Here is a 57671-nt window from a genome sequence, read left to right on the forward strand (position 1 = left end):
AAAACGAATATAAAAAAAGCGCACCTATTAACGGCGCGCTTTTTCATTTTATACGTATACAGCTAGGTAAAATAACACTTTTCCGGAGTGGTTTATTACATACCTTGCTGTGCACGATCACCACGTTGCTCACGATGGTCTGGACCACGACGGCCTTCGTCGTCACCTTTTCTATCTTCTTTCATTTGTGCAAGTTTTGCGCGTTGCTCAGCAGTTAATACTTGAGCAATGGCGTGTTGTGTTTGTACACGCTCAATAAAGCGCTGCTTCGTTTTAGCAGCTTGCTGATCGGCCAAACGGTTTACTGCAGCACTATTCAATGTGCTTGCATTGGTCAGTGCTTGTATTTGCTGATCCATTTGCGCACGTTCCGCTTGATGTTCTGCACGGTCAGCAGTGCGATCGCCACGTTTGTTTTGCATGATGGCTTTGATTTGCGCTTGCTGTGTCGCGGTTAAGTCCAGTTTTGACATTGGGCCTCTCATCGCGCCATCTTTGTGGTTCTTTTGCATTTGTGCAGTTGGCGTTGTATCAGTAGTCGCGTTAACACTAGTGCAAGCCGTTACTGTAAATATGCTAGACGCTGCTAATACTGAGCCTAATAGTAATTTTTTCATCATAATATCCTTGATTACATTGAGTTTGATTTAATAAGCACTAAATTTTTATCTCGCAAGTACCATCTGTTGAACGTTATCGCTCGTTATGGTCAGCCATCTTAGAAATGCAATACTTGCTGTTGATAGGAGTATATTACGACAGTTAAAGGTTACGAACATTTATGAAGTATTAAGAAAGGTAACGTTTCTGGTGAATTGACAAGTGCTTGCCTGATAATATGGTTAACTACCGTCTACCGGCAATAAAAATGCCACGGCGGCAATTTCGCTAACCATATCAAAATGACACTTGTACGCGGACTTATTGCGCCATGATTACTATAGATTGAGTAAATAGAGATAAATAAAAATTAAAGGAGAGAAGCATGCCAAACATCCTGATAGGCGATGACGACGAAGAGTTGACTCAGTTATTGCAAGAGTACTTGGACAATCACGGCATTCGCTGTGACTGCGTGCATGATGGTGCAGCAGTCATACAAAGACTCAAGGCAGTAGCACACGAAGATACGGTCTATGATTTACTCGTACTCGATATTATGATGCCAAAACTGGATGGATTAAGTGTGCTGCGTCAATTACCAAATATTATTGATATTCCTGTCATTATGTTAACGGCGAAAGGGGAGGAGATTGATCGTATTATTGGTCTAGAGCTTGGGGCCGATGACTATATCACCAAACCTTGTAACCCTCGAGAGCTGCTAGCGCGTATCAATGCAGTGATTAAACGTACCAATACGACCGCATCAGAGCATACTCCGTTGCCAGAGAGTCGTTTGCATCTCGATCAAAACCAACGCGCCTGTCAGATAGATGGGGTAACGCTACAAGTCACTGGTACAGAGTTTGATCTACTTGTTGCCTTACTCAAACAAAAAGGGGAAGTGGTGAGTAAAGCATGGCTGTCAGAAAATATCTTGCAGCGTGAGTTGCAGCCGTTTGACCGTAGCCTCGATGTACATGTATCTCGCTTACGCAAAAAACTTCAACCTTTCCACGATGAACCAATAAAAGCGGTGCGTGGAAAAGGTTATCAACTGGTGCTGTAATGACGGACATATCGATGAAAGATTCTGAGCAGACCCTCAAAAAAGCACCTAAGTTTAAGGTGCGCATTACCTTGTTTTGGCGTATGTTTCTGAGCTTATTACTAACGATTCTAATCACCTCTGTATTGTCCATCGTGGTAGAGCGCTGGCTGGCTGAAAAAGAGCTGACCTCTCGTATGGACGTACAAATCGATAGTCTATTGATAAAGCGTGAAGAGATGGTCGCGGCGCTACGGGCTGGTGATGTAGACTCTGTCAGGCAGATGTATCGTCAAGACCGCCAGCTGATGAATCAAATCAGAGTCTATGATGAGCAGGGCGCTATTATATTCCCGCGTTACCGTGACCAAGACGATCGTGCGCAAGGACAGTTGCAAAGTGGTCGGCGGCTAATGGATCGTGCGATACAACCGTTGCAGCAAATACCACCTAGGCCACCTAGAGTAGAGAATAACGCTTATGGTGCAGAAGGTCGCAATGCTGACAATAGACTTCGTGAACACGACAATGAAATACCGAAAATTGAGCCGTCTTTTTGGCAAAAGTTCCTAAGACCAAGAACAGCAAGTAGTGCAGCAGTAGCTGATATCGATACTCGTCCTGAACTGGCCGATATGTCTGTTGAATTACCTGATGGTCAGTCAATTATCATACAGTTGCGTCCGCACTTGCGTTTTTCAGACGTAGTAGAGATACAGCACGGCAATTTTCCAATACGTTTGCTATTGATCGTTATCTTTAGTGTGTTGGTTTGCATATGGCTCAGTCGTACGCTAACCCAGCGAATTGGTCGTGTACAAAATACCGTACACCGTATGATTGATGGTAATTATCAAGCCAACCCAGAACTGTCCAAGATGGGCGATGATGAGTTGGGGCTACTTGCCAAAGACGTTGCCCATCTCTCGACCAGACTGGTTGACAGTGAGCTGGCACGTAAGCAAATGCTCAGTGATATCTCACATGAGCTGCGTTCGCCACTTGCTCGTCTGGATGTAGCGACTGAGCTGACTCGAGACTTTGCGCCCAATGCCAATCGTTATCTGGACCGTATCGATAAAGAATCTACACGAATGAATGAGCTAATTGAGCAAATCATTCATATTCAGTCTCTACAAATGCAGCAATATACCGTCGATAATTTGGAGAGTGAGGCAGTCGATATATCCGACACTATTAGTAATATCGGAGAGGATGTCTGCTTTGAATTTCAACATAAAGACGTGCATTGGCAATGGCAACCGCCTGTAGCCTCAGCGCTAGATGATTTGGCAGGATTTTGGACAGTCCAAGGTAATGCCGAACAGTTGTATAGTGCACTTGAAAATGTTATTCGCAATGCCTTTATGCACACAGCAGCGGGTTCGACAGTGATTGCGGAAGTCAAAGCAATCAAGATGGACAATAAGGTACCAGCCGTTCAAATTAATATAACAGATGAAGGCGGCGGTGTCGCAGACAAAGACTTAGAACGTATTTTCCATCCCTTTGTGCGGCTTGATACTGCTCGGCATCGTGATACTGGCGGCTATGGTCTTGGATTGGCCATTGTCCATGCTGTAGTCATGGCGCATAAAGGATATATCAATGCTCATAATCGCCAAGATGGTATCCAAGGGTTGGTGGTTCAAATAGTGCTACCTAGCAGACAAAAAGATAAATAATGCAGAAACAATTTATGTAACCAATGTGCGCTTATCATGTATTTTTAATGTGTATAAGCGCATATTTAGTAATAGATAAAAGCTGACTCTTCTTAAAATCGACGTAATTTATTATAAATAGACAAAAATTAAAAGTAATTATATTCGTTTATATAAATATAATAGACGAACGGTATAAAAACACGGATGAACGGTATTGTCTCTCTGTATATATTCGTTAATACTAATATATGCAGAGAGTGATAAAGATTATACAAAACAGAACGTCTTATTCCTTAAAGACTACTACAACTATTATTTGAACAAGGTCTCGTTATTATAAGCTTATAACCCGTTTTATTTTGTCACATCGTCTCTCTGACATAGATCTTATCTCTGATTTTTTAAATCTGACAAGTCTGTAAGGGAGTACGCATCATGAACCGCATCTATAAAGTCATCTGGAATGAAGCCTTAAGTTGTTTTACCGCCGTTGGTGAATACGCGAAGGGACGTGGCAAATCTTCCAAATCTAGCGTTAGCTCTAACGCTACCATTAACACAACGTCTAACCTGTCTGTTATCCATACGTTACGTCTGAGCACTATAGCGCTTGGGCTACTAGCTGCTGGCTTTGGCATGCAGGCAAATGCATTGGGTACTTACTTTGTTGGAGACGACCCAACACCTAGAATACATACCAACTCATTCTTTCATCAAACACTAACGGTGCAGGGTGGAGAGACGGTCATTGGCGATCCCAATACCAAAAATATCAGCGTGACTGCCAATAGGCGTGATAAAGCGCTAACGATAAAGCTTGATGAAAATGTCGACTTAGGGACTGATGGCAGTCTCAAAACGGGTGATACTTTAGTTGATAATTCAGGCATTAAGATTACAGCCATAAATCCAGCCAATAGTGTCATTTTGAGCAATAGTGGCCTAAACAATGGTAATAACAAAATCACCAATGTATCCAATGGTGTTGTGATGGCAGGGAGTAAAGATGCAATTAATGGCTCGCAGCTATACAGATTGGTCAACATAGTCAAAGACAATAAAACCAAATATTATAGTGTTGACTCTGAAGCTATTGGCAATGCCAACAACGATGGCGCAACAGGTTATAACGCTATGGCCATGGGTGGCAATGCAAAGGCGACTGGCAGTCAAACTATTGCTATTGGTAGCTCGGAATCTGGACAACAAACGTTGGCAAGTGGCGAGCAGTCTATTGCTATTGGCGCGAATGTTGTCTCAAAAGGACATTCATCTATTGCTATTGGTGGTGATGATTTAGATGCTGCTGCAAATGTTGATGGTGTTAACGACTTATTCAATGCATATACTGGTAGTGATCTTATAGAGGATCCAAATAATCCATATGGGCATACTGAAGCAGGGGGCGCTGCATCCTTAGCAGTTGGTGTTAAAGCACGGTCCGAAGGTAATCTTTCTACTGCTGTCGGTGTCCGTTCAAGCTCAGTAGGTGCAGCATCCTCTGCTTTTGGTGTGGGGGCGTCAGCAAGTCGAGACGGTTCTGTAGCTTTAGGTGTAGGATCAACTACGCTTAGTGAAGCTACGGAGGAAAAGAACCTTATTATCGGCAACAAGATCTATAATTACGCTGGTGTAACAAGTGATAAAGGAGCACAAGTATCTGTTGGTTCAGTAGAACATGAGCGTCAGATCAAGCACGTTGCTGCTGGAGCAGTCAATACAGACAGTACTGATGCTATCAATGGTAGTCAGCTACACGCTACTAATCAATCTATTGAAGATTTATCAGAAAGCAAGATTACCTTTGCGAGTGATAGAGGAGCTCCCGTGGATCGTAAGCTTGGTGAGACACTTAATATCAAAGGTGGTGCAGAAGCCACTGCTGCTTTAACTACAGGCAACATTGGGGTAGAGTCTGATGCTATTAATAATACCCTAACTGTAAAGTTAGCTGAAAACGTAGACCTTGGCACTAATGGAAGTGTCAAAATGGGAAGTAGTAGTAGCCTTCCTTATAGTTTAGGTCCTGTAACAACTGTTAATAGCCTAGGTGTCTTGACAGGTAATTGGTTAGGCAGTACAGCAGTTAATGGCTTAGGGGTATTTGTGAATGGCCCATTAGGTATTCCTAGTACTGTTCTAACCATGGACGGTTTAACAATTATCGGTGGTCCAAGCGTAACAAGGTCTGGTGGTATAAATGCTGGTAACAAAAGAATTGTGAATGTTGATGATGGTATACAGGCTAAAGACGCTGTCAATGTCAGTCAGCTAGAAGGTGTTAAAGAAATAGCTAACAAAGGTTGGGATATTAGTACACAAGGTATCGCTACCACTGCAAGTACCGTAGAGCCTGGCGACTCAGTTGACTTTAATAGTAAAAACAGCAACATCATTGTCTCTAAAACAGCAGACAGTAATGATATCTCATTTGAGCTCAATAATCAGTTAGATCTAGGAGGTGTTGGTAGTATACAGATAGGTAATACCCTTATGGACAACAGAGGTTTCACTTTTATTGATAGTAGAGTCATGCTAAGTAGTCGTGGTCTAGACAATGGAGGCAACACTATTCGCAACGTTGGGGAAGGTGTGCTAAATACGGATGCTGTCAATGTTGGTCAGTTAAAAGATGTCGCCATTGCCTTGGATCAAGGTTGGGGCATTACCGCTCAAGGTGATATCGCTACGATGGTAAAACAAGGAGATGCTGTCGACCTCAGTAGTAAAGACGGTAATATCAAGGTATCTAGGAAATCAGTGAGTGATGTCGCTGCTCTTAATGGTAGTCCATCACTACAAGCTGTAGCCATACCTACCAATGCTAATGATATTAGCTTTGATTTGAACCCAGATATTACTTTGAATAGCGTAACCACTGGTGGTACGGTTATGAATGACGATGGACTGACCATTGCAGGTGGCCCAAGCATCATGAAAAGTGGTATTGATGCCGCTGATACCAAAATTACCAACGTTCAAAATGGGGAGGTTTCGGCGACAAGTCAGGACGCCATAAATGGTGGTCAGCTTTATGCCCAAGGCACTGGTATCAGCAGTATTATCGGTGGTGACACTGTTTACAATGCCGAAGATGGTACTTTTACCAACAGTGACATTGGTGGAACGGGTGAAAGCAATATCGATGGTGCGATTGCTTCTATCAGACAAGGCACGATTGAAATTAGTGAAAATGTGCAAATTAACACAGAGAGCATTACCACTAATACAACCAATATCGCGACCAATACGACAAATATTGCTACGAATACCAGCAATATCACGACCAATACCACGAATATCAAAACCAATACGGACAAGCTAGATGCTGGACTCAATTTTGGCGCAGACAGTGGTGCCAATATTAACAAACCAATTGGCGATGGTAGCGTTCTCAGCTTCACTGGTGGCAATAACATCACCACCACAGCAGATGGCAGTAGTATTAAGTTTGACCTAAACGGTAATATCAGCGTTGATAGTGTCACAGTTGGTACAACGATTATCAATAGTGAGGGCATCAGTATGCAAGATGGGCCAAGTATGACGTCTCAAGGTCTATATGCTGGTAACCAACGTATGACTGGTGTCGCCGATGGGGTCGAAGCAACAGACGCCGTCAATTATAGTCAGCTTAGCGCGCTTGATAGTCGACTCAATAACAATATGAGCGATCTTGGCTACAAAATCGACGAAGTAGAAGACGATGCAAACGCAGGTATTTCAGCTGCAATGGCAATGTCAGCAATGCCTCAGGCTTATATCGCAGGTAAGTCATTGATCGGTGGCGGTGTCGGTACCTATAACGGAGAAAGTGCTGTAGCAATTGGTTTCTCTAAATTATCTAATGACGGTCGCTGGGTCATTAAGGTAAATGGTTCTGCAGATACTCAAGGAAACGTAGGCGGCGCAGTGGGTGCAGGTTTCCATTTTGACTAACAAAACCTCTCAATTGTAGCTATCGGTAGACTATAAAAAAGCAAGACATCTAATGTTTTGCTTTTTTACGGCTTAAAGATAAACAATTGATGCAGCAATAATGTCGATGAATCAAAATAAGCGCTTGTAAATTGTGTCTCACAAGCGCTTATTATTTATAATTAAGGGCTTCTATATTCTGAACATTGCACCATTCGGTTTCAGTCCAACATAGGCCATACCTGCTTGATTCATCCAGTGAGGTTGAATAATGCCATGCTGCAAAATCGCATAAATATCTCTATGCGCCCTTTCTATCTTATGCTTTTTATATAGGGAGGCTGTGCCTGCGACTGCGTAAATTTCAGATACCATGTCACGAGCTTCTCTTGCGGCCTCACAAGACGCTGCCCATACATCTGCAAGCTGTATATCAGTAAAGGTGTTCTTCTGTTGAGATTCTTCCCATAGTACCTCGACACTATGATGCAGTTGGGCGCGTTTTGATGCCAGTATTGTTTTGCTCTTAGCAATGGTAGCCTGTACCGTTGCACGGTCGCGTAAATCTGGACTCTTATCAGGCGTTACCCTTTCAAGACACATATCAACCAAGTCGTCCATGGCGGCTTTTAATACGCCTAGCGCCATCGCTGCACAGCCAGCAGCATTGATACAGCCGATAGGCAGACGACTGTAGGCAGTATCGACAGCCACAGGACTATCAAAGTCAACTGCATAAGCCTCTTTGACAAAAGCGCCTTTGATGACTATATCGTGGCTACCTGTGCCATTTAGACCGCCCACATCCCACGTATCAATGATTTTTACGTCTTTCTTGGGAATAAAAAATAGCTTTAAGTTTGCACCTGGGCCAAGGGTCGTAGGAGAGCCTTCGGAGATAACGAGACAACGGAGCACAAACCAGTCAGCCAATTGGCTTCCAGAGACGAGTGTCCATTGTCCTGATACCATGTAGCCATTATCTACTGTTTGGGCCACGCCTTCAGGACGTGCGGAATTGGCATAAATATGAGAGGGGTCGCTATATACTTCTTTCATACTGGACTCGTCCAAAAATCGACCGAATGTACAGGCCAAATGGTTGTTCCAAACGATCCAAGCAACGGAGGCCTCAGCACTGGCCAACGTCTCATAAGTTTTTAGCGTTTCTACTGGATTGCCTGCCCATCCTCCTAACGATTTAGGCAGCCCCATTCTAAATAATGCAAATTCTGAAAGTTTATTGACTACCACGGGTGCAATTTTTCTAGCGCTTTCTGTTTCATCTCTGAACATGATTGCTGATGCATAAATCTTGTTTGCTGCATCCGATGGTAGGGTGGTTATCTTTGCTGAGGATATATCATTCATATTGTTCAACCTTATTGTGATGAATAAGACAGTACTTTTTTCTATAGCTGATAAAGTACAAATTTGAGAGATGACAAATGCTTATATAAAGAATAACCAACAGCTGCCCACCATACAACCGTTAATATGAATATATTAAAAATTATATTGTAAAAATTGAATAAATAGTAATCAATGAGGCAAAGTTAAGCGATAAAGCTAGAAATCAAGCTGTAGAAATAGGTAGGGGTAAAGAATAGCGAAGAATAAAGGTCGACCAAATATTAAGTGTTAATTCTAAGTCACTTAATATTTTGCCGAGAAGATAAATATTCTATAAAGATAAGTATCCTATAAAAACTGTCTCAAATTAGGCGTCACGCTTCGGCGCATCAGGTTGCATCATAGGATCCGCATCTGCAAATGCTTTTAGTGTACGGCAATGAGTATCAATAGCGACGATACTGGGATAAGCGCTTAAATCTACTTTGAAGCGGCGAGCAGAAGAGACTTGCGGAATCAAATAACAATCTGCGAGAGTAGGACTGTCCCCATAACAGAACTGTCCGCGATTGTTATCCGCCGCCAAACGTGTTTCTAAAGCGGCAAAACCTTCATTGATCCAGCGATTGCACCATGCAATCACATCTTTCTCGTCTACTGACAGCTCATTGCGTAGGTACTGTAAAATGCGGCGATTATTGATTGGGTGGATGTCGCAACCAATCATAGCGCTCAGCGCGCGTACCTGCATACGCCCAGCAGCATCGTTAGGTAATAGTGCGTGCTCAGGGTAGACCTCTTCTAACCACTCCAAGATAGCTGGACTTTGATATAATAATAAATCGTCAGCTTGTAGGACAGGCACCAATCCTTGCGGGTTAATCGCTTTAAAGGCAGACTCTAACTGTTCATCCTGTGCCAGATTGATCGTGATATCATCGTAATCTAAGCCTTTTAGGTTCATAGCGATACGAGTACGGTAAGACGTGCTACTACGAAAGTAGCCATAAAGTGTCATCATGATTCATGTCCTTATACTGATGTGTTTTTATAAAGATAAATATTATGAAGTAGGGGCTGTATCTCAGTGATATTTGATCGGGTAAACCCTTATTGAACAAACCATTATCAAGCAGACCGTCATTAGAAAATAACCAAGCACACCAGAATCGAGCAAATCATGCCAGCAGACAAAACCCTTGTAGACAGTTCTATCACCAGTAAAAACCAAAGTGGCGTCCAGTCGCTTGAGATTGGGCTGTCGATACTCGATGTGCTGATCGACCGTAATGAGCCTATGATGCTAAAAGATATCGCTGAAGCCATGCAAATGCACCCAGCAAAATCCCATCGTTACTTGGTCAGTCTCATCCGCAAAAACTATGCGCGTAAGCTTGATGATGGGCGCTATGGGCTTGGCGATAGAGTCAATGCATTGGCATCACTAGGACATACGGAACTCAACCAAAACAATCTTTTGGCGCGTCTCACGCAAGTGGCTAATGAAATCAAAGACACCTTAAATTGCGGTGTGCAAATTGCCAAATGGTTTAGTGAAGGCCCTATTATTATTCAGTCCGTTGAGCCAGACAGTCCGATTAGTATCATTACTCGCATTGGCTCACGTATGCCTCTGACGACATCGGCTACAGGGCAGTTATTTGCCAGTTATCAACCTGATGCCGTCATTCAGTCATTGGTCACAGCTGAATGGCATACGAGTAATACCGCCGCAGATATGGCCGAGAAGTGGCAGCACTTTACTCAGCTACAGGCCAAAATTCGTACTCAAGGCTATGCGACAGTGACGGGCGATATGCTTATGGGGATTAATGCCATTACAATTCCTGTTATATTGCCACAGCTTGCCAATAGTGCTGCTAAACCATCCACGAGTAGTGACAAAACTGATAGTGAAGATTTACCGCTAGAATATGCTATCACTATCATTGGAACAACAGAGCAATTGCCTATGAGTGAGCAACATAATGTGGTTAAGCAAATACTGGCGATAGCACAGCGTTATCAAATTGCCTAGCCAGTATGTGGTGCTATAAGCTAGGGCGTGCCTTCAATTCACGCCATAGTCATCTGATATGTATCCTTTAGACCATACAGGCGCTACTGGCCGCTTTTGCTTTTTCGTATACGTTGTCAGCGTCTAGGCCAGTTGCATTTACTTCATCTAGGTAATGCTGAGAGCCTTCCATTAATGGGCCTCTCCAATCTGGGTCATTGAGTGGATCAGGAATATCAATCATAATATCGCCTTTTGCTTTGGCGGCGGCCATCGCTTTGGCATTGCTGATGTCAAATACTTTAGAGATATGTGCTGCCAGCTCTGCGCCAGAATTGTCATCAATCACTTTTTTGAGGTCATCAGGCAAGCTGTTATATTTCTCTTTGTTCATGCTAATCACAAAGGTGGAGTTATAAAAAGGAATATCGGTGTGCGTATTGATCAGCTCATCAAGGCGAAACGCTTGAATGGGTTGCCAAGTAAAGCTGAGCCCATCAATGACACCGCGCTGCAGAGAGGTATAAGTATCACTGGCAGGCATGCCGACAGGTGCAGCACCAGTGGCTTCGATAATGTGGCTAGCAACCGCAGAAGGTTGGCGAATACGCAGACCTTTCATATCAGCTGGCGTGCGAATCGGTTTATCAACCGTATGAAGTGCACCTTGTCCAGTGCCTATCAGCGCTAGCAAGTGAGTGTCTTCGTACTCGTCTTTAATGACACCCTCGTCATATAGTTTATGAAGTATACAGCTCTGCTGCTGTGCAGTATTTGTGATGCCTGGCAACTCTACGATTTGAGTCAAAGGAAAACGTCCTGCTGTATATCCTTGCGCTTGCATACCAATATCTACGCTACCTTTAGCTGTAGCGTCATAGGTAGCACCTGGTTTGCTGAGCGTCGCAGAAGGGTATATCTCAACCTTTAAGCGACCTTTTGAATCTGCTTCAATTTTCTTTGCCCATGGCTCTAACGCTTCGGTGTTTATATTGTCAGTGGCAGTCATGAAATGCGAGAACCGCAATGTTGTCACTTCACCTGCATCTGTAGACGCGCCTCCTGCTTGGTCGTTATTGGAGCAACCAGTCATCGCAATCGAGGCGGCTAAGAATATTCCTAGAGGGGTTCTTATTTTCATCATAGAGTCCTTTCATGATGGTTAGATAGGGTTCGCTATTCATTAATACCTAGGGTATGTCGTCAATTAGCACTTTTATAATTAAAGCGATGATTAACTGATCATTTAAAAAGGCAGTAAACAGAATGACAGGAGAGTTACTCGCCGACAGGAGCAACTTCGCGTGCTTCAGCCAGCTCATCACTATGCAGAAACTGTGTATGTGCAGGAGCACGCTTGGTACGAGACCACTCATCTAGCATGTCTTGCTTGATGGCATCTGTAATCATCGATACTTTGTCTTCTGAGGTTGGATCATCATAGGTCAGCTCGAGACGATGACCGTTGGGATCAAAAAAGTAAATCGAGTGGAATATACCGTGATTGGTCACGCCAATGACATCGATGCCTGCATTTTCTAAATGCTCTTTGGCAACGATTAGCGTCTCACGGTCCTTAACCTTTAGCGCCAAATGCTGCACCCAGCTTGGGGTATTAGGATCAAAGCCCATTTCAGGTTGGTTGGGTACTTCGAAAAATGCTAAGACATTGCCATTACCAGCGTCCAAAAAGACGTGCATATAGGGGTCAAAGGCTTTGGTCGAAGGCACATGGTCTTCTGCGAATGCTAAAATGAAATCCATGTTTAGATTTTTTTTATACCATTCGACGGTTTCTTTGGCATCTTTGCAGCGGTAAGCCACATGATGAATTTTCTCAATTTGAAAACTCATATCAAACTCCTTTTGATAAGACGTGTTACTCATTTGGCTGTATTCGCATAACGATGAGTAGGTGAATGCGTTTGTCTTCCTATCCGCCTGCATGAGAATTTTCACGCCTATTTTGCTATTTATCTATCTATGTTATTTCTTAAATGCTATTTATCAGTCGCTACTTGTCAAAATCAAAGCTCAGTGCTGATAGTACTTTGCCGCGTACTTCACCAAAGCCAACACGGATGCCGTCTTTTTCGCTATAGCCTTTCATGATGACGGTGTCACCATCTTCGATGAAGCTGCGCGTCTCACCATCTTTTAGTGTGACTGGTTTGGTAGCATTCCAAGCAATCTCTAGCATCGAGCCATAAGAGTCAGGTGTTGGCCCTGAAATCGTGCCTGAGCCCATCATGTCGCCGACTTCTACTTTACAGCCAGTGATGGTGTGGTGGGTAAGCTGCTGTGCCATTGACCAATACATGTATTTGAAGTTGGTCTCACAAATGACTGTCGCTGTTTCCGCATTTTTAGGTAGTAATTCAACCGATAGATTGATATCAAAGCTGTTGTCGCTCGATTTTTCATTTAAATAAGCGAGTGGCTTGGGTTCTTGTATTGGACAAGCTGTTTTGAACGGAGCCAACGCATCCATGGTGACAATCCAAGGAGAAACCTCGGAGGCAAAGGTCTTAGCATTAAATGGACCTAAAGGCACGTATTCCCATTTTTGGATATCTCGTGCTGACCAGTCATTGAGCAACACCATGCCAAAAATATGATCAGCGGCATCATCTACGGCGATTGGCTGACCGATATGATTACCTTTACCAACGACAAATGCGGTCTCTAGCTCAAAATCCAAGCGCTTACAGGCAGAGAAGATAGGGCGGTCGTCAGGGCTAGGCTTTAGCTGACCGGATGGACGCACGATATCAGTTCCACTGACGATGACGGTGCTGGCGCGTCCGTTATAGCCGACAGGCATTTCGGTCCAATTAGGCAGTAGGGCGTTGTTTGGATCGCGGAACATGGTGCCGACGTTGGTCGCGTGCTCTTTCGATGAGTAAAAATCGGTAAAGCCCGGTACTTGCACTGGCAAATGCATGGTGACGTCTGCTTGCTTAAACAGGACTTTGTTCTGTAAGTCTGCATTGTCACGTAGGGTGTCATTGTCGCTAGACAGCAGTGTCTGAATCGTCGTACGTGCTTGCGTCCAATTGTCTCGACCAGAATCAATAAAAGCATTTAGAGTGGACTGGTCAAAATACGGACCACCGTTCAAACTTAATAATCCTTCAGCTTCGAGTACAGATAGATCCAATACATGCTCACCAATAGCAACGCCTGCACGGCGCTTGTTATCACCAGCAGCGTCTTTGGTCTCGCTAAAGATGCCATAAGGGAGATTGTGAATAGAAAAGTCAGAGTCAGTAGCGATATCGATAAAAGAGGTGAGGGTGCTGTCAATCGTTGACATGATTTGCTCCTTGCTAATATACATTATGAATTACGTTATAATTAATCACTTACGTATAATGTAATTTATTGATATATGGATTGCAAGTTTTTTGTGCAATGTCTTCCGCAAAAAGGCTACTTCAAAAAGTGGTTGTCGTTGTTTTAACTAGATGGTTTTGACGAAATAATTTTGATTAAATGCTAAGCACAAAAAAAAGGCCAAGCAATCGCTCAGCCTTTCTTATCTATGTTTATTTTTTATAAAGTTACATATTGAGGAACATGTTAAGTAACTTGGACTAATTAATCTTTTAAGACGTCTGCCATAGCATTGGCCACATAGTCGATGTTGCTAGTATTTAGGCCAGCCACACACATACGTGAATTAGAGACCATATAGATACCAAAATCGGTCTGTAGGCGCTCGACTTGATCAGGCGTCAAGCCAGTAAAGCTAAACATACCGTTTTGACGAGTGATGTAATCAAAGTTACGGTTAGGGATTTTGGCTTCTAACACTGACTTTAGCTTTAAGCGCATGGCTTTGATACGGTCGCGCATCGCATAAACTTCGCCAACCCATTGCTCATGTAGAGCTTCATCGTTCATGACGATATCGACCACACGTCCACCATGTGATGGCGGGCTTGAGTAGATACGGCGTACGGTCGCATTTAGCTGACCGAATACGCGCTCGGTTTCGTCTACGGTTGGGCAGACGACTGATAGGCCGCCGACGCGCTCGCCGTATAGCGATAAGTTTTTAGAGAATGAGTTGCTAACAAACAATGGGAGGCCCATCTCAACGGCTTTACGAATAGCGTAAGCGTCGCTGTCCATGTCTTCGCCAAACCCTTGATAAGCGATGTCCATGAATGGAATCAGCTCACGTGCTTTCACGACGTTGAGTACAGTATCCCATTGCGCTTGGGTCAAATCCATACCGGTTGGGTTATGACAGCATGGGTGTAGCAAGATGACGTCGTTTTTGTTCAATGTCTCAAAAAACGCAATCATTTCCTCAAATTTGATACTGCTGTTGGCTTTGTCGTAGTACGGGTATTTACCCACTTCTACATCAGAGCCTTCAAAGATAGCAATATGGTTGCCCCATGTTGGATCGCTCACATAGCACTTAGCTTGTGGGAACCAGTCATGGATAAACTCAGCACCAACTTTCAATGCGCCAGAACCACCGATTGTAGCGATAGTAGCGACCAAGCCGTCTTTTAAAATCTGGGCGTCTTTACCAAATAGTAATTCCTGACAGCCTTTACGGTGACCTGGCAGGCCTGCCATTGGCAGGTATGGACGCGGTGCGATAGGATCAGCAATACGCTCTTCGGCTGTTTTTACACAGTCGAGTACAGGCAATACGCCATTCTCATCATAATAAATACCAATACCTAAATTGACCTTGTTAGGATTGCTATCTGCTGAGTATTTTTCCATAAGACCTAAGATTGGATCACCAGCGTAATAGTCGATACGTTCAAACATGCCATTTCCTTATAAAAATATAAATCGAGCAGCCGAAAATCATAGAGCAAATCGCGGCTGAACTCAACACGAGAGTGGGTTATATGAGGCAATTAATAAAATAAATAGCCAAATAGATTGTTTATCCATCTATCAAGCGCATTTGACATGCTATACGTCATTCGCTAGACGATGATTCAGAGTGATGTAGGTCGTTATAATGAGTCGCAAAATAGGTTTGCAAGAACTGCTTAAAAGCAATGGTCGCCGGAGAGAGCGCACGTGAAGCACGTTGATAGATAAAGAATTGCCGCATTTTGACTGGTTGAGTGAGTGGTCGCATCAGCAGACCATTAGCACTGACCCAATCAATAACTTCAGGCATATAGGGCAGACACAGCGTGATACCAAAGCCTTGACGTGTCATCTCAAGCGCGGTAGACATAAAGTTCACTTTGTAGCGGGCTTGTTGAATGTGAGCGGAGATAGAGTCGTCGAGCTCTGCGGTTACTTGCTCAAGGAACGGACCTTGCAAGGTAATTAGTGGCGTTTCTAATAAATCTTGCCAAGTAATTTCGTCTCTTTGTGCCAGTGCATGATTGTCTGGCATAACCACGCAAAATGGTAGCTGATATAACAAGTCAGCCCTGATGTCATCTTCAGTTTCTATAAAGCCAAGCTCGGTGCCAACGCCTAAATCGACTTCGATATCTTGGATATGCTTAAGCAAATTCTCGGCTGAACAGTCCAATAGCGAGACGCCGATATTTGGATATTCTTTGGCAAATTGAGCGATGACAGCAGGTAGGGAAGATGCTGCAAACTGTGATACAGCCAAGCGTACCTGACCTTGGGCTAAGCTGGTCAAGCTACTCGCTTCATTTTCAAACAGCTGCATCTCATTCAAGATACGCCGCGCTTGTGGTAGTAGATGCCGTCCTACTGCTGACAGAGACAACTGGCGAGTGGTACGGTCGAATAGCACGATACCGAGGCCAGTCTCTAATTCTTTAATCAATCCACTAACAGCAGATTGAGTCAAATACATCTGTTCGCTGGCACGAGTAAAGCTGCCGTTGTCAGCGACTTTGATAAATGCGGTCAATTGGCGAATGCTGATATTCATAAGTAAACCTGATAAATAAATCATAAAAAACAATTAGTCTTATAAATAAAGCTAATCTAATATAAATACAACGTCAACAATAAAGATTGATTATTAATCGTTTTATAGACTTTTACTATTAATCGACTTTTTACCACCAATTGAAATTAAGGATAATTACAATGGCAGATTTATTTGACAACCCAATGGGACTAAATGGATTTGATTTTGTCGAGTTCGCCTCTCCGCAGCCTGATGCAGTCGACGCATTGTTTAAGCAGCTTGGTTTTGCCCATGTCGCCAATCACCGTTCAAAAGACGTTGCGCTATACCGCCAAGGCGATATCAACCTTATCCTAAACCGCGAACCAAAAAGCCCAGCCAGTTACTTCGTTGAAGAGCATGGCGCCGGTGCTTGTAGCATGGGCTTTCGGGTAAAAGATGCCAAAAAAGCATATGAGCGTGCCGTTGAAATGGGCGCACAGCCAGTAGACGTACCAACAGGTGTAATGGAGCTTAGATTGCCTGCTATCAAAGGCATCGGCGGCTCACTAATCTATTTGATTGACCGTTATAAAGATGGCGAATCTATCTATGATGTCGATTTTGAGTTCTTTGCAGATATCGACAGGAATCCTGTCGGCTATGGCTTTAAAGTTATCGACCATCTAACGCACAACGTCTATCGTGGACGCATGGCGTACTGGGCAAAATTCTATGAGCGTATCTTTAATTTCCGCGAGATTCGTTACTTTGATATCAAAGGTGAGTACACGGGACTAACCAGTAAAGCCATGACCGCACCCGATGGAAAAATCCGTATTCCACTGAATGAAGAAGCCAAGCAGGGCGGTGGCCAAATCGAAGAGTATCTAATGCACTTCAATGGCGAAGGTATTCAGCATATTGCGCTAGCCAGTGATGACTTGTTTGCCAGCATCGATAAGCTAAAAGCGGCTGGTATTCCGCTTATGACCGCACCAAATGCTGCTTACTATGAAATGCTGAGTGAGCGTTTGCCAAATCATGGTGAAAATGTCGCTGACTTACAAACGCGCGGTATCTTATTAGACGGCACCACAGAAGGCGGTGCACCGCGTCTGCTGCTACAGATTTTCTCTGAGACCATCTTGGGTAGCCCAGTGTTCTTTGAGTTTATTCAGCGTAAAGGCGATTATGCAGATGGCTTTGGTGAAGGTAACTTTAAAGCGTTGTTTGAGTCGATAGAGCGCGACCAAGTACGTCGCGGCACAGTCGGTCAGCCAGAGACTGAAACCCTATAAAGTCACCTAACGCTTAGTCCACGTTTAATCAACGGACAAGACAAAAGGAGTTTGTGTTGTCCTTAATAGGAGTATTACCTACAAGCACGACTGCAAAGGTAATGCTCTCATTGCGATAAAAGGAATACAGGCATGGAACGCCTATCACAGATAGATTCTCTTAATACTGCCATCGGTACCAATAGCGTTGCTACTAATAAGCAAAGTAACGATGCGGCCAGTCATCCTGACGCGACAAATAAAAAACAACCCTATATCTCGCATCAGCCAGATAGTAATGGTCATATTCACTATAGTGATGATGAGCATGCGATGTGGCAAGCGCTGCTGGCACGTCAAGCGGAACAAACGCCCAATCGTGCGTGTACTGCATATCTAGAGGGTTTGACTAAGTTAAATTTACCGACAACGCGTATCCCGCAGTTACATGATATCGATGAGGTATTACAAGCGACCACAGGTTGGCAAACCGCCCCTGTACCTGCATTAATTAGTTTTGGTAAATTTTTTAAATTACTGGCCAATAAGTCCTTTCCTGTGGCGACGTTTATTCGTCGATTTGATGATATGGACTATATTGAAGAGCCTGATATCTTTCATGAAATCGTTGGGCATTGCCCGCTACTGACCCATCCTGCGTTTGCGGCTTTTAATGAGACGTATGGTAAGCTTGGTCTTAGCGCAACAAAAGAGGAGCGCTGGTTTTTAGCAAGGCTGTATTGGTTTACTATTGAGTTTGGATTGGTCGGCAGTCGAATAGAAAATCGTAGAATCTATGGCGGCGGTATATTAAGCTCACCTTCTGAAACAGTCTACGCACTTAATCGGACGCCGCAAGAGCTTTCAATCGCTCAAAATAAGCCGCAATCTCAACCTCAGTCTCAACCTGAGCACCGAGCGTTTGATTTGCTCGATGTGTTGCGGACGCCTTATCGTATCGATCAGATACAGCCGATCTACTATGTCATCGATGAATTAGATACCTTATTTGATATCGTCAATAGTGACATTATGGGTACGGTCAAAAAAGCTATGTCGCTTGGACTATTTGAGCCGACCTATCCAGAAAAAACTCGTTAAAAACGTCAATTCAAAATTAAACATGAAAACCAACACTTCAGTACGGAATATTGAGATAGCAGCAAAGCTATATCAACATGGATGTACGAGTATTAAAAAATAGCCACTATAAAAGGATTTTATTATGACAGCACTATCACAAAATAGCTGCGAAGCTTGCCGCATTGGCGCACCGAAAGTTGAAGAAGCCGAAGCACGAGAACTATTACCGCAAATTCCTGATTGGTCATTGATTGAAGTAGATGGTATTCAGCAATTGCAGCGTCAGTATAAATTTAAAAACTTCGTCTCAGCAATGGCATTTGCCAATCAACTGGCAGAAATCGCTGAAGCAGAAGGACATCATCCGGGTATATTGGTAGAGTGGGGTAAGGCTACGGTCACTTGGTGGTCACATAGTATCAAGGGCTTGCATCGCAATGATTTTGTCATGGCAGCTAAGACCGATGACTTACTAGGCAAGTAATAAGTTGCTTCACTAGCAAGTCACTTTAATCGTACTTCTACCATTAAAATTAAAATCAAACCCAATTTAGTGCCAGTATTTACTGGCATTTTAAGGATGTGTCATGCCACCAAAACCCCTCACATTAATCAGTGCCAAGCTCGCCTTTATTATCTCAGCCATTGTCATCGGTATCATGGGCGTTACCATGATCGGCTTTGGCTGGGTGCCGCACCTGTCTCTTATTCTAGCTATTTGTGTGTTACTGGCTATCGGTATGTACAAAGGACTCAGCTTTGATGACATGCAAGCGCAAATGGCCTCAGGCGTCATGCGTGGTATTGGTGCGATCTATCTATTTTTCTTTATTGGTTTGATGGTCGCCGCCTTGATGATGTCTGGTGCTATCCCAACGCTGATGTATGTAGGCTTTCAGCTGATCTCACCTGAGTACTACTATATTTCTGCTTTTATCTTGACCTCTATTATCGGTATTGCTCTAGGTAGTAGTTTGACGACTGCCGCTACCTTGGGCGTAGCCTTTATCGGGATGAGTAATGCGTTTGATGCCAATGTTGCGATAGCGGCAGGGGCAGTAGTATCAGGCGCGTTCTTTGGCGATAAGATGTCGCCTTTGTCTGATACTTGTACGATTGCATCCTCTGTTGTCGGTATTGATCTGTTTGAGCATATTCGCAATATGATGTATACAACCGTACCTGCGTGGATACTGACGGTGATCTTGTTCTGGATGTTCTCAGGACAGACGACTAGTGCTGATTTGAGTCAAGTGACGATATTGCAAGGTCAGCTCATAGACAGTGGTCTGGTACATGGGTATTCGGTACTGCCGTTTGTGGTATTAGTCGGATTGGCACTGTTTCGGGTCAATGCGATTTATACGATTATCTGTACCATTGCCGCTGCACTGATCATTACTTATGTACATAGTTCACCAAGCTTTGGTCAGTTAGGCGGCTATCTGTTTGGAGGGTATGCACCTGCTGAGTCATTAGAGCTAGGGGAAGTAGGTGGTATGCTGTCGCGTGGCGGTGTACAGAGTATGTTCTTTACTCAGGCGATTGTGATACTGGCATTAAGCTTAGGTGGTCTATTAACGGCACTGGGTATTCTGCCAGCACTGCTATCTGGTATTAAGGATACATTGACGACATCAGGACGAGCTATTTTTGCCGCAGCGATGTCGGCATTGAGCATTAACGTGCTGATTGGTGAGCAGTATTTGAGTATTCTATTATCAGGTACGGCATTTCGTTCGACGTTTGAGCGTCTACACTTACATCCTAAGAATCTGTCGCGGACGATTGAGGATGCAGGAACGGTGATTAATCCATTAGTACCTTGGAGTGTGTGCGGGGTGTTTATCAGTCAGGCGCTAAGGGTGCCAGTATTAGAGTATTTGCCTTATGCGTTTTTCTGTTATTTGTCATTACTGCTGACGCTGCTATTCGGGTTTACGGGGCTGACGATTAGTAAAGTGAAAGAGGGGAAGGTCGTCGAAGCATGATAGATAATGATTTATAAAAAAGGCGTAGTTCATATGAGCTACGCCTTTTTTTGAATATGAAATCTGTATTTACTGATCTTCCATTTGCGCATCCTGACTTTTGACAATTTTATGCTGATCTTCTGTGCTATCGACTTTCCAGTAGCTAGAAACATATAAATGCGTCTTTGGTATTGCGCGCTCAACTTTAAAGTACTGGCGCAGTGTACGCATACTATGAAATTCACACGCTGCCCATACAGCAGGTTGACCATCAAGCCAAGTCAGTGATTTAACACAGTCCAGTAAAGGGCTATCGTCTGCATTTGGATGCGCATTAATCACCCAATGTATCTCGACGTTCTCTGGTTTTTTGAGCGTCTGACGATCTGCCTCAGTCGTTACTTCAAGTACTGCGTAACCACGAGCATCAGTAGGCAACTGGGCTAAGTTGACCGTAATCGCTGGTAGCGCGGTCATATCACCGACTAATAAAAACCAATCTGCTTCATTGTTAATGAGTTTTTTTGGCCCTGGACCACCTATCAGAATTTGATCGCCGACTTGCGCATTTCGTGCCCATGCCGATGCAGGTCCTTCTGTTTCATGTAAAGAAAAATCAACATCTATTGCGTCATCACGTTGCACGCTCACCGTATAAGTACGCATCAGTGGGCGGCTACCTGCATCTTGAGGGAATATCAGTTTGATATAAGCACTTTCTTGATCGATAGGGAAATCAACCATGCCAGCACCGCCAAGCGTGACACGGCACATATTTGGCGTAATGTATTTAGTGCCAATAACTTCTAGTACTCTTGGAGTAGGTTTTGCCATATTGTGCTTTCCTTCTAAAAACGGGTTGGCTTACTAATAGCACCAACCCGCTGTCTGTAGCATTTATTAAAAATTGGCTTTTAGGCTGACTGACATTTGACGTTCAGGGCCCATCCAGCAGTTATTGATGTCGTAACAAGCACCGACATAGGTCTTATCAAACAGATTGTTGATACTCGCACCCACAGTTAGCATAGGGTTTATCTGATAGCTGCCGCCGACATCTACCAGCGTCACACTTGGTAGCTCATCTGTGTTTTGCTTATCAATCTGCATGCCATCTTCGTAGCGAACACCAGCATTGAGAGTGAGTTTGTCTGTAGCATAGTAGTCTGCCCATAGCGTGGCTTTGTGTTTGGCAGTTTGAGCAGGGGTATTACCGACTACATCAGGGTTGAACTCATCTTCTGTGATCTCAGCATCGGTGTAGCTGTAGCTTGCCGCGAGATCTACCCAGTCATTAAGCATACGACTGCCTGATATCTCAAAGCCTTTTGATTCAATTTCACCGGTTTGAACTTTTTGTTGAGAATTAGCGGGGTTGGTTACTATGACATTTTTCTGTGTGATATCAAATACGGCAAGCGTCCCTTGAGTGGCACGGTCTGGAGAAAGATATTTGAAGCCAGCTTCGAGCTGATCAGCAGTGCTTGGTTCAAAAGGTTCATTAGTAATAAAGTTGCTACCAACAACGGGCTGAAAAGATTCTGAGTAGCTAGCAAACGGTGATAGACCACTACCAAAGTCATAGATAGCAGCAAAACGACCACTAGTTTCCTTGGCATCGTTAATAATAGTTTTTTCGCCAGGTGTACCTAGATAGCTTGATCTTTGCTCATTGGTACTTTTAAAATCGTCATGGCGTAGGCCTGCCACCACTGTCCAGTCTTGCCACCTCATTTCATCCTGCACATAGAGTCCAAGCTGGCTTTGTTCAATATCATCTTTCTGATAATAGGTATCCAGTGGTAGCATGTCAGTACTAATTTGAGAAAAGCTAGGTTTAGATAGATCAATAGGTAAATCTTTGCTGTCTAGCGTATCTCGATAACTCACCGTGCTGTCTGTCTCTTGATACTCAACACCGAACAGTAGATTGTGTGAGGTGTTAGCAGTATCGAATTGGTAAGCCAATTGGTTATCTGTGGTCCAGTTGTTCATACTTTCATCAGTAGTGTAGGCGCTACGCTTCAAAACCTTATCACTACCATCAATGAACCCACGGTTATACATATTGCGTTGCTGCGCCTCGGCATCGGTATAGCGCGTAATATGTTTAAAAGTTAACTGGTCATTGATATCCCAGTTCACAGTAACACTTGGCATAAATACTTCTTTACTAAATTTATTCCATTCATCGCCTGCATAGGCATCACTGTCAAGCTTGCCATAGCTTGCCTTGTAGACAGTGCCGACAGCAGGTAAGGGGGTAGATGGTACCATCTCTGGATCATCTTGATAAAACAGATTGGCAAGTACCGAGACATCATCAGTTGCCTGCCATTCAAGCGATGGATTAATCAGCAATCGCTCTTCTTCTGTGGTTTGCATTTGACCGTCTTTTTGGCGTTTTAGCGCGACTAAGCGATAGTTCAATGTGTCCGTGATAGGCCCTGTACTATCGACGGCCACTTCTTTTAGGTTTTGATTGCCAAGTCGTAGCTGCACTTCATTTTCTTGAGTGCTCTTAGGGGCTTTGGCTATTTGGTTCACCATACCACCGGGTGCTGCATAGCCATAGAGGGAAGATGCAGGACCTTTCACCACCTCGACCGCTTCAGTCGCATAGACATCGACTTGTGGCATTAGGTTCCAAGCGCCATCGTAGGGCAGTCTTAGTCCGTCATAAAAGTTTGAGTAGGTTTTAAATCCGCGGATATTGTACTCATCAAAAACAGATACCGTACCGCGGCTCTCAGAGCTTACGCCTGGCTCATAACGTAATGCAGCATTGACACTATCTGCCTGACGCTTTTGCAACAGGTCTTGATCGATTCTAGTATAACTCATTGGCGCATCGTTTGGATCCAATGCAGTTTTGGTGCCAGTACTACGATAGCCATCTGAGTAGACGGTAATAGCATCTAAGGTAGCTGATGGTGTAGCAGCCTCATCGTTTTCAGTATTGTTTGTCGGCTCTACAGCGTAAGCGGCGTGACTCATACCCATGATCAGGCCAATTTGTACTGCTGTGGTGAGATATTTTTTGCGAATGACGTTAGTGGTTAGATGAGACCGCATCAGATTTCCTCTTGGACTAAAATAATTAAATATTATGTATAACAGTTAAAGCAAATTTACAACGACGCTAATAATAACACTAATGATAATTATTATCATTAAAAAATTACAACGAGACAGTTTTGAGAAGTATTTGCACTGTTAATAAAGGGCTAAAGACAGAGTATTGCGAATAGAGCCACGCAGAACTACTATTTGGAGCGATGTGTTTTAAACGATGGTTTTTGTCAGATTTTTCTCGTATTATGCAGCAGCATTCTAAATACAATTATTTACAGTAGAATTTTTAAATGGCTGTATTGCCGTCACTGTACGGCTTTATTCTAGCTCGCTTTGAGACTCTTTAAGATTGGTCTTGCAAGCAGATACATCACTATTATCGATAGGTTTACGTTGTTTATTGAGCAACCAAAGATTGTTTAAGGTCACATTTATGGACACACCCTCCAACCAATCCACCAATAACCAACGCTATTTCACAGTGTGGCGTTGGCATTTTTATGCAGGCATTTTTGTTGCTCCCTTTTTAATTGTCTTAGCGATAACGGCGCTCGGTATGCTGTTTATGTCCAACACAGTAGGACGTGATAACGACCGCTTAACGGTTATCGTGCCAGAGTCTACGGTTCAAGCACCTGTCTCTACTCAAGCAAAGAACGCGCTGAGCACCTTGTCTGATAGCACACTGGTTAAATATATCGCCCCTCGTGATACCGATACGGTGGCTTTGTTTCAGATAAAATCAGACGACCAAAGCAATATGGTGGCAGTAAACCCTTATACGGCTGATATCGTCCAAAGTGTGCCTACCAGTAGCGGCCTTTATAGTACGTTTAACGATATTCACAGTGATTTGCTGATTGGTAAAGTTGGTGATTATTTGTTAGAAACGGCGGCATCATTGACTATTTTGATGATTTTGTCTGGTTGGTATCTGTGGTGGCAAAAACATAAATCAGTCAAAGCGATGTTGATACCTAATGAGAGGGTAACCAATAAGAAAAAGCGCTCTTTTATCCGTACGATTCATGCGACATTGGGTAGTTGGATATCTGTGCTGCTACTGTTTTTCTGTATATCAGGTATGGCATGGGCAGGTGTATGGGGCGAAAGAGTGGTGCAAGCATGGAGCCAGTTTCCTGCGGGTAAGTGGGGCGTTGCACCTGTTCCTGTATCGATTGATCACAGTCAACACGCTGCCATGCAAGAGTCTACACCAGCGCCGCATGTACATGGTGCGGCAGCGTCTGAAGCGCATACTGAAGCACCCACGCATGGCAGTGCTCTAAACTCAAGCGACACCAAAGAAGTTCCTTGGGTGCTTGAGCTGACGCCAATGCCTGTATCAGGCACGACCATGGGTAAAGATGGTATCGCCGCCAATATACCTATTATGATTGATACAGTAGATCGCTACGCTCGTGAAATCGGCTTTGAAGGGCGTTATCAATTGAACTTGCCACAAAGTAGTACAGGCGTTTGGACCATTAGCCAAGATTCAATGAGCTATGATATGAAAAGTCCGACAGCAGATCGTACGGTACATATCGACCGTTATTCGGGTAATGTCTTAGCTGATATTCATTTTGATGACTATAATGCGTTTGGTAAGTTTATGGCGGCTGGTATCGCGCTGCATATGGGCACGCTCGGATGGTGGAGCGTACTGGCTAATGTACTATTTTGCCTAGCAGTAATCACTATTTGTGTCAGTGGCTATATCATGTGGTGGCAGCGTCGCCCTCGTCAGGCGAGTGATAGCGCGGGATTAAACCCACCAGCTCGCGGCTTAAATGTTTCCGTCTGGTGGCCGCTTGCTATTCCTTTATTAATTGTGGCTATCATATTCCCGACTGCTATTATCGCGATTATAGCTATCGCGCTATTAGACTTTTTGGTGATTTCTCGAGTTGGGTTTTTGCAGAAATGGTTAAAATAAGCGAACGGTAAGATATCGTTGTTCTCGATATAGTAAAAGAGCGCCTTATAGTAAGGCGCTCCTTTTTTTGCTTAAAAATTGCTGATTTTAAGAATGGATTATTTCGAAAAATGCTCAGATTAACTGCTACTTAGCTTAAAGTTGATCAAACGTTTTATGGGATTGAAATAGCTCAGTCCATGCTAGTAGTTAAAGCATTGCTTACTTGAGCATAGCAATGGCATCTTTACTGGCACGCTGTCGCTCTTCGGCATTTAGCTCAATGAGACGGCCTTCTTTCATCAGTAATAATCGATCAGCATGCTCAAAATAACCGTCATCATGACTGATGATAAACAGTGTCTTACCCATGGCTTTTAGCTCAGGGATGAGCGTTTGGTAAAACACGCGGCGAAAAGCAGGGTCTTGGTCGGCTGCCCACTCATCGAGCAGTAATATGTCCTTTTGTTCGGCGACGGCGATTAGCATAGCCAAGCGTTTGCGCTGACCTTGCGACAGCTTATCTGTAGAGAGTTTATGGTCAGACACACTTACTTTTTCTTGTAGATTGAGCTTATACAGCCAGTCAGACACTAGGGCCGCATCAGGCTCATTGCCTTGAATTCCAATCAGTTGCTTAAATAGATGCTGGTCGCTAAAAATCGCAGAAAACAGCTGTCTAAAATCGGCATTGTTCTCTGAATTAACGCTTTGTCCATCGACTTGTACCGTTCCTGTGGTAGGAGTAAAGATACCAGTAATGATTTTGGCAAGAGTTGATTTACCGCTACCATTCGCACCGATTAAGAAAACCACGTCACCTCGTTGCAAGGTTAAATTGACGGACTTTAAGATATTATTGGCAGGGTTTTGGTTGTTATCACTGTTATCGCTATTTTGAACATTATCATTAACTGCTGTGTCTGGTGCATGACTACTATTGCTATTACTACTGCCTACATAGCGATAATTGATATTATTTAGAGTTATGGACTGCCAGTCCTGTGCAACCGTGTCTGTCGCAAAGCTCGGCTGATGCTCGGCCAATTCTAAAGACTGTATCTTTTCTAGCGCAACTTGAGCGGTCTGCAATGTTGGGTAAGCACCAACCGCATGTAGAAGCGGCGACTGCATAAACAAAATCGTCAAAGAAAAAGTAGTGGCAACCCCCATCGGAATATCGAGATAATTGGCTACTGCAAACACGATACCAATCGATGCGAACATCATAATATTGGACCAGTTCACCGCTGATAAATGAAAAGTATCAGATTTGGTTACGGTCTTTTCATACGATTTGGCATGAGCCAAAAAATCATCTGTATACAGTTTTTCTGCTCGGTGTTGGTTAAGTGCTAGCTCTTTGCGACCTTCTATTATCGATTGATAATCCTGATATAACGCGTCATTAATCTCTCTCAACTCGGTCAAATGCGTATAGACATGCTTGACCAATATGGTACTGATCCAAATCGTCATCACAATCCAAAACATGACAATGAACAATAATGGCAACGATAACCAGCCCAGATATAGCCCAACGCCAACAGATAAAATAATACCTTGTACCAGCTCTGGCATACGGACAAAAGCAACGGTAATCGATTGAATATCTGAAGACAAGCTGGCAAGTAAGCGTGCACTACCCAAATGATCTATTTGAGGAACGGTGGTATCGATGATTTGTTTGACCAGTTTTGTTCTAAGCTCATAGACGAATCGATGTCCCAATCGCGTCAATGCATATTGCGACAAAAATGTCGTTACTAGCAGTAACAACACCAGCAGTGAAAACTGCGCCAAACTTAACCAAGATAAGGTATCGAATACTGACTGACTGATAAAGGTATGATTGATATAGGCAATAATACCCACGCTGACAGCGGCATTGACCAAATTTAGCAAAATGACTTTGAGAAAAGGCAGACGATAATTCGCCCAAATCATATGGTATAAAGAAGCAGTCATGCGAGAGGACGCTGTGGTACGAGAAGACATAGTAACTCAGTAATAGAATAAATTTTTGATAGCAGAAAAGGGAGTAGGTCGCGCCTAATCCCTTTTATAAAACCTAAGAAAGCCTACTAATAAATCTTAAAAATCGAACGTTGCCGATACTTTTAAGGCCGTTGGTTCACCTGCATTTAGATAGCCTGCATCTGAATAACCGCCTACTGACTGCCAGTAGTCTTCACCTGTGACATTGGTTACCATACCTTTTAGAGTAACGTCTTGTCCTGCTAGCATAGTGCGATAGCGTGCACCCAAATCTAAGGTAGTATAACCATCAACCTTTAAGGTATTGGCATTATCCGAATAACGAGAGCCTGTGTGGATGATATCACCCGTTAAAGTTAATCCTTCCACTGCTGCTAAATCATACTCTAGGTTGACATTGCTCTGTAAGGTAGGCACACCAATCACTCGATTGCCATCTAATGCACTATCACCAGTGTCTTTTTGCTTAGCACTCAAATAACTGACACCTGCGATCAAGCGCATGTTTTCGCTTGGACTACCAAATACTGATAGCTCAGCGCCTTGATGGCGATTCTCGCCAGCGGCTACAAAGGTATTATTGCCATTGTAATAAGCACGCGGTTCATCGGTACTGAAAACAGCCAAACTACTGCCAATCATGCCATTGTCATACTTCACGCCCACTTCGGTTTGTTTACTGACATAGGGAGCTAGACTTTGTCCTGCATTCGTTACAGGCAGATTGTTATTGTTCTGATTTGCTGTTTTACCTGGGGTTAAGCTCTCAATATAGTTACCATAAACAGACCAATCTAGACTCGGCTGATAGACGATACCGATACTGGGTGTCCATTCGCTTTCATCGTAGTTGGCAGTTTCTGCTTGTGTATTAGCATTATAGCTGGTGGTTTTTAAGTTCTGATGACGCACGCCTAAAGTGGTTTTTAGCTTATCGTCGAACAGTGATATGGTGTCTGCTAACGCAAAGCTTTGAAACTGCTTTTTGTTGGTTAGTTTCGGATCGTCTAAGTTACCACCGAAGATTGCTGTGCTTGTAAAAGGGACCTCAGCGTAGTCGGTAGGGTGGTACAAATTAGTCGCGGGTTGATTATCAAAATCATAGGCGAATGCGCCTTTTTCTTCTTGATCATAGAGGTTTGCGGCAAACACTAAGCTATGAGCCACTTCACCGGTTTGTAATTTACCACGTAGACCAAGCTCGGCGCTTTGTACTTTATCTTCTCGAGTATTGTCAAAGCGATAAACTGTACCCGCACCATCAACGTTGTTGACAGTTAAAGTGGCTAGTGAGTTTTCTTCCTCGCCACTTCGCACACCGTAAGCACCATAAGCGGTAATATTGTCATTAAAGTCATATTCTCCTCGAATCGTACCAAAGACATCCTTTTCATCTGAGTAGGTCCAAGGCTGCGCCCAATTTTTTGAGCCGTCTGGAGCATTTGGTACACTAGAAACCCCACCAAGATTGACACTAGGACGAGTCTCTGACAGCTTATTGTCTTGCCAGCCTAAATCTGCTGATAGGCGATACTGATCCCCTCTATAGTCCAAACCAAGGGCAGCCAGACCCAAGGTCGACGACTCATCATCGATAGCACTGTCCCCATCTTGATAAGCAGCATTAAAACGAACACCAATAGCATCATCGCTACCAAAGCGATCACTGACATCTACCGCGACCTTACCTTGGTCACCTTGACCATAACCAAGCGTCACTTCACGTAGTGGCTCATTACTAGCACGTTTTGGTAATAGGTTAATCGTACCACCTGCGTTACCGCCACTGGGTGCGGCACCATTTAGCATGGCAGAAGCACCGCGCTGGACTTCCACCCGTTCAAACAATTCGGTGGCAATATACTGTCGGGGCAAAATACCGTATAGACCATTAAACATCGTATCATCTGATGTGGTGATGAAACCGCGCATAAAGTAGGCTTCTTGAAAATTACCAAAACCCCTTGCCACGCGGACGGTTGGGTCTTTTTTGAGTAGATCGCCTACACTTTGCGCTTGCTGATTGGTGATATATTCATTGGTGTATGAGGTGGTAGAAAACGGCGTATCCATGATGTCTTGGTTACCCAAGATTCCGACGCGGCTACCGGTCGCAACTTGGCCACCTTCATAAGCATCTGGCAATCCATCCGCTGAAGCATCAGCGCTACTAGTGACGACGATAGTATCAAGTACCACATTAGGAGTGGTTTGAGCATCTACATCATCTGCCTGTGCCCATGCCGATTGACTCGTTGTTAATACGATGACAGAAGTAGATAGACAGGTTGAGCATAGTGTCTTTAAAGAGAGGGATTTAGTCGATACCAATCTAGAAGGTATAGATGCTAATCGTAGAGAAGAACCAGATACATTCGAAAGATTAAATAACGCAGCAGATAAGCGAGACAGTTGCATGAATATTTCCAGCATGTAATTTAAATCGTTATTATATTGATAATAATTTTCATTATCAATATTATTACGGAATTAATGCTAAATATATTTTCAGGTTAAAATTTTAAATGTATTATTTATATTGCCAATAGTGGTCTTGCCTGCTCAATTTCTTGTTTTGAAATGTACTTTTAATTATCTATGAATGTCAGGTAGATTATTCACTACTTTAAAGTTCGAATTTTTAGTTTCCTAAGCTCCTCTTAAGGTTTGTTTGTTGTAATAGCGGTAGAGCAGACGATGTGATGGCGAGTCTACTAGCGGTATCTCGCCTAGATTCGATGTTTAGCAATCACGTCGTAAAAAACAAACGAACCATTAAAGGAGTGACGGTCATGACCCAACATAGCACAAGCAATCCGGCGCACGAGCCTGATATGTCTTTATCAAATAATCCTAAAACTCGACAAGTACGAGTTTGGGATATTTTGGTTAGAGTGACTCACTGGGCCGTCGCGGCTGGTATCACTGCTAATTTGCTGTTTACCGAAGAAGGTAGTGAGCTGCATCAATATGTCGGTTATACCGTGGTGGGGCTAGTGGTTATCCGTCTACTTTGGGGATTTGTGGGCACGCGTTATGCACGTTTCAGTGACTTTTTCCCCACGCCGTCTCGTATTAAGCACCATTTATCTGATTTGAGTATTCGCCGTACAGACGAGCAGCATTTGGGTCATAATCCATTGGCTGCCCTAATGATGTTTGCGTTATGGGCGGTGATTATTGGCTTGGGTATTAGTGGCTATCTGATGGAAGCCAACATTTTTGCCAGTAAAGATGTCCTTGAAGAAGTTCATGAGATACTGGCCAATAGTTTATACTTACTGGTGCCGGTGCATATTATCTCTGCGATTGCCATGAGCTATTGGGAGCGGCAAAACCTGATCAAGTCGATGATAACGGGTAATAAAACGGTGACGACGCGTCGCCCACAATAAAAAAGACAATAGAGTACATAACGTAATAGGACAATCATGGCACGCATACTATTAATAGAAGACGATAGCAATATCGCTGAAGGTTTGGTCGTTGGGCTAAAAAGTCACGGCATGATGGTCGATTGGTTTAGTGATGCCAAGCAAGGTGAGATGGCACTGCAAGAGGGTATGTTTGACGCGGTGCTACTTGATTTGACCTTGCCAAGAGGGGATGGCATGACGGTGCTACAAAATTGGCGCTACAAACAGCTAGATACGCCGGTATTGATCATTACGGCTCGTGACGCGATTGCCAACCGCGTGGCTGGACTCAATGCGGGCGCCGATGATTATCTGGTCAAGCCATTTGCACTAGACGAAGTGGTTGCCCGTCTGCAAGCCTTGATACGGCGCAGTCAAGGACGTAGCCAGCCTGAGATTCGTTATGGTGACGTCGCTTATTGGCCGCACAATCACCGAGTCTCTTATCAAGGCCAAGTCGTTGAGCTCACCATCAAAGAAGTGGCGATACTCGAGCAAATGCTGACCCATCCCAAACAGATTCACAGCCGCGCAAGCTTAGAGGACAAGCTCTATGGCTGGCAACAGGATATTGAGAGCAATGCCATTGAAGTACATATCCATCATTTACGCAAAAAGCTGGGCAATGACTTTATTTTAACCAAACGCGGTATCGGCTACCATCTCAATCCAGCCCATAATCATTAATATGTTTATATTCAATTTGGCTTTCAATATACAAACCATATATGAGCAACCTATGAGCTTATGAAAAGTATCCAGCAGCGACTGTTCATCTCCTTACTCATTGGTCTGCCTTTGCTGTGGCTTGTCACATCGAGCTTTATTGCTTGGCGGTTGTGGCACGAAATCAATGAGATGAATGACACACAAATCACCCAAGTGGTTCGTTATTTGATGGGCATCTCTGCTGATAACGATGAGCAAAGTGACCGCGACAATAATAACGAGACAGAGCACAATGGAAAACCCGTCGCCAAAATATATAATTTAAAAAGTAAGGCGCTGTCAGGTGATCTGGGTGATGCAGAAGACGATTACATGGGTTTTGCTATTTGGGATAAAGAAGGGCATTTATTAGCGGCTGACGAGAACGGACAGTCGTTTTCTTTTTTGCCAGATCAGCGCGGTTTTGTAGAAGAGGACAACGCTATTTATCAGCGTCTAAACCCTTTTAGTAAACGCTGGCGGTTGTTTTATGCGCATGATGACTATCGTAGCGATGATATGGGTGAGGAGCGTGTGATTGCTATTGGTCAAAGCCTTGCCTCTCGCCGAGAAATGATTGTTGAAGCGATGTCTGTGCAAGTACTGCCGATGTTAATTGGGCTGCTTTCCTTAATGATCTTGACTATCGGATTGATACGACACGGACTGATGCCATTAAGTCAGATTAGTTCTGAGGTAGAACAGCGCAAGCCACAAGACGATCGTCCGATTACAGCAGACGTCCCACAAGAGATTCAGCCTTTAGTGACCGCGTTAAACGTGTTGTTTGTGAAAGTGGCAGACACTCTAGCACGGGAGCAGCGCTTTACCGCTGATGCCTCTCATGAGCTGCGTAGCCCACTGGCTGCGCTCAAACTACAAGCCGATCTTTTGCAGCAGCAGCTATTACAGCTGTCTGGTATAGAAAACGACAGTCAACTGTTTTATCACACGCAAAAAATCAGCGATGGTATTGAGCGCGCCACCCATTTGGTCGATCAGTTATTGGTGTTAGCCAAAATAGAGCCGCAACAGCAGTTGCCTTTTGAGCAATTAGAACGTCCAGACTGGCTGCTGCTCACCGATACTGTGCTGAGTGATGTCAACCGCTTGGCTCGAGAAAAACACATCCAATTAAGACGCACGGTACACTGTGACAATCCTGCCGATATTTTACCCATTCTTATTAATCCAGTGTTGTTTAAACTATTAATCCGCAACCTATTAGACAATGCCATTCGCTATTGCCCAGAGGGCTGCCAGATCGAACTGCAGTTGGATACTGATAGTATCAAAGTGGTGGATAATGGCTTGGGCGCAGACCCAGAGCAGCTAGCGCGGCTAAGCGAGCGCTTCTATCGTCCAGCCGGTCAAACCCAAATAGGTAGTGGGCTGGGGCTATCAATTGCCAATCGAATTGCCGATCTGCACAATCTTACCTTAGCATTTGCCAACCGCCCTCAACCAGAAACAGGCTTTATCGTAACGGTCAGCAGTAAGAACGCACTCTCAAAACCGTTATAAGACATAAAGCATACTGTCTTAATCTGTATCAGCTACACTAGGGCATACCCATTCGCGTCTCTACCTTTTGAGGATTTTATGCATCATTCTATTCATGACGAAGCACATTTGAGCAATCGCAATCATTGGTTGAGGGCAGCAGTGCTGGGTGCGAACGACGGGTTGATTTCGACCGCCAGTCTATTGGTTGGGGTGGCTGCTGCCAGTACAAGCAGTCAGACATTGCTGCTGACAGGTATGGCAGCGCTGACCGCAGGTGCATTATCAATGGCGGCTGGCGAGTATATCTCGGTCTCATCACAGGCGGATACCGAAAAGGCGGATCTCGATAAAGAGCGACATGAGCTGAGGCACAATGCTGAGCGTGAGCTGCTTGAGCTCACCAAAATTTATGAGGCGCGTGGACTTGAGCATGATTTGGCGCATCAAGTGGCCGTGAGCTTGACTGAGCACAATGCTCTGGAGGCGCATGCCCGTGATGAGATTGGCCTGACGGATATTAGTGAAGCAAAGCCTATTCATGCCTCAGTGGCTTCGGGACTATCATTTATAGCGGGGGCGATACTACCCATTATTGGGATATTACTGTTACCAGCGGAAACACTGGTTTGGTCATTGTCATCTTTGACGATAGTGGGCTTGATGTTACTTGGTATTATCTCTGCTCGTCTAGGCGGTGCACCTGTGATTCCGGCGACTACCAGAGTCGTGGTTTGGGGCGTGCTTGCCATGGTGGCAACCTCGTTAATTGGTCGCTTATTTGGCGTGGCGATTTAACAGCAGATTTATGCCATGACACCCTAACCGATTATTATGATTTTCTGGCATATTGTTTGATGGTGGGCAGGTCTTTGACAATGGCGTTGCCAACGATGTTGGGAAACAATCGATTGAGCCATGCAAAAAAACGTTCGGGAAACCCTAAATGCTGATGCGCTTGTTTGGTTGATATAAAGTTAATCAATGCTTTTGCGACAGTCTCAGGTAAGTCCATTTTTACTTTCAATGCCTCATTCATGGCGACAACGGCATCGTTATTCATGGTGGTCTTGGTGGCTCTGGGCGCAAAATAGCGAAACGTCACTGAGGTGTCGGCATACTCGCGGCCTAACGCTTCACTTGCACCGCGTAAGGCAAACTTGCTCGCGCCATAAGCACTAAAACCTGGGTAGCCAATACTGCCAAAGGTTGAGCCAACGCTGATAATTTGGCTCGGGCTAGGCTGCGCTATCAAGATAGGTAGCAGTCTTTTTATAAGCTGTAGTGGATACGCCACATTGACGAGCATCATCTGTTCAATTGTGTCATCATTTTGATCCGTGAGCAAAGCAAAATCATTGATACCTGCGTTGAGTATGACCGTATCAATGACGTTTCTATGGCCTTGTGTCATTTCACCCAGTCCCTCTACCAGTAGCGATTGCGATGTCTGCGAGCTTAAATCACACGTATGAGACACAAGCGGGACATCAGGATAGTCTTTGGTCAACTCATCTACCAAATGAGTCAAGGTCTGGTTGTTACGCCCGACCAAAATGACAGGCTGATTATTGGCACATAATTGCCGTGCGATCTCCTGCCCGATACCACCCGTGGCACCGATTAGCATGGTGTAATTGAGCGTAGCTTGTACTAGGTCTGATTGGCCATTAGCTGGTGTCATGATATCGCATCCTTGTTGAACATTGATTGTTAGAGCACGGACTATTGAAGCGCGGATTGTGGTGAGATGTGCTGTTGCTAATCGTTTGAGTGATTCATGCCATGCCTAGTGCCAAGCCCCATCGCAATATACAGCTTACGCTCTGTTAAAGGCACATCAATTTGTCGACGACCATGCATGATGCGTTTGTTGTCGAGTATCACCACATCGCCATTTTGCCACGCAATGTCTTGAGTGTATTTTTCACAAAGCTGAGTCAGCTCATCTAGGAGCGCATCATCAACGTGTTGACCGTTTGCTAGGGTGAACTCAGGTTTTTCATAGTTAAATGAGGGCCCAAGTAAAGTATTTGCAAAGGCCAGTTTACCGCTTACGTTGTCTTCTCGAATTGCAGGTATCTGTAATACGTACCGAACGCCGCCGTCTGTCTGAGGTTCTACGTGATGCGTTAACGTCTTGCTCGTCGTCGCAGTGATAAATGTCTCTAAATCATCCAAGCTTATTTGATCGGCGTCTGCTCTGCCGGTCGCAGTCGCCACATAATTTTGCCAAATGGCCTGAGGCAAATAGCGACTGATACGCATCGGCTGACTAAAGGTAGCTTTTAGCTCAGGTGATAGCGCTTGATACACCGCATGCCCATCACATATCGTTGTTTGTGAGCCTTTTTTGGCGCTCAATTCACTAAAAAAAGCAATGACGTCAGGCGGCATCGGCGTATTGCCATTTTCGATATGTAGTCCAATAGCATGCGTGCCTGCATCCACTTTTTGCGCTTCAGAAGTGATGTTTTGGCGGGCGGGATCGTAGGTCAAGGTTTGACAAAGTTGACTCATCAACTGGCTAAACGTCTCTACATCGTAGTGATAGCCTCGAAGTAACGTCCAACCATGGGTTTGCAACTCCATTAAAATATCAGCGGTTTTAGGCAAGGATACGCTAGCAGACGCGTGGGAGGCTGGTGCCTCAAAAGTGTCAAGTTCGATAACGTCGCTTTTTATCAAGTTGCTTTGTATCAGGTCGTTTTCTATCAAATCATTTGGCATCAGAGTGGTTTGCATAATATGGTCCTATTGTTGTACTGCTGGTAAAAGTGTCTGTTATAAGCCGAGTGCCGATTGATAAGCGGTAAAAATGTGCGCGCGTCGCAGTTTGCCGTTATCAGTTAATAATTCATTGTCCGTACTAAAAGGGTGCTCGGCGAGATGCCACTGTTGGATACGCGCATAGTCAGGCAAGGTTTGGTTAACGACATCTATCGCTTGCGCAATCGCAGATTGTGGATCATTGCTCGTTGCGACCATGTTGGGGTTGGCGACTATCACCGCAGACAAATGCGGCTCATTATCTCCGAGTACCGCGACCTGATAAATAATGGGCTGCGTTGAGAGCTGCGCTTCTACCCATTCAGGCGAGATATTACGGCCAAAACTACTGATGAGCACGTTTTTGCGTCGACCCGTGATGTATAAATAGCCGTCGTCATCTAAATGACCGATATCCCCTGTGGCAATGATGCCGTTGTCGTCTTTACTATTGTCATGGTTTAAGTAGCCTTGCATCGCATTGCCCTTAACCATTACTTCGCCACTATCTGCGATGCTGACCGAGGCGTGAGGCATAGGTTTGCCCACACTGCCTTCGCGCTTTGCTTTTGGCGTATTGAGACTGACCACCGAGCCGCATTCAGACAGACCATAGCCTTCATAGACAGGCAAGCTTAAGGCGCTGGCGTCCTTTAGTAATTGAGAAGAGACTTTGCCGCCACCGACTGCCATAAATTTTAACGACGGCACAGCAGCATTGGTGCTAGATTCGGTTGTTTCATTGGCGGCCATGTGCTCGCAAATCGCTTTTAGCATTTGCGGTAATAAAATAACGCTGGCGATATGGTATGTTTGCACCGTTGTCATCAGGCGCTTGGCATCAAAAGCTTGATTGGATAACAAACCAAATTGATCAATGTGCCCTGTCACCAAGGTGCGCCCCATATACAGACTCACGTAGACGCCTGCCACGTTTTCTAATAAAGTGGCAAAAGGCAACACGCTTAAATGACTAAAATTGCTTGTGACATTGCTCACTTCTGGCGCGTTAGTAGCGTCATCTGTCAAGGTATCAGCGAGCGCACCCGATAACGAATCGACAATACGCATCAAGGTATCTTGACCCAAACACACGCCTTTTGGCATACCCGTACTGCCTGAAGTGTAAGTCACTTTGCAAAAGTCGCTAGTGGTAGAGAAATTTTGAGCGGTGAAGGTATGGTCAGTGATGGTGCCAGCAAGTTGATAAAAACGGCCTGTGATAGGAGTCGCCTGCTCAGACTTGATGGTTTTTGTCTCTGGTGTATCAGCAATTATCCAATTATCCGTCTTGTCTATGGTTGGCAGCTGTAAACCAGCGCCAACGTATACCATCTCTATCTGCGCATCTTGTAGTAAGTGCGCAATTTGCGCGGCACTAAAAAATAAGGGGATGGGCACAACGACCGCGCCGACGGTACTCAATGCCAAATCGAGTATGATCCAATCTATATCGTTATGCGCATATAAGGCGACACGCTTGCCTTGCCATGTTTCTAATGTTTGATGAAGCGTGGATAGCGTGCGTTGTAGCTGGCCATAGGTCAGACTGGTCGTGTTATGGTCAGCTATCGTTTGTATCGCCACCTGCTTGGGAGTTTGGCGGGCATGCTGACATATCGCGGTATAAATGGGGGTCATAGTATTCTCACTGTCTTGTGGTGGTGCAGTGTTATTGGTTGGCTAATGCATGCGTATTAAACGGCTATCTTATTTAGCGTCAAACGCGTGGTAGCATTCATCTCTAACGTTTCGGTATAGCGATAATGAGGCGCGCATACCCGCTTAGCATCGGCCACATTGATAGCGACGACCAAGGGATTGTGCTGATAGTAATGGCCCCATGAGGATACTTGCTCAGGGTCTTCTAGCGCTTCTGCCGTGGCCTTGGCAATGACATGACTGCGAATGCCCATATGTGCCAATATATGCCGTACCGCATCGGTGCCAGTACACACGACCCAGTCTGCTTTGGTTTGGTATTCATGAGTCTTAGAATTCAGGGTGGGGGTGGATAAATAAAACACCAAAAATGCTATCATAAGCCGCGCGCTACCCGCACAACCTGATGCCAAATTGCCAATCTCAAAAATGCGCTGGCGACTGACTGGCTCGCCTGCCACTCTGCTGATCTCATGTTGTATCGGCGTGTTCAGATACTGCTCTAAAAATATCTTATCTTCACAGATAGGCTTTAGACCGATAGCAACGTTCGTGCCTTTAAATGTAGGCAAAGTATTATCATCAGTGGATAACCAATCGCCATAGGATGGCATATCGGCAAAACCTGAAAACAAAATGGGCATAAAGTAGCTTAATCGGGCGTGATGGATGTACTCGTATATGCGTTTGATAAATGCCTGGGCATCTTGGTTTTGGGCATAGGAAGTAGGCGATGTCGCTATTGGCATTTGCGTACTGGCACGAATATAGAGGGAGGAGGGTATGCCTTGCACTTCCAATATTGACATTGGCTTAACCGCTTCAATATAAAAGGTCGTATTTAGAACATTCTGTAAGGTATGAGTGCTATCAATAGATAATGACATCAGCTGTCTCCAAATGGTTAAAAGCTTTTAGCACGATTAACATCATGAAAGCATCATAAAGGAGCAACCTTAACTGAACCTTAAGATAGTATCGTCTTTAACAGGCGATATAGTTAGTTAGCAGTCGATATAGTTAGAAACGAGTATTTAGCCCAGTATTTAACCTCTAACATTCATGTGCAGTAATCACGGACATGATTCGCCCTAAAGCCGTAAACCGACTCAACTGCTGACTTATCATCCTCAAAAACTGCATGTATCAGTCCTTATACTATAGAAAATAGTCCAGTATAAATTCAAAAAAATGATATTTACAATAGGTGTCAATGGTTTTTAGCCAACAATAAGTTGCCATTATAATAACTTTGACTGTGATTATATTTTGAGTTTTTTGGTGTTTATTTATCAGTCAAACAAGAATTTAGGTGCTGCAAACGCCGTCAACATCGAGAGTGAAATCGGTGTGATCTCATCGCGCCTAATAATATTTACCTACTCCCTAATAAAAACCATATCAGTGTGTTTGAGCCTACTGGTTCTTATTGATATGCTATTTAGTTTTTATTCAATTGTGGAAGACAACTATGACTTCACCGCTTCACCGCTTGTATTCTTTTCGCCGCTGTCCCTATGCCATGCGTGCCCGTCTCGGCCTTTTATTTGCCGAGCAGTCTGTAGCGCTGCGGGAGGTTACGCTGAAGAATAAACCAGAGCAAATGCTAGCGATTAGCCCAAAAGGGACCGTACCCGTTTTACAGTTGGCGGATGGGACCGTCATTGAAGAAAGTGACGAGATTATGATGTGGGCACTTGCGCAGAATGACCCACACGGCTTACTTGATAAAAATACATTACCGCAAGCAAATGCCTTGATTGTACAAAATGACAATGAGTTTAAATATTGGCTAGATCGATACAAATATGCAGATCGGTATCCTGAGATGACGCAGAGCGAGTATCGACAGCGGGGCGAGGTGTTTTTGCAGGTATTGGAGACGCTATTGACAAAAAATGTCTATCTATTAGGAGACAGTGTGACCACAGCGGATATTGGTATCATGCCGTTTGTTCGTCAATTTGCGCATGTTGATCGTGAGGTGTTTTATGGTTTGCCATACCCTAAATTGCAGCAGTGGTTACAAGATTGGCTTGCGCATCCGTTATTTTTGCAAGTTATGACTAAGTTTGAACCATGGCAAGAAGGCGATGAGGTGGTGATTTTTCCTTGTTAATATCTGGTATTTGAAGTTATTTATATGATCACATGAGTGGTGAGTGGTAGGTAAAGTATAGATTTGAAAGAACGTAGGAGAATACACATTGTATACTTGTAGTGGTCAAATATTTTTAGACAGTACTTAAGAGGTTTTTGTTGAAATAAAGTCTCTTTTTCTCGCTCGGTGTTAAATACTCATTAAAGCTGTGTGGTCTTACACTTTGATAATAGCCCCAAATATAATCATTTACTGCCTGCCGAGCCTCATCAATATTGTCATAGCCGTTTTTTGGCATCCACTCTGTCTTAAAGCTTCTAAAGAACCTCTCTGTAGGTGCATTGTCCCAACAGTTGCCTCGTCGGCTCATACTATGCGACATACCATTGCACTTGGCTACGCATTTAGCATACTCTTCACTGGTATAATGACTGCCTTGATCTGGATGAAACAGCACGCCTTTAGGCTCAAGTCTTATGTGATATGCCATTTTTAGTGCAGATGTGGTCAGCTGGGTATTCGGGCTATCTGACAAGGCAAAACCAACAATACGTCGAGCATATAAATCCATAACGATGGCTAAATAACACCATCCGGCTTTGATACGAATATAAGTAACATCACCTGTCCACACTTGGTTTGGTGCAGTGGGCGCAAACTGACGGTCTAGTATGTTTCCATAAGCTTTATGGAATTCTTCACAACGCCTGTACTTATGTGATTTTATCTGTCGACTAATCAACCCCATTTGTGCCATCAGTTTAACTGCTCTGTAGCGTGTGAGTTTAATGTCATGTTGATGCGTGACGATAGCAGATACCGTCCTTGCACCAGCCGAGCCATTTGACTGCTCAAATACTTCTCTGATTAAGGCTTTGAGCCTTATAAGTTCAATGTTTATAGACCTAGATTTAGTACTGTTGTAATAGCTGCTTCTAACAACCCCAATGCGTCATAGGAGCAACTACCAAACGGTTTTTGATGACGATGCCATTATTAAGGGTAAAAGGTTGAAATAAAGGGTGGTATTTTGATTTCATAAGAAAATTCTCCTAACAGTATATTGAGTAACTTGAGCTTATGTATCAGCTATCTTAAAATTTAATTAACTTGCCATTGGTTAAAATCTTCTAGCGTGGCTTGTAAAATTGCCTCTTTATCACAAATGGCTGTGCCTTCTGCTCGAATCAAGGTGCGTTTTTTAAAGCCCATTTTTGCAAACATCATATCCAAATAACGGTAAGCAAATTCCATTTGTTGGCATTCTTTATCCAATGAGAACATCGACCCACTAATTTGTAGAAACAACACGGCTCTATTATCGGTCAATAAGGGTTCAATTTTACCTGCCTCGCTGTACTGGAAAGTCTCTCGTGGCACCAACACCATATCCATATAATCTTTGAGTCGAGCAGGGATATTGTAGTTATACATCGGATAGATAATAACGATTTTTTGATGCGCTTTAAACTGCTGTAACATCGATTGCCGAGTGTCGGCGATAGCTTGCTCCGCCACACTCAAAGCCTCCCCTGCTTTTTGTTTATAAATGACCGTTAGGGTTGCCTCATCCAAGGTAGGTAAATCCATGTCATTTAATGGCAAATAGGTTGTGCTTTCAGCAAATTGCTGTTTGATTTGTTGTAGTAACTGAGCCGAAAATGACTCAGTATGGGCATTGATTGTGGTATCAATGACAAGCGTTTTCATGGTTTTATACCCCATTTTTATTGGTTTAATTTGGCTAACACATTTTCTGCTAAGTCTTGCAACGTTTCTTTGACAGGGCGTTTGGTAGGCTTTAAATTAATGGTGACATGAGATAAGCCTTGTTCTTTCTGCTCTTGCCAAAATTCCAGCAAACTATGTGACCCGCCTCGTAGATAAATATTGCGAGATAATTGAGCAGGCTCATTCGGGTTCTCACTAAGTTCGACAAAATTGGCATAACCAAAAGGATGCCAAGCGTCATCTTGATTTAAATCCGCCAAGGTTTGCACGATATTTTTGGTATCTTTTGGGTTTACCCCATGCCAAATCCACGCATCGGCAGTATTAGCAAGCCAATCTAGTTCCTGTCTGGCACGACCAATAGCAACCATCGGTAAGCGTTGTTCAAGGATAGGGATAAAGCCAATATTGCCTGTTAAATCCCCATAATGTTGCCCTTTAAACTGCGGAAATTTTTGGGTGGTTAAGGCACGAATCATGTCCCAACTTTCTCGAAAACGCTCGGCACGATTGTCAAAGTTTTGCTGAAACACAGGGTATTCCACAGGTCTATCGCCACTCGACATCCCCAAAATAAAGCGATTATTGCTTAATACTGCCGTACTTGCTGAGGCTTTGGCGATATGAATGGGACTCCGCAAAGGTGCAACGATGCCTGCTGAACCTATCGCAATTCGTTGGGTTTTCGCAGTCAAATAGCCCATGGCAACCATGGGGTCAAATGCTTGTCCAACATCGCCAAAACTTGGGTCATAAAATGGCACATCTCGCAACCATAGTGCAGAAAATCCAAGCTGTTCTGCTAAGACAGCGGTTTCCCCAAAGTCTTCTAAGCTCGGAATCGGACTATTGGGATAGCCTTTAAACGGGGCAATCAATCCCAAGGTGAGTTTATCCGCTTGAAACACCTCACTAAATGCAGGGTGATTGGCAAGATGAGGGGGTAGTTGTTTTTGTTGCGGGGTTATATTTTCATTCGTCTGAGCGGTGTGAAATAATTGGCTATTGTCTTGTCCAAGAACAGAGAGGTTTGGTACAGCAGTTTGTGAGCTTGTGGTCATGGGAGTCACTCCGTTAAATTAAGCATTAAAAAATATAGCCCTAGTATAATGCTTTTATTTTTAATGATAATTGGGGTAAAATTAGAAACAGTTTTGCTTTTTTTGCAAAAATATGTTTATTCAAAAATACACTTAACTGCTAACAAACCCATGACCATCAATTACTTCTATGCCCTCACTATTTTTCACCATGTGGCGAATACTAATAGCTTTACTGCCACGGCAAGTCAGCTTGGGCTGGCGGTGTCGTCTGTCACTCGGCAAATTGATAACTTAGAACAATCCTTGCAAGTTAAGCTATTGAATCGCTCAACCAGACATTTGGATTTGACCCATGCAGGGATGCGTTATTTACAACAGACCGAGCCGATATTAGCTGAATTACAACAGGTAAATGAAGCGATTAAAGAGGAGCAAATTGAGCCACAAGGGCGATTGTGCCTTACTTTTCCCAGTGCCTATGGGATTGAAAAAATCGCCCCATTGCTTGCCGAATTTGCCCATTTATACCCAAAAATTGAATTGGAGCTATTTGCCAGTGATGAATTTGTAGATTTATTTAATGAGAAATATGATGTAGGGGTGCGGTTAGGGCGTGTGGAGGATGACCGCTTGGTAGCAAAATTTATTGCCTCTCAGCAACGGCTGTTATGTGCCAGTCCCGATTATCTACGATTGCATGGAACACCACAAATACCGTCACAATTAGCCGAGCATAATTGTTTGCCGTTTATGTATCAAGGCTATGCGTCAAAGTGGTATTTCCATCAAACGGGTAAAACGCAAAGTTTGCGGGTGACAGGGAATTTGATGGGTAATAATATAGAAATGCTGAAACAAGCCACGCTTGATGGACAAGGGATTAGCCATTTACCTAATTGGCTGATTGAGAAAGCGTTGCAGTCTGGGGCGTTGGTACAGGTGTTGTCTGATTGGCAAGTGACCCCGTCTTTGGCGACAGATGACGGGATTTATTTGGTGTATCCGCCCACTAGCCGTAATGTGGTAAAAATTGGCGTGTTGGTGAATTTTTTAGCACAGCGTTTGATAGGTTAAACTGTAGATGGTGATATTGTGAAAAGCAGTAGAATATTATGCATATCTAATTTAGGAAAGGCTTTCTTCATCATACTATTCTGATTTAAGTAACTGAACAAATTTAAATTATAAAAAACCGTTCGTGGTGAGCTTGTCGAACCATAACGGTTTTCCTACTCTTCAACAGGCTCAGGGTGAACGGAAAACCATATATAATTTTGTTTCATTACTTACTAGAATAATAGCTTAATACTTTTGTTTGTGCGGTGTGTAGTGGTCATATCTTCTCTCCAGTCTTGGTGATAGTATAACCTCTTATCTACTGTCCTATTTCATTATGCCACTACAATGACACCTGCTGAGTACAGGCAGGTGGCTTAATTATTCTACGATGATGTTGTGTTAAGAATGGGGTATTTACAATGAGGTAATTCCGCTTATGGAACATTTAGCAGGCCTAACAAGACCATAAGTTGACCTCCCTGCGCTACACTTCAGCCGGTAAATTATGGCAGCGTTGATATCACTACCACTTGTCAAGTTGAATACACTGATGACTATCTAACTTTTAAGCCATAATTACTTTAGTTTGAATTAAAGTGAGTTAATGCATAGACTGAAGCAAGTAATGTCTTCAGTCTATGTTCGTAGTTCGATTACACTTATTCTATCGGAGACGGCTTACCGTGCGGGCTTGAGCGCAGATATTGTTTGGGCGCTTTGACGGTTGCGCCAAGCTCGGCCGCCGCGTGCCACGGCCAGTGCGGGTCGTAAAGTATGCCGCGTGCCAATGCAACCGCGTCCGCTTGCTGCTCGGTGATGATGCTTTCTGCCTGCTCGGCCTCGGTGATTAGGCCCACGGCAATGACAGGTATATTGACCGCTTCTTTTATCGCGGCAGCAAAAGGCACTTGATAGCTCGCTTCCACAGGGATTTGCTGCTCTGGGCTCAGTCCTGCGGTGCTCACATGGATATAATCACAGCCTAACGCCTCCAATGCTTTAGCCAGCTCGATCGTTTGGGTAAGGTCCCAGCCGCCTTCGACCCAATCGGTTGCAGACACACGCACACCCACTGGCTTATTGTTTGAAAACTCAGTCCGAACCGCTGTAAACACCTCAAGTAACAAGCGCATTCTGTTCTCAAGGTTGCCGCCGTATTGATCATCACGGTTATTAGAAAGTGGCGATAAAAACTGATGTAATAGATAACCGTGCGCCCCATGAAGTTCAATCAAATCAAGGCCCAACGCATCTGCACGTTTTGCCGCATTCACAAAATCACTTACTAGCGCATCAATGTCATTTTGGTCCATGGCGGTGGGTACAGTAGAGTTTTCGTCATACGCAAGCGCTGATGGTGCCACCGTTTGCCACCCATTTACCTCATCAGGGGCAATCGAACCGCCGCCGTCCCATGGCTTTTCGGTTGACGCTTTACGTCCAGCATGGGCCAGTTGTAGGCCTATTGGCATAGGACTGTACTGTCTGATTGCTGTTAGCGTTTTATCTAGTGCAGCTTGAGTCCTGTCATCCCATAAACCTAAATCAGCATAGCTGATACGTCCTTGTGGATTGACCGCTGTTGCTTCTAAAATAAGTAGTCCTGCGCCGCTCAAACTCATTTGGCCCAAATGGATCATATGCCAATCACTTGCCGCTCCATCGTTGGCAGAGTATTGGCACATGGGTGCGATGATAATACGGTTATCTAATGTGAGTTGCCCAAGTTTCAAAGGCGAAAAAAGCTGGCTCATGGTGAATCCTCAAAAAACACGGCTAAAGGCACTGAAAATAAAATGCCAAAACGATATGAATGACTTATATGACTATCGCTTGAATAGTTGGTGGAGATGAATCGTTATTTTCATGGGGCACACTTAAGTGATGCTAGGGCGTGTCTTCAATTCACCCGATAGTCATCTAAATGGGCTAAAAATGGCTAAATCTTGCCAAACATCGTCAAATAGCTGGTTAATATCCCGATATTATCTGCGCTATTTTTCTTGTTTGACGGCAATTTATCTCATTTTTACCACCATTTTTGAAATGAAGACACGCCCTAGCTAATATATAGATTACTCTCGATCATGTTTTTCATATGCAGCAGGCGAGGGGCAATGTCTTCTTCTAGTTTGGTACGACTAAGGATAAAACTTGGTGCGCCGCAGTTAAAAGTGAGCAAGCCTTCTGTGGGGTGCATCAGCGCAATGGCTACCGCGTTGACATCCTTTTGCCATTCACTAATTGAAAAACAATAACCATAGTCCTCATAGTCTTGGAAGGCTTTATCTAATCCTCGTCTAATCTTTAACCAATCATCCTTATACTTACTACGAATCGCATTAAGAATAAACTCTTGCTCAGCAGGTGGCATACTCGCCAAACAGGCTCTCCCCATCGAACTTAAATGAATAGGCAAATAAGAGCCGACATTGCGTTGCATGGTCGTGGTCCCTTGACCTTGCACAACGTTTAGATACACCATCATCAGTCGATCACGAGTAGCCATGGCAACGGCACTATTGGCATAGTCTGCCAACTCTTCCATATAAGGAGTCGCAAGGTTATTGATAGAGATATTGGTCATCATGGTATAACCAAAACTTAGTACCCCTGTCGAGAGCTGGTACTTACTACTATTGGTCGATTGTTTTAAATATCCCAATTTGACCAACGTATAGGTCAGTCGAGTGATGGTTCCTTTAGGAAGTCCTGTCAGCTGACTTAGGTCTTGGTTGCCTAGATAAGGCCGCTGCGGGGTAAAACAACGCAGCAGCTCTAACCCTCGAGCCAACGCTGTGACAAACTGTCTGTCGTTTTTATCTCTCATCTCTGCAATGGGTTCTAACAATTCAATATGCATCTCGTTGTTAGCGTCTTCATCGGCAAGGGTATCATTAGTCATATGTCGTCTATTATCCCCAATCAAATTCATACAAGCGTTATAAAATCACAAAACTTTATTATTCATAGCATTCTGTGAGCTAATATCAGCTCACAGTTACCCACTGTCTCTTTGATTATATTATATCAATTTACTTTCACATTCTCAGCATAGCATAACGAGAAACTATTGTTTCGCTATGCGGTATGAAAGGTAGCAATAGTCGTTATAAGAGGTATGGTTAGGCTTGTTGTGGATCATATTGCTTTTCTTTAATGAACAAAGTAGGGATAAGACCACATAAGAAATATGCCCCTGCCATAAGTAATAAACCTGCGCCGATAGAGTTATGCATGGCCATATAACCAATGGCAACAGGAGCAATCACAGAGCCAAGCCGTCCAATATTAAATGCACCACCAATCGCAGTACCTCGGATAGCAGTAGGGAAACTTTCGGTTAGATAGGTGGCATTAATGGCATAGGGAATACCATATAAGAAACCAAAGGTGATCATTAACCAACCAATATTTTCTGGAGTGTGCATATACACTAGAATGGGAATAAACAATGCGGTACCCATCGTACCAAAAGCAAATACTATTTTGCGTCCGATTTTGTCAGCCATGAATCCAGCCACGACTTTGGCAAACATCATAGTCAGGTACGTTCCCGCCATATACAGTGCCATTTCTTTGAACTTGATACCCAATTCAGTTTCTAGATAAGAAGGTAGCCAGTTACTGACACCAAAATAGCCGAATAGCAAAAGTCCTGAGCTCATTGACCATAGTATAAACATGATACGGTGTTTTGGATTTTCCATTATCGCTTTGTATGGGTTCTCTGCTTTTTTGAGTGTGTCCAGTGCCCCACTCAGTTTTAATGCTCGAGCGTCTTTCCAAGACTGAGGTTCAGGGACTAAAAAGTACATTGATACTGCCAAAAGTATCGGCAAAAACGTCAGTAGATATAGTGTACGCCAGCCATAGCTAGGGATAATCCATGCCGAGATACTGGTGATGACTAGCGAGCCTAAGGTAAATCCTGTCATCAATGCTGCCAGTACGGTGGTTCGATGCTTGGTAGGTACCATCTCTGACATAAGCGTATTGGTAGCGATATAAAGACTACCCAGCCCTAAGCAGGCAATAACCCGTAGCGCGATAAACTGCTCATAGCTCTGCACCAGTCCACTAAAACCAGACAGTATAGAGAATATTCCAGTAGCAACGACGATCACCCGTACTCGGCCAAAGCGATCGCAAGCCCAGCCACCAAAAAACCCACCGATTGCCATACCAAATAACGACCAACTGCCTAGAGCGCCAGCCTGTACATTCGTCAGTGCAAACTCTAGCTTTAGGCTAGATAAGGTAAAGGCAAGAATACCGATATCAGCCCCATCACATAGTAAAACTAAAAAACAAAAAACAAAGGCCAGTTTCCAAGGTTGTTTTTGGGTGGAGCTTATACTTGGATCTGCAGTTATAGCGACACTTTTCACAATTTATATCCTTATCGTTGTGAGAATGAAAAACTAATTTGATGCGTAGTGATAAAAATAGAAGGCAACGGTATCAGCATCCTAGCAAATACCGTCGTGCATTTTGATGGATGAAAAAGTGGTAGGGATTACTCGCTGGCTTCTTTGATCATATTGCGAGCAATGATGACTTGCTGAATTTGCGTGGTACCTTCATACAAACGATATAGACGTACATCACGATAAAAACGCTCAATACCGTAGTCTGCGATATAGCCGGCACCGCCATGGATCTGTACCGCTCTATCAGCAACACGGCCACACATCTCAGTGGCAAACATTTTGGCGCATGAGGATTCAGTAACGACGTCTTTGCCTTCGTCACGCAGACGTGCCGCGTCTAGCACCATAGATTTGGCAGCATAGATTTCTGCTTTTGAATCAGCGAGCATGCCCTGGATAAGTTGAAAGCTAGCAATCGGTTGACCAAATTGCTTACGCTCGACGGCATAGTTCAGTGCATCATTCAGCATGCGAGTGGCGGCTCCAGTACTGGCTGCCGCAATATGCAAGCGCCCTTTATCAAGAACTTTCATGGCCGTTTTAAAGCCAACCCCCTCAACACCGCCGATGAGTGCATCCGCCGGTACGACGCAATTATCAAAGATCACATCACAGGTATGCGCGCCTTTTTGGCCCATTTTTTTGTCAATCTTGCCCAAAGTAATACCCGGCGTGTCGCTTTCGACAATAAATGCTGAAATACCGCCAGAGCGTTTGTTTTGTGGGTCAGTACGTGCCATGACAGTGAATACACCAGCCTGCGGGGCGTTGGTGATATAGCGCTTGGTACCATTGATGATATAAGTATCACCATCCTTAATAGCCGTCGTTTTCAATGAGGCGGCATCTGAGCCAGAGTCAGGCTCGGTCAAACAGAACGAACCGATGATTTCACCACTGGCCAACCGAGGTAGATATTTCTGCTTTTGTGCTTCAGTGCCATCAATCACTAGGCCAGATGAGCCAATACCATTATTTGTCCCTATTAATGAGCGAAACGCAGGGGAGGTGCGTCCTAACTCAAATGCCAGCGTGACTTCTTCTTCCATAGTGACACCAAGTCCGCCGTATTCTTCGGGTATGGTCAGTCCAAAAAGCCCTAATTCTCGCATTTGCTCAATGATCTCTTCTGGAAGGCGGTCATTTTCTGCAACCCAATGTTCCATAGGGATAAGTTGATCGTTAACGAAGTTACGAATGGTTTGGGTGATGTGGTCGAGGGTCTCTTTATCTCTAATCATATGAATCTTCCTTGTTTGATTGATGCCTGATATCAGTATCGGCTCTGTGACTGTATTAAATAATCTGACGTCCTTGGATAAACAGCATAATCGATGAATTATTAAATTACAATAGATTTGGTTTAAAAAACCGCATTGCGGTATTTATATAATTGAATATAGTGTTTTATTTTAAATTTATTCTAATTTATCAAATTTTTATGCTTCACAAACCAAAATAAACAGTATATATTGATATTAAATACCGCATAGCGATATTTAATATTCAAAATAAATGCTTTGTTAGGGTGTTTATACTTTATACAAGAATGAAGTTTAAGGAGTTGATCATGGAAGAGCCGCTCATTATTTGTGAGAAAAAAGGAGAGGGCGTGAGTGTTGTTAGGCTCAATCGCCCCAAAGTGCGCAATGCACTAAACAGCGTGCTACGTCAGCAAATGGCAGACCTGTTCATTCAATTAAATGATGATCCACAAACCAAAGCAATTGTCCTTACTGGAGGGGACAAGGTGTTTGCCGCTGGTGCGGATATCAATGATTTTTTAACTACCAGTACAGTGGATATGTACCTGCGTCATAGTGAACGCTATTGGGATGCCATTACTAACAGCCGAAAGCCCATTATTGCTGCCGTCAATGGTTATGCTCTGGGCGGTGGCTGTGAGTTGGCCATGCATGCTGACATCATCATCGCAGGCAAGTCTGCCAAATTTGGTCAACCCGAAATTAAGATAGGACTCATGCCAGGTGCTGGCGGGACGCAGCGTTTGTTTCGCGCGATTGGCAAACATAAGGCCATGAAGATGGTACTAACAGGCAATATGATCAGTGCTGATGAGGCGGACACAATGGGGCTGGTATCTGAAGTCGTTGAAGACGAGGCTACTATCACACGCGCCATCGAGATTGCTAAGCAGCTATCACATTACTCTCCCATTGCCCTAGCGCAAATCAAAGAAGTGGCAAATCTAGGTATTGATATGCCTTTAGAAGGTGCGTTGGCTCTAGAGCGTAAGGCTTTCCAGATTTTGTTCAATACTCACGACCAAAAAGAAGGCGCTAAAGCCTTCCTAGAAAAGCGTCCTGCAGAATATAAAGGGCATTAATCCCTAGCCGCGTCAATTCATCAGCATGTGAATTCATAAGCACGTTAATTCATAAGCATGTGAATTCAGAGCCACATTGTGATCGCTTTTGAAGCAAGTTATCACCTTTGAACCGAAATTTCATAGCAAATCATGTAGAGAGTTATTATGACTGTGAACACAATTGCCATTATAGGCACTGGTATTATGGGCATGGGTATTGCTCAAACTGCTGCTCAAGCTGGTATCCAAGTACTGTTATATGACGCCAAATCAGGCGCTGCTGAACAAGGACGACAATCCTTGCAAAGTACCCTCGAAAAACTTACTGCTAAAGGCAAGTTTACCGATGAGCAGCTACAGGATATTTTAAGTAATTTGACGGTACTACAAGAGCTTAGCCAAATTGCGACTGCTGAGATAGTGGTTGAAGCCATTATCGAAAATCTAGACATCAAAAAACAGCTTTTTGCCCAGTTAGAAGGTGTGGTCACCGCCGATACTATTTTGGCGACCAATACCTCTTCCTTATCAGTGACCGCAATTGCTGCTGACTGTGACCACCCAGAAAGAGTGGCAGGATTTCACTTCTTTAATCCAGTCCCTTTGATGAAAATTGTAGAGGTCATTCCAGGTCTGTCTACTCAGCAATCAGTGATTGACGTGCTCTCCGATTTGGCCACACGAATGGGTCATCTGGGCGTGGTGGCAAAAGATACACCGGGTTTCATCGTCAACCATGGTGGTAGAGCGTACGGTACAGAAGCGTTAAAAATATTGGGTGAAGGGGTAACAACGTTTGAGAGTATTGACCGAATTTTGCGTGAAGGGGCAGGGTTTCGCATGGGGCCGTTTGAGCTGTTAGACCTCACTGGTATCGATGTATCGCACCCCGTGATGGAGTCTATTTACAACCAGTTCTATCACGAAGCGCGTTATCGCCCGCATCCACTGACCCGTCAAATGCTAGTAGGTAAAAAGCTTGGTCGTAAGGTTGGTGAAGGGTTTTATCACTATAAAGACGGTCAGAAGCTGTCAGCGACTACTGCTCAAAGTCAGTCGTCCGAAGCGCTTATATCTGATGCCATTATTACCTCAGTTTGGGTTGGTGCTGATCTGGTAGAAGACCAAAATCAGCTGGTCGATTACCTAAAGTCTCAGGGTATCACTATCGACGACAACTACAAGCCAAACCCTGATAGTTTGGTGCTGCTCGCACCCTATGGCGAAGATACGACTAATGCTGCGATTCGTTATCAGGTCGATCCCAAGCAAGCCGTTGCCATTGATATGCTCACTGGACTAGCAAAGCATCGTACTTTGATGCCAAGTCTCGTCACGCAGGAAACATTTGTCGCACAAGCTTATGCGTTATTCAGTAAAGGCTTGGCTGCCAGTGAGGCAATCACACAGTCTATGGTCGGTGCCACGCTAATTACCGAAAGCGTGGGCTTTGTGGCACAACGTGTGGTCGCTATGGTGATTAACCTTGGTTGTGACATTGCTATGCAAGGGATTGCTTCACCTGAAGACATCGATAATGCTGTCAAGCTTGGGCTAGGTTATCCGCATGGTCCTATCTCTTGGGGCGATCATCTTGGCGCTTCGCGTGTATTGCTTATTTTAGAGCGCATCTACGGGCTGACAGGTGACCCACGTTATCGTCCAAGCCCTTGGCTGCAACGCCGCGCCAAGCTTGATGTGTCATTGTTCACTCAGCAAACCATTTATTAGTACAAACAACAAAATATCGTTATAAAACCATTATTCAGAGTTAAAAAATACGACAAGGAAACGTTATGTTAGATGCCTATATTTATGATGGATTAAGAAGTCCTTTTGGTCGATATGTTGGCGCATTAGCACCCGTACGCGCTGACGATTTGGTTGCTACCGTGATGAAAGCGTTGGTCGAAAAGCACCAATTATCTGCTGATATCTTTGATGAAGTGTTGCTAGGCAGTGCCAACCAAGCAGGCGAGGACTCTCGTAACATCGCGCGTAACGCGGCTTTGTTAGCAGGGTTGGATGTAACAACTCCAGGTCAGACAGTAAACCGTCTATGTGCGTCAGGTCTGTCTACTGTTGTCGATGCTGCTCGCAGTATTACGTGCAACGAAGGGGATATTATTTTAGCAGGGGGGGTCGAGTCGATGACGCGTGCGCCGTTTGTATTTGCCAAGACAGAACAGCTTTTCAGCCGTGACTTTAAAGTCTTTGACACGACCATCGGTAGCCGTTTTCCCAACCCAAAGATTATTGAGCAGTTCGGTAGCGATACTATGCCGCAGACGGGTGACAACGTTGCTCATAAATATGGTATTACGCGCGAAGAAGCGGATAAGTTTGCCGCCGCATCGCAAGCCAAGTACCAAGCCGCCAAGCAAGCAGGGTTTTTTGACGATGAGATAACACCTATTACTGTCTTCCAAGGTAAGAAATTGCCTGCAAAAGTAGTCATAGATGATGAGCATCCGCGTGCCAGCTCCAACATTGAGGCATTACAAAAGCTCAAACCGTTAAACAAAGATGGAATCGTCACCGCAGGTAATGCGTCTGGCATCAATGATGGTGCTGCCGTGCTAATCATCGGCTCAAAGCAAGCAGAGAAAAAGCTAGGCTTTAAACCGATTGCCAAGATCTTATCATCAGGTGCAATGGGTGTTGAACCCAATATCATGGGTGTGGGTCCTGTTGAAGCAATTAAGCTAGCACTAAAGCGTGCGGATCTGACCCTCGAGGACATGTCTGTCATTGAGATTAATGAAGCTTTTGCTTCTCAAGTGCTTGGCTGCCTTAAAGGGTTAGATATTGATTTTGATGATAAGCGTGTCAATCCCAATGGTGGCGCCATCGCTGTCGGCCATCCGCTTGGCGCATCAGGTGCAAGAATCGCCTTGAGTACTGCTCGAGAGCTACAGCGCACAGGTGGCAAATATGCCGTGGTTAGCTTATGTATTGGTATTGGGCAAGGGCTTGCTATGGTGATAGAACGCGTCTAAGACTCAAAAGCATGCTCGCCCCATTACTGGTTATAGTTGATTCAGTTTAGAAGAGAGATAAGGCAACCGAGCGCAGATTTAACTGTGATACTTCAAGATAGGTTAACGCTGTCACTCTTTTATAGAGAATTGACTATATCAAGGACAATTTATTATCAAGGAAGATACCATGACAACCATACTCAACGAACACGATAATTACCATCAAGCCGAAGAAGCGTATGGGTTTCCGTTAATTATTAAACAGTTACTAAACCGCGCCAAGATTGCTTCCACCAACCAAACCATTAGCTATGCCGACAAAGTCACTTATACCTATGCTGAGTTTTTTAAACGTATTAATCGCTTGGCTAATGTATTAAAAAATATGGGCTTGCAGGCAGGTGATGTGGTCGCGCTCATGGATTGGGACAGTCATCGTTACCTTGAAGCATACTTTGCAGTACCAATGTCGGGCATGATTTTGCAAACCGTTAATGTGCGTCTGTCTGAAGAAAAAGTGCTATATACCGTCAACCATGCTGCGCCAAAAGCCTTATTGTTGAATGCTGAATTTGCGCCGATGATTAAAGACTATCGTGACGATGCGCCTTCTATCGAGCATGTAATGTGGGCCGATGATGCAGAGGATGACAAAGTAGGTGGTGAGAAAGCTGAGCTGCCTGACTATGTCGATGGCGAATATGAGGCGCTCTTAGCAGCTGCTAGTGACGAGTTTGACTTCCTAGACTTTGATGAAAACACTATTGCTACAACATTCTATACCAGTGGCACGACAGGTGATCCGAAAGGAGTTTTCTTTACTCATCGTCAGATCGTACTACAGACGATGGCAAGCACACTGGCATCAGCGCTCAATGCCGAAGGTCAAGGCGCGCGCTACAACGATGTATATATGCCGATGACGCCTTTGTTTCATGTACATGCGTGGTGCTGGCCGTATGGCGCAACCATGATAGGGCTCAAGCAAGTATATCCCGGGAGATATCTGGCACCAAAACTGGTCGATTTGATTGAGCAGCACAAAGTCACGCTGTCACATGGTGTCCCAGCAATATTGCAAATGCTCCTCAAAGAAATGGCAGAGCGTGGCCGAAAATTCGAAGATCTTAAACTGTTACTAGGTGGCTCAAAGCTTAACGAAGGCTTGGCCAAAGCGGCAATCGAATGTGGCATAGAGTTTATGTCAGGGTTTGGTATGTCAGAGTCTTGCCCTGTACTGTCTCGAGCAGTATTCGATGACAAAACAGAGTCAATGACGCTAGAGGATAACCTTAACTATCGTTGTCTATCAGGTTCACCCATTATGTTAGTGTCGATGGAAATTTGGGATGAAAATGGTAAACCACAACCCATGGATGGCAAATCTACAGGCGAGCTTGTGATACGCGCGCCGTGGTTGACCCAAAGTTATTTTAAAAATCCTGACGCAGGTAATGAGTTATGGAAAGGCGGCTGGATGCATACTCAAGATATCGCCTGTATGACCGCTGATGGTACGCTAAGCATCACAGACAGGCTCAAAGATGTCATTAAATCTGGCGGCGAATGGGTGTCCTCGCTTGAGGTCGAAACGATTTTGTCCTTTCATCCTAGCGTCGCTGATATCGCGGTGATTGGTGTGCCAGATGAGCGTTGGGGCGAGCGTCCCTTGGCATTGATCGTGCTAAAACCAGACCATGTCGATACAAAAATGGAAGATATTTTGGCATTGGGTCATCAAGCAGTAGAGAGAGGTCATCTGCCAAAGTATGGCGTACCAAGTGAAGTGAGGTTTTTGCCAGACATGCCAAAAACCAGCGTCGGTAAACTCGATAAAAAACGCATGCGTTCGATGTACTCAGAAAACCTCATCTAGTCAAATAATCCGGTCACTATCAAATCGACTGTGACAAAAGTGCAAACTTGCATAAGCCCTAGTGTTTGAATAAATGCTAGGGATGGGGGAGGTGTGTGAGTCACGAGCACCCTGAGTCACACTCATTATCTCTATAACAAAACCTGTCTAATAAAAAGAGAAAAGCTATGGAAGCTGCGCCTACGTTCCCAGAAATACAAGAGATTGTCACAAGCGATGACAATCACCCATTGCATGACTTTACCGTTATCTATCCTCAGCAAGTGGAATGGGGTGATATGGACTCCTTTGGTCATGTCAATAATGTGGTTTATTACGAATATGCTCAAAATGCTCGTATCTACTACAACAGGCGGCTTGGTTTATTTAACGAACAGACGTCTTCGGTGATGGCTGCCTCGTCATGTCGATACCTCAAATCGGTTGCTTACCCTGATGAATTATGGATTGGCGTCAAGGTCAAAAAAATAGGTAATTCAAGTCTGATTCATGAATATACCTATTACAGTACGGTGCAGAAAGCAGTCGTTGCAATCGGTGAGTCGGTGTTGGTATATCTCGATAAATTGAGTGGGCAAAAAAAGCCTATCAATGAGTCGCAAAAAGACGCGATTGCTGCTTTGGAAAGTATTAATCAAGAAGCCTAAAACCTAATATATCGGTCAAATTATGATTGGGTTTTTAATTAGAAAGTACTTATTAAGTAGAAGTTAATTTTCATCTAAAAGGATTATTTATTTTTATGGATTAAAGAAAGCGTAGTAGCAATTGGGATTGATAAGGATATCAACATAAAACAGGGAATAGATGAATGATGCTTTATATAAAAAGGCTATCTGTAGGTTTTGCTACGGTTGTAACATGCGTATCTGCACAAGCAATCGATCTTGTGACAACAGATGACACGACTTTGAGTATCGGTGGTTACATCAAAGCAGAAGGTGCTTTTAACTCTCCTGATGAAGGCGAGTCGGAATTTAAGGGTAATTTACGCCAGTCTCGTATTAATGTTAAAACAACCAAGTCGGTAGATGATAAAAAACTCACGGGGTTTATCGAAGGTGATTTTTATGGCGATTACGCCAAGGGCGGCTCAAATCTGCGCTTACGCCATGCCTATGTTCAGGTTGATGATTTGACAGTGGGTAAGACTTGGAACGGTCAGTTTTTGGCAGTGGCACCTCTGTCTACGGAGCAGCTTGACTTCTGGGGTACTGGTTTGGGCACGGCCTCTGGTGGTGGTTCTTATATTCGTCCAGATTTGACGTTGCACTATACTTATAAGGGGCTACGTTTTACGGCGCAAGACCCTGTTTATGATAATGCGAGCCTGCCTGATATGGTGGTAAGCTACAAAGATAAGATATCTAACTTTGACTATAACGTGGCTGTCACGGCTCGTGATGCTGAGAACGGAGATGGTTCAGATGTGGGTATCGGTGTTTCTTTAGCGGGCAAGCTGACATTGGGTAAAGATTCACTCCATGCCAGTATATACAATGGTAAAGGCATGGGTGCTTATTCTGCCATCTGTGTTGGAGGACCGCTAGTTATGAATGGCGGCGTAGACTGTGATGCCGAGGATGGGAAGCTTATCTCGCAAACTGGCTATAGCGTAGGATATAAGCATCAATTTACCCAAAAGCTGCGTGGCAACTTGCGCTATGGTGAGGTAAATGTAGACGATGCGGCAGATACTTCTGCTAATGTAAAAAGCGCAAACCTTATCTATGAGTATCTACCAGATCTAGATTTGGGTATTGAGTGGAGAAATCAGGACGTAACGACATTTCCATGGATGCCAGCAGGTCAGCAAATTGAAATAATGGCAAAATATGATTTTTGAGTTGAATAAGTAAGAGGTAGGAAGTCGCAGACTTTTATTAAGATGAGGCTTTATTCGTGCATAATAGAGGTAAAGCTTTTTCTATAAAATCGCTAATAATGCTAAAGTAGCAATCAAAAGTTCAAATTGACTAAGGTTGCTATGCCTAATATAGAGTCCAATACAGAAAAACCAACACTTAAACAGAGTATCGCGCTGTCAGAGAAGAGCGAATACATATTTGATGATATAAGCACAGCGCAATCTGCTTTCTTAACACTACCAGTCGTTATACAGACTGCACTAGAGCAAGCTAAACGAGTCGTTCTGATAGCAAATAATCCTGCTGTGACCACGACGCAGCTTGAGATATTGTTACAGCCCGATGATGTCTTGGTGTTATTTAATCACTTTATTCATGATGATTTTTTTGCCAGCC

Annotated in this window: 45 protein-coding genes (1 of these 45 running past the window's edge); 22 read left to right on the forward strand and 23 right to left on the reverse strand. The window is 44.0% G+C overall.

The genetic code is table 11. The annotated features are described in order from the left end of the window. Positions 1 to 95: 95 nt before the first annotated feature. Positions 96 to 620, reverse strand: a complete 525-nt coding sequence (locus CXF60_RS02170) for a Spy/CpxP family protein refolding chaperone (RefSeq protein ID WP_228707010.1) — start codon at positions 618 to 620, stop codon at positions 96 to 98. 365 nt (positions 621 to 985) lie between these two features. Between CXF60_RS02170 and CXF60_RS02175 the strand changes: the two genes are divergently transcribed. The 3 genes from CXF60_RS02175 to CXF60_RS02185 all read left to right on the forward strand — a co-directional run bounded on the left by CXF60_RS02175 (position 986) and on the right by CXF60_RS02185 (position 7257). Beyond that, the gene (locus tag CXF60_RS02175) at positions 986 to 1672 is read left to right on the forward strand and encodes a response regulator transcription factor (RefSeq protein WP_102090591.1); all 687 of its coding nucleotides are present in this window, start codon (positions 986 to 988) and stop codon (positions 1670 to 1672) included. Between the two features lie 14 nt (positions 1673 to 1686). After that, positions 1687 to 3336: a sensor histidine kinase gene (locus CXF60_RS02180; protein ID WP_102090592.1), complete on the forward strand. Its 1650-nt coding sequence runs from the start codon at positions 1687 to 1689 to the stop codon at positions 3334 to 3336. Positions 3337 to 3753: 417 nt separating this feature from the next. Then, positions 3754 to 7257, forward strand: a complete 3504-nt coding sequence (locus CXF60_RS02185) for a YadA-like family protein (protein WP_102090593.1) — start codon at positions 3754 to 3756, stop codon at positions 7255 to 7257. A 171-nt stretch (positions 7258 to 7428) separates the two neighbouring features. Here the strand turns inward: CXF60_RS02185 and CXF60_RS02190 are convergent, their stop codons facing one another. Next, positions 7429 to 8607, reverse strand: a complete 1179-nt coding sequence (locus CXF60_RS02190; protein WP_102090594.1) for an acyl-CoA dehydrogenase family protein — start codon at positions 8605 to 8607, stop codon at positions 7429 to 7431. A 349-nt stretch (positions 8608 to 8956) separates the two neighbouring features. Then, the gene (gene maiA, locus CXF60_RS02195; protein WP_219621818.1) at positions 8957 to 9607 is read right to left on the reverse strand and encodes a maleylacetoacetate isomerase; all 651 of its coding nucleotides are present in this window, start codon (positions 9605 to 9607) and stop codon (positions 8957 to 8959) included. 162 nt (positions 9608 to 9769) lie between these two features. On the opposite strand from maiA, the gene CXF60_RS02200 reads away from it, so the two are divergent. Next, complete coding sequence (locus CXF60_RS02200) at positions 9770 to 10627, forward strand: IclR family transcriptional regulator (RefSeq protein ID WP_102090596.1); 858 nt, start codon at positions 9770 to 9772, stop codon at positions 10625 to 10627. A 67-nt stretch (positions 10628 to 10694) separates the two neighbouring features. Here the strand turns inward: CXF60_RS02200 and CXF60_RS02205 are convergent, their stop codons facing one another. The 5 genes from CXF60_RS02205 to CXF60_RS02225 form a co-directional block, all read right to left on the reverse strand. Next, on the reverse strand, positions 10695 to 11747 hold the full coding sequence (locus CXF60_RS02205; RefSeq protein ID WP_102090597.1) for a TRAP transporter substrate-binding protein: 1053 nt from the start codon (positions 11745 to 11747) through the stop codon (positions 10695 to 10697). Between the two features lie 137 nt (positions 11748 to 11884). Continuing rightward, positions 11885 to 12460 carry a VOC family protein gene (locus CXF60_RS02210; protein WP_102090598.1) on the reverse strand — a complete coding sequence of 192 codons (576 nt, stop codon included), beginning with the start codon at positions 12458 to 12460 and terminating at the stop codon, positions 11885 to 11887. A gap of 160 nt (positions 12461 to 12620) precedes the next feature. Further along, a complete protein-coding gene (gene fahA / locus CXF60_RS02215; RefSeq protein ID WP_102090599.1) occupies positions 12621 to 13922 on the reverse strand; it encodes a fumarylacetoacetase in 1302 nt (433 codons plus the stop codon). A gap of 284 nt (positions 13923 to 14206) precedes the next feature. After that, positions 14207 to 15403, reverse strand: coding sequence for an amino acid aminotransferase (locus tag CXF60_RS02220; protein WP_102090600.1), 1197 nt, complete (start codon positions 15401 to 15403; stop codon positions 14207 to 14209). 157 nt (positions 15404 to 15560) lie between these two features. Beyond that, positions 15561 to 16508: a LysR family transcriptional regulator gene (locus tag CXF60_RS02225; RefSeq protein ID WP_102090747.1), complete on the reverse strand. Its 948-nt coding sequence runs from the start codon at positions 16506 to 16508 to the stop codon at positions 15561 to 15563. 161 nt (positions 16509 to 16669) lie between these two features. Between CXF60_RS02225 and hppD the strand changes: the two genes are divergently transcribed. The 4 genes from hppD (at position 16670) to CXF60_RS02245 (ending at position 20823) form a co-directional block, all read left to right on the forward strand. After that, positions 16670 to 17770, forward strand: coding sequence for a 4-hydroxyphenylpyruvate dioxygenase (gene hppD / locus CXF60_RS02230; RefSeq protein WP_102090601.1), 1101 nt, complete (start codon positions 16670 to 16672; stop codon positions 17768 to 17770). 132 nt (positions 17771 to 17902) lie between these two features. Beyond that, positions 17903 to 18850, forward strand: coding sequence for a phenylalanine 4-monooxygenase (gene phhA / locus CXF60_RS02235; protein WP_102090602.1), 948 nt, complete (start codon positions 17903 to 17905; stop codon positions 18848 to 18850). A gap of 124 nt (positions 18851 to 18974) precedes the next feature. Further along, positions 18975 to 19316: a 4a-hydroxytetrahydrobiopterin dehydratase gene (locus tag CXF60_RS02240; protein WP_102090603.1), complete on the forward strand. Its 342-nt coding sequence runs from the start codon at positions 18975 to 18977 to the stop codon at positions 19314 to 19316. A gap of 103 nt (positions 19317 to 19419) precedes the next feature. Beyond that, positions 19420 to 20823, forward strand: a complete 1404-nt coding sequence (locus CXF60_RS02245; RefSeq protein ID WP_102090604.1) for a Na+/H+ antiporter NhaC family protein — start codon at positions 19420 to 19422, stop codon at positions 20821 to 20823. A gap of 69 nt (positions 20824 to 20892) precedes the next feature. Here CXF60_RS02245 and CXF60_RS02250 read toward each other — a convergent pair whose 3' ends face one another. Then, positions 20893 to 21639, reverse strand: coding sequence for a siderophore-interacting protein (locus tag CXF60_RS02250; RefSeq protein ID WP_102090605.1), 747 nt, complete (start codon positions 21637 to 21639; stop codon positions 20893 to 20895). 66 nt (positions 21640 to 21705) lie between these two features. Next, positions 21706 to 23880 carry a TonB-dependent siderophore receptor gene (locus CXF60_RS02255; RefSeq protein WP_102090606.1) on the reverse strand — a complete coding sequence of 725 codons (2175 nt, stop codon included), beginning with the start codon at positions 23878 to 23880 and terminating at the stop codon, positions 21706 to 21708. Positions 23881 to 24313: 433 nt separating this feature from the next. Between CXF60_RS02255 and CXF60_RS02260 the strand changes: the two genes are divergently transcribed. Then, positions 24314 to 25819 carry a PepSY-associated TM helix domain-containing protein gene (locus CXF60_RS02260; RefSeq protein WP_102090607.1) on the forward strand — a complete coding sequence of 502 codons (1506 nt, stop codon included), beginning with the start codon at positions 24314 to 24316 and terminating at the stop codon, positions 25817 to 25819. Positions 25820 to 26020: 201 nt separating this feature from the next. Here the strand turns inward: CXF60_RS02260 and CXF60_RS02265 are convergent, their stop codons facing one another. Together CXF60_RS02265 and CXF60_RS02270 are read right to left on the reverse strand one after the other, a co-directional pair. After that, the gene (locus CXF60_RS02265) at positions 26021 to 27796 is read right to left on the reverse strand and encodes a multidrug ABC transporter permease/ATP-binding protein (RefSeq protein WP_228707012.1); all 1776 of its coding nucleotides are present in this window, start codon (positions 27794 to 27796) and stop codon (positions 26021 to 26023) included. A gap of 96 nt (positions 27797 to 27892) precedes the next feature. Continuing rightward, positions 27893 to 30214, reverse strand: coding sequence for a TonB-dependent receptor (locus tag CXF60_RS02270; protein WP_102090608.1), 2322 nt, complete (start codon positions 30212 to 30214; stop codon positions 27893 to 27895). A 374-nt stretch (positions 30215 to 30588) separates the two neighbouring features. Here CXF60_RS02270 and CXF60_RS02275 point away from each other — a divergent pair, with 374 nt between their 5' ends. The 4 genes from CXF60_RS02275 to CXF60_RS02290 all read left to right on the forward strand — a co-directional run bounded on the left by CXF60_RS02275 (position 30589) and on the right by CXF60_RS02290 (position 34221). Next, positions 30589 to 31191, forward strand: coding sequence for a cytochrome b/b6 domain-containing protein (locus CXF60_RS02275; protein WP_180958069.1), 603 nt, complete (start codon positions 30589 to 30591; stop codon positions 31189 to 31191). A 36-nt stretch (positions 31192 to 31227) separates the two neighbouring features. Beyond that, positions 31228 to 31899: a response regulator gene (locus tag CXF60_RS02280; protein ID WP_102090609.1), complete on the forward strand. Its 672-nt coding sequence runs from the start codon at positions 31228 to 31230 to the stop codon at positions 31897 to 31899. Between the two features lie 60 nt (positions 31900 to 31959). Beyond that, positions 31960 to 33444, forward strand: coding sequence for an ATP-binding protein (locus CXF60_RS02285; RefSeq protein WP_102090610.1), 1485 nt, complete (start codon positions 31960 to 31962; stop codon positions 33442 to 33444). 78 nt (positions 33445 to 33522) lie between these two features. Beyond that, positions 33523 to 34221 (forward strand): VIT1/CCC1 transporter family protein, encoded by a 699-nt coding sequence (locus CXF60_RS02290; protein ID WP_058025429.1) that lies wholly within the window; start codon positions 33523 to 33525, stop codon positions 34219 to 34221. Between the two features lie 34 nt (positions 34222 to 34255). Here CXF60_RS02290 and CXF60_RS02295 read toward each other — a convergent pair whose 3' ends face one another. The 4 genes from CXF60_RS02295 to CXF60_RS02310 all read right to left on the reverse strand — a co-directional run bounded on the left by CXF60_RS02295 (position 34256) and on the right by CXF60_RS02310 (position 38741). Further along, positions 34256 to 35107, reverse strand: a complete 852-nt coding sequence (locus CXF60_RS02295) for an SDR family oxidoreductase (RefSeq protein ID WP_102090611.1) — start codon at positions 35105 to 35107, stop codon at positions 34256 to 34258. Between the two features lie 77 nt (positions 35108 to 35184). Further along, positions 35185 to 36168 (reverse strand): TauD/TfdA family dioxygenase, encoded by a 984-nt coding sequence (locus CXF60_RS02300; RefSeq protein ID WP_227691737.1) that lies wholly within the window; start codon positions 36166 to 36168, stop codon positions 35185 to 35187. 39 nt (positions 36169 to 36207) lie between these two features. Continuing rightward, positions 36208 to 37833: an AMP-binding protein gene (locus CXF60_RS02305; protein ID WP_102090612.1), complete on the reverse strand. Its 1626-nt coding sequence runs from the start codon at positions 37831 to 37833 to the stop codon at positions 36208 to 36210. Between the two features lie 56 nt (positions 37834 to 37889). Beyond that, entirely contained in the window at positions 37890 to 38741 is an 852-nt protein-coding gene (locus CXF60_RS02310) for a thermostable hemolysin (protein WP_102090613.1), read from the reverse strand. Between the two features lie 584 nt (positions 38742 to 39325). Here CXF60_RS02310 and CXF60_RS02315 point away from each other — a divergent pair. Then, on the forward strand, positions 39326 to 39973 hold the full coding sequence (locus CXF60_RS02315; protein ID WP_102090614.1) for a glutathione S-transferase: 648 nt from the start codon (positions 39326 to 39328) through the stop codon (positions 39971 to 39973). Between the two features lie 115 nt (positions 39974 to 40088). Here CXF60_RS02315 and CXF60_RS02320 read toward each other — a convergent pair whose 3' ends face one another. The 3 genes from CXF60_RS02320 to CXF60_RS02330 all read right to left on the reverse strand — a co-directional run bounded on the left by CXF60_RS02320 (position 40089) and on the right by CXF60_RS02330 (position 42747). After that, positions 40089 to 40904 carry an IS3 family transposase gene (locus CXF60_RS02320; protein WP_145990193.1) on the reverse strand — a complete coding sequence of 272 codons (816 nt, stop codon included), beginning with the start codon at positions 40902 to 40904 and terminating at the stop codon, positions 40089 to 40091. Between the two features lie 152 nt (positions 40905 to 41056). After that, entirely contained in the window at positions 41057 to 41665 is a 609-nt protein-coding gene (locus CXF60_RS02325; protein WP_157822722.1) for an FMN-dependent NADH-azoreductase, read from the reverse strand. Between the two features lie 17 nt (positions 41666 to 41682). Beyond that, positions 41683 to 42747, reverse strand: a complete 1065-nt coding sequence (locus CXF60_RS02330) for a TIGR03571 family LLM class oxidoreductase (RefSeq protein WP_102090616.1) — start codon at positions 42745 to 42747, stop codon at positions 41683 to 41685. 150 nt (positions 42748 to 42897) lie between these two features. On the opposite strand from CXF60_RS02330, the gene CXF60_RS02335 reads away from it, so the two are divergent. Beyond that, positions 42898 to 43803 (forward strand): LysR family transcriptional regulator, encoded by a 906-nt coding sequence (locus tag CXF60_RS02335; RefSeq protein ID WP_197707684.1) that lies wholly within the window; start codon positions 42898 to 42900, stop codon positions 43801 to 43803. A 644-nt stretch (positions 43804 to 44447) separates the two neighbouring features. Here the strand turns inward: CXF60_RS02335 and CXF60_RS02340 are convergent. The 4 genes from CXF60_RS02340 to CXF60_RS02355 form a co-directional block, all read right to left on the reverse strand. After that, positions 44448 to 45542, reverse strand: a complete 1095-nt coding sequence (locus CXF60_RS02340; protein ID WP_102090617.1) for an NADH:flavin oxidoreductase/NADH oxidase — start codon at positions 45540 to 45542, stop codon at positions 44448 to 44450. A 305-nt stretch (positions 45543 to 45847) separates the two neighbouring features. After that, positions 45848 to 46693: an IclR family transcriptional regulator gene (locus CXF60_RS02345; protein WP_102090618.1), complete on the reverse strand. Its 846-nt coding sequence runs from the start codon at positions 46691 to 46693 to the stop codon at positions 45848 to 45850. Between the two features lie 220 nt (positions 46694 to 46913). Next, positions 46914 to 48179 (reverse strand): MFS transporter, encoded by a 1266-nt coding sequence (locus CXF60_RS02350; protein ID WP_102090619.1) that lies wholly within the window; start codon positions 48177 to 48179, stop codon positions 46914 to 46916. Between the two features lie 128 nt (positions 48180 to 48307). Then, entirely contained in the window at positions 48308 to 49462 is a 1155-nt protein-coding gene (locus tag CXF60_RS02355; protein WP_102090620.1) for an acyl-CoA dehydrogenase family protein, read from the reverse strand. A 329-nt stretch (positions 49463 to 49791) separates the two neighbouring features. Here CXF60_RS02355 and CXF60_RS02360 point away from each other — a divergent pair, with 329 nt between their 5' ends. From CXF60_RS02360 to CXF60_RS02390, 7 genes are all read left to right on the forward strand, one after another. Further along, the gene (locus CXF60_RS02360) at positions 49792 to 50568 is read left to right on the forward strand and encodes an enoyl-CoA hydratase (protein ID WP_102090621.1); all 777 of its coding nucleotides are present in this window, start codon (positions 49792 to 49794) and stop codon (positions 50566 to 50568) included. Between the two features lie 147 nt (positions 50569 to 50715). Next, on the forward strand, positions 50716 to 52281 hold the full coding sequence (locus CXF60_RS02365) for a 3-hydroxyacyl-CoA dehydrogenase (protein ID WP_102090622.1): 1566 nt from the start codon (positions 50716 to 50718) through the stop codon (positions 52279 to 52281). A 65-nt stretch (positions 52282 to 52346) separates the two neighbouring features. Next, complete coding sequence (locus CXF60_RS02370; RefSeq protein ID WP_102090623.1) at positions 52347 to 53549, forward strand: 3-oxoadipyl-CoA thiolase; 1203 nt, start codon at positions 52347 to 52349, stop codon at positions 53547 to 53549. Positions 53550 to 53718: 169 nt separating this feature from the next. Continuing rightward, positions 53719 to 55407, forward strand: coding sequence for a fatty acid--CoA ligase (locus tag CXF60_RS02375; RefSeq protein WP_102090624.1), 1689 nt, complete (start codon positions 53719 to 53721; stop codon positions 55405 to 55407). 167 nt (positions 55408 to 55574) lie between these two features. Then, the gene (locus tag CXF60_RS02380) at positions 55575 to 56054 is read left to right on the forward strand and encodes an acyl-CoA thioesterase (RefSeq protein ID WP_102090625.1); all 480 of its coding nucleotides are present in this window, start codon (positions 55575 to 55577) and stop codon (positions 56052 to 56054) included. Positions 56055 to 56218: 164 nt separating this feature from the next. Then, the gene (locus tag CXF60_RS02385) at positions 56219 to 57253 is read left to right on the forward strand and encodes a hypothetical protein (protein WP_227526717.1); all 1035 of its coding nucleotides are present in this window, start codon (positions 56219 to 56221) and stop codon (positions 57251 to 57253) included. 141 nt (positions 57254 to 57394) lie between these two features. Further along, positions 57395 to 57671, forward strand: the 5' portion of a protein-coding gene (locus CXF60_RS02390) for a hypothetical protein (protein ID WP_102090626.1). The gene runs 275 nt beyond the window's last position; only the first 277 of its 552 coding nucleotides appear in the window; the start codon lies at positions 57395 to 57397; the stop codon falls past the right edge of the window.

It is taken from the genome of Psychrobacter sp. 4Bb (genome assembly GCF_002836735.1).
GTDB lineage: Bacteria > Pseudomonadota > Gammaproteobacteria > Pseudomonadales > Moraxellaceae > Psychrobacter.

Coding starts and splice junctions, on each gene's coding strand:
- maiA (WP_219621818.1), bottom strand. CDS start 9,607: ATGACACTTTATGGCTACTTTCGTAGTAGCACGTCTTACCGTACTCGT.
- CXF60_RS02325 (WP_157822722.1), bottom strand. CDS start 41,665: ATGAAAACGCTTGTCATTGATACCACAATCAATGCCCATACTGAGTCA.
- CXF60_RS02185 (WP_102090593.1), top strand. CDS start 3,754: ATGAACCGCATCTATAAAGTCATCTGGAATGAAGCCTTAAGTTGTTTT.
- CXF60_RS02175 (WP_102090591.1), top strand. CDS start 986: ATGCCAAACATCCTGATAGGCGATGACGACGAAGAGTTGACTCAGTTA.
- CXF60_RS02305 (WP_102090612.1), bottom strand. CDS start 37,833: ATGACCCCCATTTATACCGCGATATGTCAGCATGCCCGCCAAACTCCC.
- CXF60_RS02385 (WP_227526717.1), top strand. CDS start 56,219: ATGATGCTTTATATAAAAAGGCTATCTGTAGGTTTTGCTACGGTTGTA.
- CXF60_RS02285 (WP_102090610.1), top strand. CDS start 31,960: ATGAAAAGTATCCAGCAGCGACTGTTCATCTCCTTACTCATTGGTCTG.
- CXF60_RS02345 (WP_102090618.1), bottom strand. CDS start 46,693: ATGACTAATGATACCCTTGCCGATGAAGACGCTAACAACGAGATGCAT.
- CXF60_RS02220 (WP_102090600.1), bottom strand. CDS start 15,403: ATGTTTGAACGTATCGACTATTACGCTGGTGATCCAATCTTAGGTCTT.
- CXF60_RS02370 (WP_102090623.1), top strand. CDS start 52,347: ATGTTAGATGCCTATATTTATGATGGATTAAGAAGTCCTTTTGGTCGA.
- CXF60_RS02275 (WP_180958069.1), top strand. CDS start 30,589: ATGACCCAACATAGCACAAGCAATCCGGCGCACGAGCCTGATATGTCT.
- CXF60_RS02360 (WP_102090621.1), top strand. CDS start 49,792: ATGGAAGAGCCGCTCATTATTTGTGAGAAAAAAGGAGAGGGCGTGAGT.
- CXF60_RS02365 (WP_102090622.1), top strand. CDS start 50,716: ATGACTGTGAACACAATTGCCATTATAGGCACTGGTATTATGGGCATG.
- CXF60_RS02245 (WP_102090604.1), top strand. CDS start 19,420: ATGCCACCAAAACCCCTCACATTAATCAGTGCCAAGCTCGCCTTTATT.
- CXF60_RS02210 (WP_102090598.1), bottom strand. CDS start 12,460: ATGAGTTTTCAAATTGAGAAAATTCATCATGTGGCTTACCGCTGCAAA.
- CXF60_RS02260 (WP_102090607.1), top strand. CDS start 24,314: ATGGACACACCCTCCAACCAATCCACCAATAACCAACGCTATTTCACA.
- CXF60_RS02170 (WP_228707010.1), bottom strand. CDS start 620: ATGATGAAAAAATTACTATTAGGCTCAGTATTAGCAGCGTCTAGCATA.
- CXF60_RS02200 (WP_102090596.1), top strand. CDS start 9,770: ATGCCAGCAGACAAAACCCTTGTAGACAGTTCTATCACCAGTAAAAAC.
- CXF60_RS02190 (WP_102090594.1), bottom strand. CDS start 8,607: ATGAATGATATATCCTCAGCAAAGATAACCACCCTACCATCGGATGCA.
- CXF60_RS02270 (WP_102090608.1), bottom strand. CDS start 30,214: ATGCAACTGTCTCGCTTATCTGCTGCGTTATTTAATCTTTCGAATGTA.
- CXF60_RS02355 (WP_102090620.1), bottom strand. CDS start 49,462: ATGATTAGAGATAAAGAGACCCTCGACCACATCACCCAAACCATTCGT.
- CXF60_RS02225 (WP_102090747.1), bottom strand. CDS start 16,508: ATGAATATCAGCATTCGCCAATTGACCGCATTTATCAAAGTCGCTGAC.
- CXF60_RS02255 (WP_102090606.1), bottom strand. CDS start 23,880: ATGCGGTCTCATCTAACCACTAACGTCATTCGCAAAAAATATCTCACC.
- CXF60_RS02265 (WP_228707012.1), bottom strand. CDS start 27,796: ATGTCTTCTCGTACCACAGCGTCCTCTCGCATGACTGCTTCTTTATAC.
- CXF60_RS02340 (WP_102090617.1), bottom strand. CDS start 45,542: ATGAGCCAGCTTTTTTCGCCTTTGAAACTTGGGCAACTCACATTAGAT.
- CXF60_RS02335 (WP_197707684.1), top strand. CDS start 42,898: ATGACCATCAATTACTTCTATGCCCTCACTATTTTTCACCATGTGGCG.
- CXF60_RS02180 (WP_102090592.1), top strand. CDS start 1,687: ATGAAAGATTCTGAGCAGACCCTCAAAAAAGCACCTAAGTTTAAGGTG.
- CXF60_RS02330 (WP_102090616.1), bottom strand. CDS start 42,747: ATGACCACAAGCTCACAAACTGCTGTACCAAACCTCTCTGTTCTTGGA.
- CXF60_RS02280 (WP_102090609.1), top strand. CDS start 31,228: ATGGCACGCATACTATTAATAGAAGACGATAGCAATATCGCTGAAGGT.
- CXF60_RS02380 (WP_102090625.1), top strand. CDS start 55,575: ATGGAAGCTGCGCCTACGTTCCCAGAAATACAAGAGATTGTCACAAGC.
- CXF60_RS02205 (WP_102090597.1), bottom strand. CDS start 11,747: ATGAAAATAAGAACCCCTCTAGGAATATTCTTAGCCGCCTCGATTGCG.
- CXF60_RS02250 (WP_102090605.1), bottom strand. CDS start 21,639: ATGGCAAAACCTACTCCAAGAGTACTAGAAGTTATTGGCACTAAATAC.
- CXF60_RS02295 (WP_102090611.1), bottom strand. CDS start 35,107: ATGACACCAGCTAATGGCCAATCAGACCTAGTACAAGCTACGCTCAAT.
- CXF60_RS02290 (WP_058025429.1), top strand. CDS start 33,523: ATGCATCATTCTATTCATGACGAAGCACATTTGAGCAATCGCAATCAT.
- hppD (WP_102090601.1), top strand. CDS start 16,670: ATGGCAGATTTATTTGACAACCCAATGGGACTAAATGGATTTGATTTT.
- fahA (WP_102090599.1), bottom strand. CDS start 13,922: ATGTCAACGATTGACAGCACCCTCACCTCTTTTATCGATATCGCTACT.
- CXF60_RS02300 (WP_227691737.1), bottom strand. CDS start 36,168: ATGCAAACCACTCTGATGCCAAATGATTTGATAGAAAACGACCTGATA.
- phhA (WP_102090602.1), top strand. CDS start 17,903: ATGGAACGCCTATCACAGATAGATTCTCTTAATACTGCCATCGGTACC.
- CXF60_RS02310 (WP_102090613.1), bottom strand. CDS start 38,741: ATGTCATTATCTATTGATAGCACTCATACCTTACAGAATGTTCTAAAT.
- CXF60_RS02375 (WP_102090624.1), top strand. CDS start 53,719: ATGACAACCATACTCAACGAACACGATAATTACCATCAAGCCGAAGAA.
- CXF60_RS02315 (WP_102090614.1), top strand. CDS start 39,326: ATGACTTCACCGCTTCACCGCTTGTATTCTTTTCGCCGCTGTCCCTAT.
- CXF60_RS02240 (WP_102090603.1), top strand. CDS start 18,975: ATGACAGCACTATCACAAAATAGCTGCGAAGCTTGCCGCATTGGCGCA.